The sequence below is a fragment of the Aeromonas sp. sia0103 genome, assembly GCF_963895295.1.
Classification (GTDB): Bacteria; Pseudomonadota; Gammaproteobacteria; order Enterobacterales; family Aeromonadaceae; genus Aeromonas; species Aeromonas encheleia.
Window position 1 is genome coordinate 1 of record NZ_CAWQKG010000006.1, and the last position, 57,671, is coordinate 57,671.

Here is a 57,671-nt window from a genome sequence, read left to right on the forward strand (position 1 = left end):
TGGATGGCACCAGCCACACCGTGACCATCACCATCACCGGCGTCAATGACGGTGCCGAGATCAAGGGTGATGACAGCGGTGCGGTGACCGAAGACCTGAACGTGGTCAGCGGTAACCTGACCGAGACCGGCAGCCTGACCCTGACCGACGTGGACGGGGCCGACGAGGCCGAGTTCAAACCGGGTGTGGGTACCCCGAGTGCCGGCGCCCTGGGTCAGCTGGAGATCGATGCGGCGGGCAAGTGGAGCTATGAGGTCGCCAACAGCAAGGTGCAGTACCTGGGCCAGGGTGAGACCAAGGTCGAGACCTTCGTGGTTGAGAGCCTGGATGGCACCAGCCACACCGTGACCATCACCATCACCGGCGTCAACGACGGTGCCGTGATCAGCGGTGCCGACCACGGCGCGGTGCTGGAAGATGAGAGCAAGCCGACCCTGACCGACAGCGGCACCCTGACCATCGGTGATGACGATGCGGGCCAGGCGGTGTTCCAGCCGGGCACCGGTACCCCGACCGGCAACGTGCTGGGCCACCTGACCATCGATGCGGATGGCAAGTGGACCTACAACGTGGCCAACGGCGACGTGCAGTACCTGAAAGAGGGTGAGACCAAGGTCGAGACCTTCACCGTGCACAGTGCCGACGGCACCAGCCACGAGGTGGTCATCACCATCACCGGCACCAACGATCTGCCGGTGATTGCCGGCGACGACCACGGCGCGGTGACCGAGGATGCCAGCAATCCGACCCTGACCGACAGCGGCACCCTGACCCTGACCGATCTAGATGCGGGCGAGGCAGTGTTCAAGGCCGGTACCGGTACCCCGACCGGCAGTGTGCTGGGCCACCTGACCATCGATGCGGATGGCAAGTGGACCTACAACGTGGCCAACGGCGACGTGCAGTACCTGAAAGAGGGTGAGACCAAGGTCGAGACCTTCACCGTGCACAGTGCCGACGGCACCAGCCACGAGGTGGTCATCACCATCACCGGCACCAACGATCTGCCGGTGATTGCCGGCGACGACCAGGGTGCGGTGACCGAGGATGCCAGCAATCCGACCCTGACCGACAGCGGCACCCTGACCCTGACCGATCTGGATGCGGGCGAGGCAGTGTTCAAGGCCGGTACCGGTACCCCGAGTGCCGGCGCTCTGGGCCACCTGACCATCGATACCGCTGGCAAGTGGACCTACAACGTGGCCAACGGCGACGTGCAGTACCTGGGCCAGGGTGAGACCAAGGTCGAGACCTTCACCGTACAGAGCCTGGATGGCACCAGCCACACCGTGACCATCACCATCACCGGCGTCAATGACGGTGCCGAGATCAAGGGTGATGACCGCGGTGCGGTGACCGAAGACCTGAACGTGGTCAGCGGTAACCTGACCGAGACCGGCAGCCTGAGCGTGACCGACGTGGACGGGGCCGACGAGGCTGAGTTCAAGCCGGGCAACGGCACCCCGAGTGCCAATGCCCTGGGTAGCCTGACCATTGCCGCGGATGGCAAGTGGAGCTATGAGGTCGCCAACAGCAAGGTGCAGTACCTGGGCCAGGGCGAGACCAAGGTCGAGACCTTCACCGTGCACAGTGCCGACGGCACCGAGCACACCGTGACTATCATCATCAATGGCACCAACGATCTGCCTACCCTGGCCATTTCCAATGGGGCCGTGGTGTCCGAAGAGGGTCTGGCAAACGGGATCGCCGACACGACCGGCAACTCGGATACCACGGATGGCACCAGCATGTCCGGCACCCTGTCCGTCGGTGACGTGGACAGCGGCACGCTTGATATCTCCCTGGGCGGACCCGCCGGGTTGACCTCCGGCAGTGCGGAGGTTCACTGGAACTGGGATGCCGGCAGCAAGACGCTGGTCGGCTATACCGGCACCTTGGGAACTGGCGATTACAAAGAGGTGGTCGAGGTCACTCTCACCGCGCCAAATGGCAGCGGCAAGGGGGACTGGTCTTATGATCTGACCCTCAAGGGGCCGCTCGATCACGCTGATGTCACCCTGGAAGACAAGCTGTCGTTCCAGCTGGACGTCAGGGTATCCGATGATCATGGCACCACCACCGGCAAGCTGGATGTCACCGTCGAGGATGATGCCCCCATCGCCGGGGATGCCGCCGCCGTGGCGGTGACCAAGACCGATATTCCCAACCCCCTGACCGGGTTGTTTGACCTGACCAGATACAGCGGCAACAAGCTGAGCCTGGATATGGCTGGCTTTACCATCACCGCCAAGGGCTTTACCTCGGCGACCAACTCAGACCTGATCGATGCCAATGTCAATGGGACTTACTTTGGGCTGGGGGTCTCCAGCGTGGCGGCGCCGAACCTCAATCTCGCCAACGAGATCGATTTCCGCCACTTCGCTAACGGAACTTCCGCTTCCGAAGAGTTGATCGTCAAGCTGGATCCGGGCACCGTCGCCTATGGCGTCAATATCAAGTTCAGCCAGATGTTTGGTGGCGAGCTGGAGAAAGGGGTGGTCGAGTTCTACCGTGACGGCAATTTGATCGGCATCCAGAGTTTCAGCTCCAACGCTGCTGGCGGCGACTATGCCGGGAACTTCCAGGTGCAGCAGGGTGGCTTCGATACCATGGTGATCAAGGCCACCAACAACGGTAACAATACCTACTCCGACAACAGTGACTTCACCGTGAAGAGCATCGAGTTCCTCGGCTCTAGCACGGAACAGGCCATCGCCTATGGCTCCGGCACCGTGGCCCCGCAGTGGGGTGCGGACGGCCAGGGGCACCTGCAGCTGCTTGGTTCGTCCGAAACCGGTTTGACCACCGCCACGGGTCAGTCGATCACCACCTCCATGGAGTCGCCCAATACCCTGGTCGGCAAAACCAGCGATGGCACCCTGGTATTCCGTCTGGAGTTCACCCCGGCCACCGGCAAGTGGGAGTTCTTCCAGTATCAGAACATGTCCAAGCCGTTAGGCGATGGGGATATCGACTTCCAGTTCAAGGCGGTGGATGCGGATGGCGACGCCAGCACCGGCTCCTTCGCCACCAAGCCGCTGTTCACGCCTATCGTGCAGTCGGTCTCGGCCGACAGCGTGACTGAGGGGGGCAGCCTGCATCACACAGTGACTCTGTCTGACCAGACTCAGGAAACGACCCAGTATGATTTCGCCATCAATGGCAGTGGCGGCCATCCGGTATCCGGTACCGATTGGAGTCGCGCCCAGTTCAGCAATGGGGTGACCTACGACAGCGCCACCGGCAAGCTCACTGTGCCGGCCGGGGTCTCCGGCTTCACCGTGACCATCCCGACGGTGGATGATCGTCTGGTCGAGTCGAACGAAACGCTGACGGTGACTGTAGGTGGCCAGAACGGTATCGGTACCATCATCGACAACGATCGGGCGCCGACCACTGTGGGTGGTCACAGCGTCGGGGCGGAAGATCAGCCGCAGGTACTGAAGTGGGCCCAGTTTGGCGCCACTGACGATCAGGCCGCCGGCGATCTCGGCGTGAAGATCGGCACGCTGCCGTTCAATGGCAAGCTGGAGTACCTCAATGCGGCTGGCCAATGGATTGTCGTGAAGGCGGGGGATCTCATCTCCCATGCCGACATCGACAGCGGCCACCTGCGTTTCGTGCCTGGGGCCAACGAGTCGAGCTCCAGCGCCGCCAATGGCCATGGTGCCGATACCGGCAACCTGCATGGGGACTATGCCAGCTTCGACTTCCAGATCAGCGACGGTGCCAACCTCAGCAATGGTGGCAAGCTGGTGATCGATGTGACGGCCGTGGCCGACAAGCCGACGGTCGACATCAGCCTCACGGGCAATGGCATACCGCTTTATCAGGGCTTCCCTAGTTCGGGGATCAGCACGAGCAGCTTCCAGTCCGGTGCCATCAATGGCAGCGCCCTGGGCGTTGGCGCACCCATGTATGATGCCAATAGCGGCCAGGATTCGGTCTATGGCGCCAATGGTAACGATTATATCGTCAGCTCCCACGGCGGCGGCGATCTGCTTTATGGGTATGGTGGCAATGACATCCTGGTCGGTGGCAATGCTGTGCAGGGGGATTCCCTCTACGGCGGTATCGGCAATGACATCCTGGTCGCGGGCCTTGGCCATGATGGGCTCTTTGGTGATGCCGGGGATGACATTGCCATATTGGCGGGCAACCGCGCCGACTACGTCATCCAGAAGGGCACGGGTTATTCGACCAACGATCGCTGGTTCGATTTCAGCGTGAACGAGCATGGCGCCGGGGTGACCAAGGCGCTGCACAGCATCGAGTATGTGCAATTCGACGATGGCATCTACCGGATTGATCAGAGCACGGGGGAGCTGACCCTGGTGCCACCGACCGTGGTCGATTATCCGGTTGAGATCAATGCCTCCCTCACGGATCGCGATGGCAGCGAGGTGTTCGACAGCCTGGTGCTGAGCGGCATGCCGCAGGGCGCCCAGCTCTATCACAATAACCAAGTGCTGGGCACCGCCGGGGCCGACGGCAAGATCACCCTCGCTTCCGGTAGCGGTCTGTGGAGTGCGGGTGCGCTCGATGTGAAACTGGGTGGGCTGACCCTGCGGGTGCCGGGTGCCGAGGCCGGCCAGGTCGATCTGCGGGTCGAGGCCATCTCCAAGGAGGCGGGCACCGACCAGATCAGCACGGCCACCGATGACGACAGCATCCGCCTGAGCTACTTCGCTACTACCGAAGGGGAGCCGGGCGACCAGAACCGGACCTATGGCAGCGAGCACAACATAGTGGTCGGCGATCTGGATGGCAGCGTGGTGCTGCCGGGTCAGAACTACAACATCGCCTTCATGGTCGACAGCTCCGGCAGTATCGGCACCAGCGCCATGAATACCATCAAGAACCAGCTGTCTCAGGTCTTCGCTACCCTCAAGGTCAGCGCGGGTACCGAGGGGGCCGGCAAGGTCAATCTGTTCCTGGTGGACTTTGATTCCCAGGCCCACAAGTCGATCAGTGTGGATCTGAAAGACCCCAACGCCTTGACCAAGTTGCAGTCAATCCTCAGCAGCATGGATGGCAGTTCTCAGAATGGTGGTTCGACCAACTATGAGGATGCACTCAAGACCACGTCTAACTGGTTCAACAGCGATGTGGCCAAGAACAATGCCAACGCCAAGAACCTCGCTTATTTCATTACTGATGGGGCGCCTAACACTTATTACGTCAATGAAACTACTAATCCTGTCGTGAATAACACGACTAATGAAAAGTTGGATTCGTTTGTCAACGTTAACAATTATGTTTTGGGACAAACCGTCTATGCCAACATTGGCGGACAAGATCGGGTTCTGATCGATGGCAATGGGAATATTAATCAATGGTATCAAAGAGCTAACGGGTCTTGGCGCTCTAACCCTATTGGCACTATCCGTGCTCAGGGTGATGGTACTTATGAGAGTTCTCGCTTTGACACCGATGGTTCGGAGTCTCGGGCATTGCAGAATGCGCTGGCCGTGTTGCCACTGCTGGCTGCCAATAACGTGATCTTGCAGGCCATCGGTATTGGCAGCAATGTCTCTATCGCTACCCTGAAACAGTTCGATAGCGACCAGATTGTGCAGTCCAACGTGTCGGCCAACGACTTGGCCAATGCCATCCTGGGCACCTCCATCAACAACCTGCCGGGAGCCGACAAGTTCGATGGCGGGGCCGGCGACGATATCCTGTTCGGTGATGCGGTGCACTTCGCCGGGATCCAGGGGGAAGGTTATGAGGCCATCAAGAGCTATGTGGCGAGTCAGCTTGGCCGCACGGATGTGCTGGATGCCGACGTACACAGTTACATCCAGGGTCATACCGCCGAATTCGATCAATCCTCCAGCAATGACAAGGCGGATGTGCTGCTCGGGGGGGAGGGCAACGACATCCTGTTCGGTCAGGGTGGCGACGACATTCTGGACGGTGGGGCCGGCAATGACATCCTGTTCGGTGGGGCCGGTGACGATACCTTGTTTGGCGGTCTGGGCAATGACCAGCTCTCAGGTGGCAGCGGCAACGACATCCTGTACGGTGGCGTCGGCGACGACAGCCTCAGCGGCGGTCTGGACAACGACATCCTGACCGGGGGACTTGGCAACGACATCCTGAAGGGGGATGCGGGTGCCGATACCTTCAGCTGGATGCAGGGCGACACCACGGCAGGCACGGTAGCCAAGGATTACGTCGTCGACTTCTCCAAGGCGGAGGGGGACAAGCTGGATCTGAGCGATCTGCTGGACCACGATGGCAGCAAAACGGAGAGCTCACTGAAGGGCCTGCTCTCGGTCTTCCAGGACAACGAAGGGGTGCATCTGCAGGTCAAAGAGAGCAGCACTGCCCCGGTCACCCAGGAGATAGTGCTGACGAACCATACCTTCGACAGCCTGACCGGTGGCTCTGCTTCCACCTCCGGGCAAGTCATCGACTACATGCTGAGCAACCATCTGCTGGAGATCGACAAGCACTAACGCCTGTCTGGGATATCTTGTAGCGCTAAGAAGCGGCAGAGCAATCTGCCGCTTCTTTTATGGGTGCAATTCGGCCAGCCCATGAGGCATTCACTAAACAGGGAGAGAGTGGGGAGGCGAGTGACTCGTCTCTGTCGTCGTATCGCGGGATAAAAACAAGGCGCCGGCTCAGAGGAGCCGGCGCCTTGGGTGTCAGGACCGGGAGTGTTTTATCCGGGGAGCCGCTCAGGCATTGACGTGGGCCAGGCGAGAGTCACGCTGGAAGCAGTTCACCAACAGCAGGAAGGTGGTGATCCCGACGGTGCCCAGCACCAGCCAGGGCAGCCAGGGTTGACCCTGGGCATTGGCGTAGTCGTGCAGGGCGCCGCCGCCGACATAGCCGGTCATGCCGCCGAGGGCGAGCCCCAGCCGGCTGAATCCCATGTAACTGCCACGGGCACCGGGTTGCGCCAGCTTGGTCATGAGCGTCTCCCGGGCCGGCTCGGCGATGACGATGCCGAGGTAGAAGCAGGCAAGCAGCATGAAGACGGCGGGCAGGGTGGTGGCAAAGGCCACCAGCCCGATGCCGGCGGTCATCAGCAGCACCCCCGCCATCAGCCGGCTCTCCAGCTTGAAGTGGCGCTCGCCGTAGCGGGCAAGGGGGTAGAGCAGGGCCAGGGAGATAGCAGTCTCCAGGGTATACATCCAGCCGACCGCCGTGGTGCTGCCCGCCATCTGCTTGACCAGGATGGGGAAGATCAGCATCACCTGCACCCAGAGCGCGTAGTAGCCGCTCAGGATCAGCACCAGCCGGCAGAATGCCTTGTCCGCCAGCACCTGACCGAGTCCGGCCCGGATCGGGGTCGGCCGCTGGGAGAGCTTGTAGGGGGGCAGGATCAGCAGGTTGCACAGCGCCGCGCAGACAAACAGGCCGGCCCCCAGCAGGCAGACATATTCAAAATCGAAGTTGAGCAGCCAGCTGCCGAGCAGGGCGCCGGCCACGGCGCCGGCACTCTCCAGCATCATCAGCAGCGAGATGTAGCGACCCCGTTCGTGCGGGCGGGTGAACTTGATCACCAGAGCGGCGCGGGGAGGATCGAACAGGCAGCCGCCGAGCCCGGAGAGGATGCAGGAGAGGATGAGATCCAGCCCGCTTTGGGCATAGGCCAGGCTGGCAAAACCGGCCGCCCGCAGCAGCATGCCGCCGACGATGAGCGGGCGGGCGCCGAACTTGTCGGCCAGGGAGCCTCCCAGCACGCCGAGCCCCTGCTGGGTCAGCTGACGCAGCCCCAGCGCCAGCCCGACCAGCCCGGCCGCCCAGCCAAGCTGATCCACAAACCGCAGGCTGATCATGGGCATCACCACGAAAAATCCCAGGATCACCAAGAGGGAATCCAATGCCAAGAACCACCGCCCCAACCGCCTCGCCCGCTCTACCATGACACTCAAACCCCAGCTTGCATCGATAACATTATTAGATGTGTGTTCACTGCCTGAATGGCGCCGTCACCAAACAGAGCCAAGGACGGAGATAAGTCCCTGACTCGCTGGCGATCTGCCATATCATGACAATTGATACTGCTATTCTGGGAGGGGGCCAGATATAGTGGTAGCCGACAACTGGCTATATTTCATATTGGATTTGGTTATGGCTATGACGCTCGATGATTTGCAATTACTGCTGGATGTGGTCAACCGTGGCAGCTTCAGCAAGGTGGCGGCCATTCGCGGCTGGTCACAACCCATGGTCAGCCAGCGGATCGCCGTGCTGGAGCAGGAGCTGGGACAGCCGCTGTTTCGCCGCCATCGCCGTGGCGCCACCCCGACCCCGGCCTGCGAGCAGTTTCTGCCTGCCGCGAGCGCGGCCCTGAGCGCACTGGAAAGCGGCCGCCTCGCGATGCAGGGGGCGCCGGCCCTGCCGCGGATCAGACTCTCCTGCCTGCCCTCGCTGACGACTGTGATGTTCGGCCCGCTGCTGCTGGCCCTGGTGGACGAGGCGTTCGAGATCCGCTGCAACACGGATCACTCCGGCATCATCATGCAGCAGCTGCTGACCGGCGAGACCGACGTCGGCTTCATCCTCAAGTGCCCCGCCATCGCGGGCATCCAGCTCGAGCTGCTCTATCGCTCCCCCATCATCGCCGTGGCCTGTGCCACCCACCCGCTGGCGGGACGCCAGGGGCTGACCCTGCAGGACATCGCCAACGAACGGCTGGCCCCCCAGCAGTGGGGCACCGGCTGTGACGAGCTGATCCTGCAGTTGCGGCTGCTGCGCCAGGTGGCGAGCCCGCTGCACGCCATCCAGCCCGCCAGTGCGGCGCGGGAGCTGGCGCTGGAGCACGGCTTCATCACCCTGATGCCGGCGCTCGCCATCAGTCGGGATCTGGAGTTTGGTCGCCTGGTACGGCTGGATGTGGTGGATCTGCCGCCGGATCACTGGGACGTGATGATGGCCTGGCGCAGCGGCAAGCGGCCGAACCGGGAGAAGGAGCGGGTACTGGAGGCCGCCCGCACCCTGGCCCGGCGCTGGTCGGGCAAGTCCGCATAAAAAAAGCGCCGGACATGTCCGGCGCTCAGGGCTGATGAAGATTCAACGGCTCATCAATAGCTGGCCTTGAGGCTCAGCCCGGAGAAGGCGCTGAAGGCGCTGAGCTGCACATGCCAGGTGCCCGCCTTGGGCGAGGTCAGGGTGCAGGTCTCGGCGTTGCCGCTCTTGTAGGGGCGGCAGTCATAGCTGCTGCCGGTCGGCGCCGAGCCGAACTTCACGTAGAGATCCGCATCCCCGCTGCCGCCGCTGCTGGCGACCACCAGCTGGCTCTTGCCGGCCGGAACCTCGATGGTGTAGCTCAGCTTGCCCCCCTTGGCGGCGGAGAGCCCGGTCACCGGTACACCGTTTTGCAGCACGCTGCCGGTCGGTGGCGGTGTGGTGCCGCAGCTCGCGTTGACGCCGACCGCGCTGAAGGCGGTGGCCACGTCAGTCAGGCTGTAGCCCAGATCGGTGGCCGCCTTGGTCACGCCACAGGCGCCCTGATCGTAGGTGGTGTTGGCGCCCCAGTAGAGGCGGTTGGCCAGCACGAACACCTCGAATGCCTTGCGGGTGTTCCAGCCATTGCTATTGGCCAGCAGGTAGAAGGCGCGGTTGTAGACCCCTGAGCTGTGGTGCACGTCGATGCCGTCATAGTAATCGCTGGCATGGCCGATGGAGCTGCCATCCCGGGTCGGATCCTCGAAGTAGCGCAGCGAGCCGTTGCCCTTGAAGATCTGGGCCCCCACCAGCCAGTCGTTGCTGCCCTTCATGTAGTTCTCAGCCGCTTCCCCCGCCATGTCGGAGAAGGCCTCGTTGATGCCGCCGGACTGACCGGAATAGACCAGTCCCGAGTTCTGCTCGGTGAAGCCGTGGCTCACCTCGTGGGCGGCCACATCCAGGCTCACCAGCGGGTAGAAGGTGGTGGCACCGTCGCCGAAGGTCATCTGGCTACCGTCCCAGAAGGCGTTCTCGTAGTTGCGGCTGTAGTGCACCCGCATCTTCAGCTTGAAGCTGAGCGGCGCCGTGTTGTACCAGTTGCGGTACATGTCGAACACCACGTTGCCGAAGTAGTGGGCGTCGTTGAGCGGCGAGTAGGCGCCGTTGATCTCCTTGACCGTGTTCTCCGGGCAGGTGAACTGGTGCACGCTGCCGCCGGAGGTGGCGTGGTTGAGGTTGATGGTGTCCACGTTCGGGCTGCTCATGCGGCAGCTGTCATCCACCAGCAGGGGGCCAAAATCCGCGCCGTAGAAATATTTTCCGGTCTTGAGGTTGCCGCCCGGGCCGGTGGCGTCCTTGTGGTTGATCCCCTCCCAGCGCTTGAGTTCGGCGCCGCTCTGGGCATCGACCACCACGAAGGGACGGCTCGGCTGTTCGCTCGCCGCCAGCCAGGAGACCAGATAGACCAGGCGGGCCTGACCGGCCTCGTCCTGCATCACGAACAGCTTGACCCGCTCGTTGCTGCCCTTGGCTCCGGCACGCGCCTTGAGGGCGGCATCGGCGGGGGAGAGGGTGGCGGCGGGGCTGCTCAGGTCGGCATCGATCTGGCGCAGGATCTGGCCGGAGACCTGGCTTACCTGGCCGCCGAGAGACTGCTCGGCCACCAAGCCCTGGCCCCAGACCGGAATGCCGTGCCAGGTCTGCTCATAGCGCACCCGCTGCTGGCCGTTGGGCAGCTTGATTACCCTGATCTGACGAAACTCGCCATCCCCCGCCAGCGCGCTCACCCCGGCGGCACCACTCGGTGCCCCCTGAAGGCCCGCAGCCTGACTCACTTCCACCTGTTCTGCCGCCAAGGCGGCGCTTCCCCAGCAGGCCAGTACCACGGCCAAATACACTTTGTTCATCTCGTCTTTCCTTAAGTCGATGAAGATTGCACGCCGGGTCCGTTGCCCGGCGTTCCTACACTAGTGCGCAGGCTCGAAATAGCTGCCTGTCATATGTGACAGATCAGCAGAAAGGGATAGCAGGATCGACTGCTGCGTCCATTACATCCCGTGTAATGACGGGATGCTGGCGCGTTATGCCAAAGAAAGAGGTGAATGCGGATCCTGCGAAATGGCGGCCCAAGCGGGCCCGTCCATATGGGGATTGCCTGTCGGTGCAAGGTGTAGAAAGCCCTTGGCAGACAATGGCTTGGTTGACTACAGTGGCTCACGGATGACCCTCTGCTGGTCATCAGCGGAGGAGGATGGATGTTTTCATGGCAACTGGATGACGAATTGGCGCTCTTGTTCCTGCAGCCCGACATGGCCAGCGAGCTCTTTGGCCTGTGCCAACGCAATCGCGACTACCTGACCCAGTGGCTGCCCTGGCCGCCCCTTATCCAGCAGCCGGCAGACAGCGCCACCTTCATCCGCCACGCCATCGAGAAGTTCGCGCGCGGCGAGGGGTTGACCACCGCCATCGAGTATCAGGGGGAGGTGGTCGGCGTCATCGGCTACAACCAGATCGATCAGGCGCTGGCCAAAGTCACCATCGGCTACTGGCTGGCCGAGCGCTGGCAGGGCAACGGCATCATCACCCGGGCCTGTCAGGCCTTGATCCATCACGCCTTCGAGGAGATGGGGATGGAGAAGGTGGAGATCAGCGCCGCGCAGGAGAACGAACCGAGCCGGGCTGTCTGTGAGCGGCTCGGCATGCAGCAGGAGGGGATCACCCGGCGGGCGGAGCGACTGGCGGATCGGGTAGTGGACCACGTCCACTACGGTCTGCTGCGCGACGACTGGCTCAGGCAGAGGGACCATTGATGGTACTGCCGCATATCGTCACCCCCCGCAGCCAGCTGACCATACTGCCCCCGGAGCGGGCCTCCCTGATGCTGGATTTTTACCAGCGCAACCGGGCGCACCTGATGGCCTGGGAGCCAAGGCGCGACGAGGATTTCTATACCCTGAGCCATTGGCACGGCCGCCTGCGTGACGGCTACGGCCAGTTTTTCGACGGCAGCGCCGTGCAACTGGTGGCGCTCGACCCCCAAGGGGAGCGGGTGCTCGCCACCTGCAACTTCACCCACATCCTGATGGGCATGTTCAAGGCCTGTCACCTCGGTTACGCCGTCGATGAGGAGCACCAGGGGCAGGGGTTGATGCAGGAGGTGCTGACCGCCGCCATCGACTATCTGTTCCGGGAGCATGGACTGCACCGCATAATGGCCAGTTACATGCCCGCCAACCGGCGCAGCGGTGTCCTGCTCGATCGCCTCGGCTTCGAGCGAGAGGGATACGCCCGGGATTACCTGATGATCAACGGCCGCTGGGAGGATCATGTCCTCACCGCGCTGATCAACCCGGCGGACTAGCCAGCAGTGTGACCAGCTACATCTCGGTCAATCAACCCGCGCAGTGGTGCCAATTGGTCGTACCAGATGTGATTGCGACGGCTTTTTCACGATAAGCCGGCACTATCTGCGCGCATCTCATACCCCTGACCATAAAAGCGTGTAAAATTGCGCCCTGAATTTTCCCGGTCAGCAGCAGCTGGCCGCGACTCCATACTTGCAAGGCTGACATTGTGACAGAAGTAGATAGATTCGCGGATATTCGCCCCTATCGCGATGATGAAGTGCCGGCTGCCATCGAGCGGCTGATCCAGGATGATGAGTTTATCGGCGCCATTGCCAAGTACCGTTTCGGCTCCCTGATGAGCTGGCTGGGTTGGGCCATTCGCCCGCTGATACGCCAGTTCCTGCGCCACAAGTGGGCCAAGGTCACCACGGTTCGTCAGGTACAGTTGGGGGTCACCCGCTACATGGCCCGCATGATCGCCACCTCCACTCAGGGGGTGACCTTCTCCGGTCTCGAGCACCTGAAGAAAGAGCAGGGCTATCTGTTTGTCTCCAACCACAGGGACATCGCCATGGATCCGGCGTTCGTCAACTGGGGGCTGCACACCCACGGTTTCGACACCGTGCGCATCGCCATCGGTGACAACCTGCTGCGCAAGCCCTGCGCCACCGAGCTGATGAAGCTCAACAAGAGCTTCATCGTCAAGCGCTCCGCCAAGGGGCCACGGGAGATGATGAAGGCCCTCGGCGAGCTGTCGGCCTACATCGGGCAGTCGGTGCACGAAGGCCACTCCATCTGGATCGCCCAGAAGGAAGGGCGCGCCAAGAATGGCGACGACAAGACGGATCCGGCCATCCTCAAGATGTTCTACGTGGATGGCAAGAAGCAGAAGCTGGACTTCGTCGACTACATGCGTAGCCTCAACATAGTGCCGGTCAGCATCAGCTACGAGGTGGATCCCACCGACAAGGCCAAGGCGCGCGAGCTGTACGAGAAGTCGGTCAACGGTAGCTACGAGAAGGGCGAGTTCGAGGATATCGAGAGCATAGTCGCCGGCATCGTCGGCCAGAAGGGGCGGGTACATGTCTCCTTCGGCGCCCCCATCACCGAGGGCTTCAGCGATCCGGACGAGCTGGCGGCGCTGATCGACAAGGCCATCTGGAGCAGCTACCGCCTCTTCCCGGGCAACTATCTGGCCGCCGATGTGCCCGGCAAGGCCAGCACCATAGAGCAGACAGCCTTCCTGACCCGCCAGTCGGAGGTGCCAGAAGAGCACAAGGCCCTCTGGCGTGCCATGTATGCGAAGCCGGTTGAGAACGCCAACAAGGTTTGAATGACACCGATGGTGCGAAAAAACGGGAGCTGATGCTCCCGTTTTTGCGTCTGGTCAAAGTTGGCGGCAATCGACTAGTGAATAATATTGTTTCAGCTGGTACGATCATCTGGTGAATGAGCGGGTATCTCTTGGCAATGAGCGGGCGACTGTGCAACAGTGACCCAACGTCAACGAGATGACTCATACTCTTCTCGGTCTGCATGGATGGCAGACGGCGCTAGACAAGGACCTTTAACGGGTCCTTTTTCATTGGTAGACAAAGATAGACCACGGATACACCTAAGGATGCGCATCTCATGATCACCGGCAGTCTGGATACCTTGCAACGCACCCCCTTGCCCGCCCCGCTGGCTCGCATCATGGCCGAGGTGGTGAAAGATGTGGCGCACTGGCGGGATGCCCCGCTCGGCAAGCGCGAGATCGACGGCCTGCGGCTGTTTTGCCTGGTGAGCGAGGAGCTGACCGAGCCGGTTGCGGCCCGTCGCGGCGAGTTTCATGAGCAGTATCTGGATATCCAGCTGCTGTTGCGTGGTGCGGAGTGGATCGGCGTGGGGCCCCATGCCTACCGGAACGACGGTGCCGATCACCCCCATCCCGATCTCTGGTTCGTCGCAGACGAACAGACCAGTTATCTGGCGTTGCAGCCCGGCGACTTTGCCATCTTCTGGCCGGGAGAACTGCATCGCCCTCTCTGTACCCTGACCACACCCGCTAAGGTGAAGAAACTGGTGGTCAAGGTTCATAAAGATCTGCTGACCGGATGTTAGTCAGCAGCGCGGGGGTTTAGGCTCCCGCCCACGACGAGGCCGTTTCGGATGAACGGTGGCTTGTCCCGCATTGAAGACTCGATGAGTGCGCCAGAGCCTGTAGCCGGCACTCACTGCATTGAAAAATTGGGCGCACCCTCCTGCGACCATAAAGCCCCCGGCAGGGGAATCCCATCCATGTTGGATGACACGACACTGTCGGCGTAAAGCCGAAGCACAGGAAGATGTAGAACATGAGCAAGTTGGTATTGATCCTTAACTGCGGTAGCTCTTCCCTGAAATTTGCCGTAATGGACGCTGAAACAGGTGAGGACATGCTGTCCGGCCTGGCCGAATGTTTCAATCTGGATGATGCACGTATCAAATGGAAACTCCATGGGGTCAAGGGTGAAGCCATGCTGGGAGCGGGTGCCGCTCACCAGGCCGCCCTCGACCATATCGTGACCCAGATCCTGCCCCTGGATCCTACCCTCGCCGAGCAGTTGGTGGCCATAGGTCACCGCATCGTACACGGTGGCGAGCAGTTCTCCCGCTCAGTGCGCATCGATGACGGCGTGATCGCCGGTATCGAGGCCGCCATCCCGTTCGCGCCGCTGCACAACCCGGCTCACCTCATCGGCATCCGTGCCGCGCTCAAGGTCTTCCCGGCCCTGGCCGAGAAGAACGTGGCCGTGTTCGACACCGCCTTCCACCAGACCCTGCCGCAAGAGGCCTATCTCTACGCGCTGCCGTACAAGCTCTATGAGGAGCATGCCATCCGTCGCTACGGCGCCCACGGCACCTCCCACCGCTTCATCGCCGAAGAGACCGCCAAGGCGCTGGGCAAGCCGCTCGGCGAGTTGAACCTGATCAACTGCCACCTGGGCAACGGCGCCTCCGTCTGTGCCATCCGTAACGGTGAGTCCGTCGACACCTCCATGGGGCTGACCCCGCTGGAAGGGCTGGCGATGGGCACCCGCAGTGGCGACATCGATCCTGCCGTGGTCTTCTTCATGCACGACCAGCTCGGTTACAGCGTGGATCAGATCAACCACTGCCTCACCCGCGAGTCCGGCCTGCTGGGCCTGACCGAGGTGAGCAGCGACTGCCGCTATGTCACCACCAACTATGCCACCGACGCCGGTGCCAAGCGGGCGCTGGATGTCTTCACCTACCGGGTGGCCAAGTACGTCGGCGCCTATGCCGCCGCCATGGACGGTCGCCTCGACGCCCTGGTGTTCACCGGTGGCATAGGTGAGAACGCCGCCATGGTGCGCGAGATGGTGCTGGAGCGGCTGGCGCTGTTCGGCTTCAAGGTCGACAAGGACGCCAACAACGCCGCCGTGCTGGGTGGTGAGGGTCCCATCACTACCGCCGACAGCCGCCTGGCGCTGGTGATGCCCACCAACGAAGAGCTGGTCATCGCCCGCGATGCCCTGAGCCTGGTCGGCTAAGGCCCCCTCGCGCTGAATCAACGCCCGGCCCGTGCCGGGCGTTGTCGTTTCTGGCGCCGATTGAGTGGCTTGTCATTTGACATGGGGTGGCAGATACGTACCCTGACGGCAGTTTCACGTAGCGGAGGTAGGGATGAAGGAGACATTTTTTCACTGGCTAACCGGCATGGGGGTCGAGGTCAGCAACCTGATGGCACTGGTGATCGCCCTGGGCTTCATCGTCCTCACCTCGCTGCTGCTGCACCTGGTGCTGCACCGCATCCTGCTGGTGCGCCTGGTGGGGCTGCTCGGCAAGACCAAGCAGATGTGGCTGCCACCCCAGCTGCAACAGCGGCTGTTCTACCGGCTCGCCCTGGTGCTGCAGGGGGCCGTGTTGCTCGGTCAGGCCGAGCTCTGGCTGCCGCGCAAATCCGACAGCCTGCTGTTGATCGAGATGCTGGCCCAGCTCTGGATCCTGCTGTTCCTGCTGCTCGCGCTGTTTGCCCTGCTCGATTGCCTGCTCGCCCTGAGCCGTCACACCCGTTTGTGGCGGGATATGCCCCTGCGCGGCATCTTCCAGGGAGTGAAACTGGTGGGCAGCATCCTGGTGGGCATCCTGATGATCGCCCTGCTGTTCGGCAAGTCACCGCTGTTCCTGTTCAGCGGCCTGGGGGCCATGACCGCGGTGCTGATGTTGGTGTTCAAGGACCCCATCCTCGGCCTGGTGGCGGGGATCCAGCTCTCGGCCAACCGCATGCTGAGCGTCGGTGACTGGCTGCAGATGGACAAGTACGGCGCCGACGGCGAGGTGATCGACATCGGTCTCACCACGGTCAAGGTGTCGAACTGGGACAAGACCATCACCACCATCCCCACCTATGCGCTGATCTCGGATTCGTTCAAGAACTGGCAGGGGATGACGGAGTCCGGCGGCCGCCGCATCAAGCGCAGCGTCAACATCGACATGACCAGCGTGCGCTTCCTGACGGCGGAGGAGCAGCTGCAACTCAAGCAGGCCCAGCTGCTGGCGCCCTACCTCAGCCGCAAGCAGCAGGAGCTGAGCGCCTACAACCAGCAGCTCAGCGATGCGATCAGCTGCCCCATCAATGGCCGCCACCTCACCAACCTCGGCACCCTGCGCGCCTATCTGGATGCCTATCTGCGGGCCCACCCCAGCATCCGCAAGGACATGACGCTGATGGTGCGCCAGTTGGCACCGACCAGCGAGGGGATACCCCTTGAGATCTACTGTTTCACCGCGACCACCGCCTGGGCGGACTACGAGGGGATCCAGGCCGATATTTTCGACCATATATTTGCCATTATTGGGCAATTCCACCTGAGATTGCATCAATCGCCCACAGGTTACGACATGCGTGCCTGGCAAGGCGCCGCCACCGGCAACGGCTAGGGTCGCTGGGGAACGCGCGGGGCTGACAATCCTGCGCGGATAAGCCCATTTGCCGGTTGAATTTTTGCCCGCAGAGGAGAAAAATGGCGGCCTTCTCTTCGCCCCGGGATGGTACCGCCTATCCCGGCCGGGCCCAGAGTCTCGAATCACCCCATTCATCACAGGAAAGTTATGAAGCTCCTCCACAAAACTGCGGCCATGCTGTGCTGCAGCCTCGTCCTGACCGCCACGCCTGCGCTTGCTGTCGAATATGCCCTGCCTGCGGCCAACAGCCGCCTGGTGGGTGAAAATCTGGAATACGTGGTGCCGGTAGAAGAGGCGGGCCAGCCTCTGGAAGCCGCCGCAGCCAAGTTCCAGCTGGGATTGACCAACATGCTCGAGGCCAACCCCAAGGCGGACCCGTTGCTGCTGCAGGCCGGTGAGACGCTGATCGTGCCCCATCAGCTGATCCTGCCGGATGCCCCGCGCGAGGGGATAGTGCTGAACGTGGCCGAGATGCGCCTCTACTACTACCCCAAGGGCAAGCAGGTGGTGCAAGTGCTGCCCATCGGCATCGGCCAGCTCGGCACCGATACCCCGGAGAACTGGGTGACCAGCGTGCAGCGCAAGAAGGCGGGCCCGACCTGGACCCCGACCGCCAAGATGCACGCCGAGTATGCCGCCCGTGGCGAGCCCCTGCCGGCGGTCTGGCCGGCCGGCCCGGACAACCCCATGGGGCTGTTCGCACTCTACATCGGCAAGATGTACGCCATCCACGGCACCAATGCCCAGTTCGGCATCGGTCTGCGGGTGAGCCACGGCTGCGTGCGCCTGCGCAACGAAGACATCGAATACCTGTTCAAGCAGGTACCGGTCGGTACCCGGGTGCAGTTCGTGAACCAGCCGATCAAGGCCTCGGTCGAGCCTGATGGCCGCCGCTATCTGGAAGTGCACCAGCCGCTGTCCCGCAGTCAGGAGGAGTTCAACTCCAGCCTGCCGGCCCCGCTGCCCATCACCCCGGCGGTGACCCGCTTCATCGCCCATGCCGACAGCGATTCCCAGCTGATCAAGCAGGCGCTGGAACAGCGCAGCGGCATGCCCATCGCCATCAGTCGCTGAGCCTGCCGTCATCGATATCGAGCCCCGGCCCAGGCCGGGGCTTTTTTGTGGCCCCGAGCAAGCTGGCAGTCAGGATAAGTCGTTGCTGCAGTGGCAGAATGTTCGGCTAATTCATCCTTGAGTAGTTGCTTAGTTAAGGGTGAAACGTTTTCAATGTGTTTTTTATTTGTTAAAAACAGTTGAGCTTAGTGTATCTGCTGATTACTCTAGGCCGGTTTTTAAGGAAGAGCCCGTCGTGAGAACGGGTACAAGAGTCACATAACGGAGTTTTGCATGACAGCTAGCACCCCAATGCTTATCACCTTCCTGGTGTATATCCTGGGTATGGTCCTGATCGGCTTCATCGCCTATCGCGCCACCCGCAACTTTGACGATTACATTCTCGGCGGCCGCCGTATGGGCAGCTGGGTCACCGCGCTCTCCGCCGGGGCCTCCGACATGAGTGGCTGGCTGTTGATGGGCTTGCCGGGCGCCGTCTTCATCGGCGGTATCTCCGAGAGCTGGATCGCCATCGGCCTCACCATAGGCGCCTACTTCAACTGGCGCTGGGTGGCCGGTCGGCTGCGGGTTCACACCGAGAAGAACCGCAACGCCCTGACCCTGCCTGACTACTTCACCTACCGCTTCGAGGACAAGAGCCGGGTGCTGCGCATCCTCTCCGCCCTGGTGATCCTGCTGTTCTTCACCATCTACTGCGCCTCCGGCGTGGTGGCGGGGGCTCGCCTGTTCGAGAGCACCTTCGGCATGAGCTATGACACCGCCCTTTGGGTCGGCGCCGCGGCCACCATCACCTACACCTTCTTCGGCGGCTTCCTCGCGGTGAGCTGGACAGATACGGTGCAGGCCACCCTGATGATCTTCGCCCTGATCCTGACCCCGGTGTTCGTCATCATCGCCGTCGGCGGCATCGACACCGCCATGGTGCAGGTGGCGGCGCAGAATGCCAGCAACCTCGACATGTTCAAGAATCTGGACTTCATCGCCATCATCTCCCTGATGGCCTGGGGCCTGGGCTACTTCGGCCAGCCCCATATCCTGGCGCGCTTCATGGCGGCGGATTCCCACCACTCCATGGCCAGCGCCCGTCGCATCAGCATGACCTGGATGGTGCTCTGCCTCGGCGGCGCCGTGGCCATCGGCTTCTTCGGCCTGGCCTACTTCAGCACCTTCACCGAACAGGCCGCCGGCGTGACTGGCAACCCGGAGCGGGTCTTCATCGAGCTCTCCAAGATACTGTTCAACCCCTGGATTGCCGGTGTGTTGCTCTCCGCCATCCTGGCGGCGGTGATGAGTACTCTGAGCTGTCAGCTGCTGGTCTGCTCCAGCGCCATCACTGAGGATCTCTACAAGCCCTTCCTGCGCAAGAATGCCTCCCAGAAAGAGCTGGTGTGGGTCGGTCGCGCCATGGTGCTGGTGATTTCGCTCATCGCCATCGCCGTGGCCGTGAACCCGGAGAACCGGGTGCTGGGGCTGGTGAGCTACGCCTGGGCCGGCTTCGGTGCCGCCTTCGGTCCCGTGGTGCTGCTCTCGGTGCTCTGGTCGCGGATGACCCGCAACGGCGCCCTGGCCGGCATGCTGGTCGGTGCCCTGACCGTCATCGTCTGGAAGCAGTTCGGCTGGCTGGGGCTCTATGAAATCATCCCGGGCTTCGTCTTCTCCGGTCTGGCGATCCTGGTGTTCAGCCTGCTGGACAAGGCGCCCTCCAAGGCCATGCTGGATCGCTTCGACGAGGCCGAGCGCGAGTTCCAGACTCCGCCGGATGCGGTAGGCGAGCCGGTTGCCGTGAACTGATACGGCTACTGCCAATAACAAAAAGCCCCGCGATGCGGGGCTTTTTTATGAATACCGTTTTACTCGGCGCCGGCCTTGCCCTGCGCCTGGCATTGCAGGGGCGGCTCGCCGTAACGCTCCAGGGTGGCGTCCTTGCCCTTGGTCAGGAGGCTGAGGTTTTGCCCCTCGTAGCGGGCGCCGCTGGCAACGGGGACGCCAAATGCCAGCACCTGCTGATCCGGGTCCAGATTGATGACGGCGGCGGGGATCTTGGCATCCTGGTAGAAGTAGGTGGTCAGCCTCAGCTTGTCGCCGCATTGATAGAGCACGGGGGAGGGCACCACCAACTGGCCGCCCTTGATCTGCAGCTCGGTGATGCGCGTCTGATAGCTGGCGTCGATGCACTTGCGTGGATCCGTGTCTTTCCAGCACTCGTTGCGCCCCTTGATCCAGCCACGCTGCATCGCCTTCTCGGTCTTCTGCTGTTCGGCCGAGAGCTTGCTCATCGCCTTGGGATAGAGGGTCGCGAGCTGGTTATCCAGCGCCGCCAGCCCGGCATCCTGGCAGATAAGCTGCTCGGTGGTGCCGTGGGCCTTGGCACAGTCAAAGGAGGGGGTGGCGGCACTGGCCAGCAGTGGCATCAAGGCGAGGGTGCCAAGCAGCATCTTGTTCATCGGAAAGGCTCCTGAGAGGGGGGAATACCCGCCTACTAGAGCACAATGGGGCGGGGCCGCCGAGGACTTTTTCACCCCAGGCTCCCTTGCCCGTCTCTCTGGGCCCCGTTGCCGACAACATCCGGCATCAGGGCCCACGGCAGGCTGCCGTGGCCTTTGCTTATGTGAGTCGCCGCGTCAGCCTCTGCGCATCATGGCGGGCCGCGGCCGCCACCCGGCCCAGCCAGCGCTGTCGCTCCCGCTCGCTGGCGGTATGGACAGGCCCCAGATGCTGGCGATGGGTCAGCCTGATGCCACAGAGCCCGAGCACGGGCTTGTCGAGGGTGCGCTCGACGGGGGAGCCCAGCCACCAGCGGTAGTACCAGAGCGGGCTGTCCATGGTGAGCAGCAGGCGCGCCGTCTTGCCCGCCAGCAGGCGATCCGGGTGCACCTTGCCCTCCTGATAGCGAAAGGCGAAGCCCGAGAGCAGCGTTCTGTCCAGCAAGCCCTTGAGCCGGGCCGGCAGGTGGCCCCACCAGAGGGGGGCGACGATCACCAGATGGTGGGCCTGCTTCAGACTCTGTTGCAATGCCAGCAGATCGGGCTCGAGGGGCTGCAACTCGTCATAGCCATGGTGCAGATCCGGCTCGAAGGCGAGCTCCCCCACGTGATGCAGGGTGACCTCTGCGCCGCCCTCCTCGGCGCTGCGGGCATACTCCCGGGCCAGGGCATGGCAGAGGCTGTCGGGTTTGGGGTTGCCGTTGATGATAAGCAGCTTGGGTGTCATGGCGTGGCTCCTGATGAAATGAGCCACCATTACACCCCTTGTCCCATGGGACAGAGTCAAGCCACCTTGTGTGCCCGTCCTGCAAGCCCTTGCTCAGCCTGTGGGAGCGGCTCGGTCTGAACGGGGGCGCCATAACGGCAGGGGTGCTGCGCCAGCAGCGCGGCGCACTGGGTCAGGGAGTGATGCTGGTGCTGCAGCCTTGCCACCTCTGCCGCGATCTGTGCCAGCTTGCCCGCGATAAGCTGCTCCACCTTCTGCCAGGGGAACTGCGCGAGACTGGTGAGGCCTGCCAGCAAGGGGACAAGCTCGCTCAGCTTGCAGCCGAGCTGCTGGGCCTGGCGAATAAAGCCGACCCACTCCAGATCTTCGGCCCGGTAGACGCGATACTTGCCGCGCCGCCTGGGCTCGGGCAGCAGCCCGAGCTGCTCGTAGAGACGGATTGCCTTGGGTGTGGTGCCCGCCAGCCGGGCAAATTCGCCGATATACATGCTGCTGCTCGCAAAGGTTGTTCGAGTAGGGGCTCACTATAGGTTAGTGGCAGGGGGGATTGAATCCCCTAGAGGGCGGTGGAGCCATTGGACCGCGCTGCGGTGGCAGAATTTTGACAGGGGACACCCACCTTACCAGGCAAGTCTTTTATCGAGACGGTGGGGGGCCAGATTACTGTTAACGCCCGCATTTGCGGCTGGTTTGAAGCGCAGCGGAAAACCAGTCCGTCAACTTGCGCTTGTTAAGTTTTGTCTGCATTTGCGACAAAGTGCTCATAGTATTTCCGCGCCTCTTCCTCTGGCCCCAGAGCAACGTCAATAAGCATTTGAAGACTCCATACGGGGCCGGGAGTCACTTGGTCTAAATCTAGGTCTTTAGGGTAAGCATCTGGGTCTATCGCCATTTCTAAGTTTTCAAACCACCAAATTTCAATTTTTCTCAGTAGTCCGATCATTTCTTCGAATGCGTCGGCGACATCAAAGTCTACACCTGTCGAAGCAAACGTGAGCATCTCATGAGCCAAAGTGTTACGACACCTTTTAATATGCTCAAAACTCTCTAAGTCTTTATCATCAATAGCTGTCATATCTTGAAGCCATTTCAATGATGCATAGAGAGGGCTTCTATTTAACGCAAGCACCTTTTCTTTATACCCAGGGCTGACAATCATTCCATTTTCATCAAAGCCATTTGTAAAAAAACCTTCTATCTTTTCAATAATACTGCTCTTGAGCATTTCGAAGGCCATCGAGAATATAGAGGCAGTAATAATGTTTGTTTTAAGCGTCTCAGGATGAAGTACTCGCTCCCATGATGCTTTAACTTTTTCATCCATGTTCGATCTCGATAAAGAAACTTAACGCCTCAATAACCGGCGCGCTTTAGCGCGTCTGGCGCCGTAGGCGCGTAGTTGATTGATTTGTTAGGCTTTTTAAGCACTCTAGTATGCACCAAAGTCTTTACCTACTGATTTAAAGCGTTTTAGATCAAATAATGGGTGCCCGTATAAGTAACTAGGGGCCACAGTATCCTTTTTCTTATTAGGATTACTGTGTTCATGAACTGGAAAAAAGTTTAATTCAGGGTGGTCTGGTGCTGAATCTGATCGATACCTTTCGTCTTTTACTCCTGGCTCAAAAAGCATATAGGCAAAGTCTGTAAAAGAGTTGAGTCGGAGCAACCACCTCCAGCCACTGCTAAGCTCTATCCAAACCTCCCACCCTCGACTTGTTTTCTTAGCATTACCAATTTTTCCTTCTAACTCCTCAGCAACAATCATTTGAACAATAGGTATCAACTCATCTTGGATATGAGGAAGCTTTTCTATTTCACTCCAGTCAAGCTGCAAACTAAATAAAGCAGCAAAGAATGAAAATATGCTAGGGTGATTTTTAGCCTCCTCTAAATGCTGGTGACATACAGGCAGTTGAAGCATAAATGCTTGCGAGGTATCACCAAGGGTCGTTGCGGCATAGCATGTAGCCTTCTCTCCACATGAAACACAGCCATCGCCTTTTGAAACAATCATTGCCCGCTCGACGCTTGTATTTTTCATTCTGCCAGATACCAACTCTGTGGGCAGCTCATGCACTGAATCTTTGTGTTTTAGCCATTCTCTATGCACATGCCGATGGACATCTGTATCTAATAATTTATACATGGCATCTTCATTAGGCAAGCGGCAGGTCTTCTCTTCAAATGCTTCAGAAATAGTGGTTTTCTGAGCAGGCCTCAGCCTATATGTACGAATACAGCCACAATCCATTGTTTGAGGAAATACCAATACAGCATCTAGACTATTCTGAGACAGAAATATTTTTTCACAGGATACAACGAGAAGTTCCCAGTATTTTTTATTTTTAGTTGAGCACTCGATAATAAATGGAAGCCTTTTTTCCATAAAATCTAAATTTTTATAGGAAAGACCTGAAATTCTAGCTTCGATTATTGAGGAACTAACCTCAGATTCATCCAGTGGTTCTAGTGCTGAATCAAGATTAAAAAGAGGGTATCTGTTCATTTAATATTACCATCTAGATATATGCCTAACGCCGAGTTCAGCGGCAGTTTTTAAGTTGTGATTTCATGGAATACTTTTGTGCAGCAAATCCATAAAACCGCGACTTAAAAACTGTCCAGCCACGCAGTGGCGATGCTGGAACGATTTGTTAGATTTATGTGCGAGATAGTTGAATAAGACAATTTGTAAATAGCTCTTTCCAAGGGATGTCTTCCGTCAAATCAATTTGTTGACCAGCTAAAGCCATATGAACTTGAAGAATAATCACAGAAAAGGCATACACAACATGGTCGTTATCAAAATTTTCATCAAGGGCGTCAAACAACCGCTCAAACGATTTTGGATGTGTAGTCTCTTTAAACTCCCCACTTAGCAAATCTTGCGTTGTGATGGTGAGTACGGCAATTGCTATACCTAATCCTCGTTTTGTGAGTTTTTTGGTGCAAATTTCCTCGCCAAGAATCCAATTAGTCGCAGATCTATCAGCTTCTTTTTCTTGTTCTCTCGACTCACAATCACTGCAAGGAGCATTTGGATGATCATTATAAATATGTGCAATTTCATGGTGTAAAATCCATGCAATTGCACTTAAAAACAGTTCATCCGCTACCGACTCATATTCAGTGGGATACGAACAAGCTTTAGCTGGGCGAGCTGTTTCATCTAACCACCTTCCACTGTCTGGAGACTTCAAGTTTGAAATGCTCCAACGGTATAGGTCCATCCCCGAACGTAGTTCTGAATCACCATGTAAGTCAAACTGCGCTGTCTTATCAGACTGCTGACAGTCAGTATATTTCTTATAAATTAAGTAATATACATAAGAGGCGCACCACAGGAATTCAAGTGACTGTGTCGGCAACCTTATTTGATTTTCTTTAGTATTGACACTAAATGAAAAACCCGATTTATTGAAAAACACAACTTTTGGGTCATATTTATCTCTAAAATCTAGTAACTCTTGTTCTCTCTCTGGAGCAATTCTCAAAAGAGAGCTAATAATGTCTTCATCTAAAACTCGTATAGGAGATATCATCTTATTCCTCAAAAAATCTAACAGTGATTAGATAGAGGACGGTACTAACACATTAATACCGCCTTCTATCTAACTCCGCTCCACTTTGATTCAGGGATTTATAAATAATATTTTAAATCAATGAGTTACCTGCCTACCTCTGAAGCTGATTGTAATCGCTTGACCTCTTCTTTTTGCGCAACCATTACGACTGTATAGAAAAGCAGTGTGACGTAGGCATGGCAAACGCCGGCATGGCTACCGCACTGGATTTCAGCTTCCAGTGTGCTGCTATTTAGCTGCGCTTGGGGGATGGCGTGGCTCATGGGTGACTCCGACGAGGCGTATGTTGCCAATCGGATATGTTAGCGGGTATGGCGCTGAGGGGAAGGGCAGGGTGATGGATTTCTGGGCGGGATCAAAGAATGAGTCGCTATGGCAAGGGATGTGTCGGCGTAGCGGGTCTGTGAGAGGGGGCTCATTGGGCGCATGGAGCCAGTTTTGCCGGCCTCCTTTAGCCAGCAGCAGGGGTTGGCGGCTGCTCTTGCCGCTGGTGAAGGGGAAGGGCTGGTCGCCCTCCCTTATGCCAGTGCCAGTTGCTGGCGGGCACGCCACAGCCGCTCGTGGAAGAAGAAGACGACTGTGTTGATGGCAGGTTCGATCAGTGCCATCACGCCGCCTGTGAGCAGCTCGCCACTCAGCAGGTAGGCGACGGCGAACGCCACCGAGAAGTGCACCAGGGCAAAGCTGCTGGTCTTGGCCTGCAGGCTGTGGTCGGGTTTGAGCTTGTGCCAGCCGAGGTCGTGGAAGTAGAAAGCGACGGTGTTGACGGCGGGTTCAATCAGGGCGATCAGGCTGGCGGTGAGCAGTTCGCCGGTCAGCAGGTAAGCCACTGTGAAGGCGACACTGAAGTGCAGAACGGCGAAGCTGATGGTCTTTTTCATGATGGTGTCTCCTCTGGCGATGAGTGCAGTATCACCCGGAATGACATCAAATGAAAACCATTCTCATCTATCGGCTGGATAGAAAAAGCCTATCGACCGAGGTCGAAACCACCAGATTGGGGACTTGCCTGGGGCCACGGCGACGATAGAGTGTGCCTTTGCCATGAAAAAGGAGCTTTCATGACCATCAATGCCAACATCTATGTGCTGTTCATCCTGCTGCTGCTGATGATCGTCGCCGGCGTCGTGGCCTGGCGACTGGCGCGGCGCAAGAGCCGGCATCCTGTGCTTATCACCGTTCTGTGCGTGCTGCTTTGTCTGTTCCCGCCCTTGGCCCTGCTGGCCTTGCTTGCGCTGGCGCTCTGGCGAGATATGCCCGTCAGGGCCTGAGTCGTCATTCCGGCAACGGCAGACAGAGAAAAGCCCCTTTCGGGGCTTTGTCATTCGGTCGATGAGGGCTCAGTCGGCTGCCTTGTTGAGCCACTCGACCCTGTACTGGGCGCCGGCGCCCTGGGCCAGTTTGGCACAGAGGGGCTTGAGGAAGGCCTCTATCTGCTCGGCCAGCATCCAGGGGGGGCTGATGATCAGCATGCCTGAGCCGTTCATGCCCCAGTCGCTGGTCTGGCCGGCCACTTCCAGCTCGGCCACCAAGACGTTACCGAAGTTTTCCCGCTTGATTGCCTTGAGCATGTCGCGGGACTTGTCCGCCTCCTGCCCGAGGATGGGATACCAGAGGGCATAGATGCCGGTGGCCCAGCGCTTCTGTGCCTTCTTCAGGGTATCGACCACGGCGAAGTAGTCTTCCTTCAGCTCGTAGGGGGGGTCGATGAGCACCAGCCCGCGGCGCGGGGTGGGGGGCAGCAGGGCGATCAGCCCTTCGAAGCCGTCACGGTGGTGCACGGCGACGCGGGGGTCATAGCCCATGTTGGCGCGCAGGTCTTCCACCTCGTTGTTGTGCAGCTCCATCAGCGCCAGCTTGTCCTGCTCGCGGGCGAGACGGCGCGACAGCTCGGGGGAACCCGGGTAGTAGTGCAGCTCACCGTTCTGGTTCATCTCCTCGATGACGCCAAGATAGGGCGCCATGGCAGCCCACTGGGCGCGCTCGTCCCACAGCCGACCTATGCCATCGGCGTACTCCGCCTTCTTCTGGGACCAGTCGCCGCGCAGGTCGTAGAGACCGCCACCGGCATGGGTGTCCAGCACGATGAAGGGCTTCTCCTTCTTCTTGAGGGACTCGATGATCAGGGCCTGGACGGCATGTTTCAGCACGTCGGCGTGGTTGCCGGCGTGAAAGGCGTGGCGATAACTCAGCATATTAGGTCTCTGAGGGGGCCCTGCTGGGCCCCCAGTAACGATAGATAGTTCAACAGATTGTGGCTCTCGCCTCGCGTCAGGCTGAGGCTGCGCAGGGTCTGCAGCAGGACACCCTGTTGCAGCCGCTCCAGCTCCAGCTCGTGGGCCAGCATGGACTGGTACTCGGCCTCATCCAGCCGCGCCTTGGCGTTCTGGCGCAGGGCACGCCAGGGGGTCAGCACCACCTCGGTCTGCACCAACGCCGGTTGCAGCGTGCCGAGCTCGACCGGGATGCCATCCTGATCCAGCCGGTGCAGCAGCAGGGCCAGGTTGATGTTGCCCCCCTGCGCCTGCAGGCTGAGCCAGTCCTGGCTGCGTGCACCATAGACCTTGCCGCTCCAGTGCCAGAATGCGAGCGGGGTGGGCAGTTCATGGATGGCGACCCGCTCGGCCGCCACCCCTCGTTCGTCACGCAAAGAAGGCCTGCTCCTGGCTTTCCAGCTCCTCGGAGAGGCTCATCCACTCCAGCTCGACCCCTTCCAGCTCCTCCTTGAGGGGGCCCTGGGACTTGAGCAGCTCGGAGAGCCGGCTCTTGGCGCTCTCCTCGTAGATGGCGGGGTCGGCCAGCTGCTCCTCCACCGCGGCGAGCCGGGTCTGCAGCTTCTCCATGCTGGCCTCTAGCTTCTCCAGCTTTTGGCGCAGGGGCCGGGTCTGCTGGCGGAACTCCGCCTCGCGCCGCTTCTGATCCTTGCGCGCCAGCGCGGAGTTGGCGGAGACGAGGCCGTCGCTCGGCTTGGCGTTCGCCTCTTTGTCCTGCTCGCCGAGCCACTTGTGGTAGTCGTCCAGATCGCCGTCGAACGGCTCGACCCGGCCGCCGTGCACCAGATAGAAGTCATCCGTGGTGGTGCGCAGCAGGTGCCTGTCGTGAGAGACCACCACCATGGCGCCCTCGAAGCCTTGCAACGCCATGGTCAGGGCGTGGCGCATCTCCAGGTCCAGGTGGTTGGTCGGTTCATCCAGCAGCAGCAGGTTCGGCTTCTGCCAGGTGACCAGCGCCAGTACCAGCCGCGCCTTCTCGCCGCCGGAGAAGGGGGCCACCTTGTCCAGCGCCTTGTCGCCGTGGAAGCCGAAGCTGCCGAGATAATTGCGCAACTCCTGTTCGGTCTTGTCCGGCGCGAGACGGGCCAGGTGATCGAGCGGAGTGTCGTCCAGGCGCAGGGTCTCCAGCTGATGCTGGGCGAAGTAGCCGATGCTGACCCCGGCGCTCACCTCCAGCTTGCCCGACAGCGGCGGGTTGGTGCCCGACAGCATCTTGATGAAGGTGGACTTGCCGGCGCCGTTGCGCCCCAGCAGGCCGATGCGCGAGCCCGGCACCAGGTTGAGTTTGATCTTCTCCAGGATCACCTTGTCGCCATAACCGGCGCTGAGGTTCTCCATGGCGATGAGCGGGGTCGGCAGGGCCGACGGCTCGCGAAACTCGAAGCTGAACTCGGAGTCGGCGTGGGCCGGCAGCAGCTTCTCCATCCGCTCCATGGCCTTGAGGCGACTCTGGGCCTGGCGGGCCTTGGAGGCCTTGTAACGGAAGCGGTCAACATAGGCATGCATGTGGGATATCTCCCGCTGCTGCTTCTCGTACATGGACTGCTGCTGGGCGAGCTGCTCGGCGCGCTGCAGTTCGAAGTCGGAGTAGCCGCCGGTATATTCGTTCAGCTTGCCGTTTTCGATGTGGATGATGCGGTTGATGACCGAATCGAGGAAGTCGCGGTCGTGAGAAATAAGCACCAGCGTGCCCTGATAGCCCTTGAGCCACTTCTCCAGCCAGATGACGGCATCGAGATCCAGGTGGTTGGTCGGTTCATCCAGCAGCAGCAGGTCGGAGCGGCACAGCAGCGCCTGGGCCAGGTTCAGGCGCATGCGCCAGCCACCGGAGAAACTCCTTACCGGCGAGTCGAGCTGATCGCCGCCGAAGCCGAGACCGTGCAGCAGCTCGGCGGCGCGGGCGCGGATGCTGTAGGCGCCTATGATGTCGAGCCGGCCGTGCAGCTCGGCCACCAGCAGGCCGTTGTCATCCTGCTCGGCCTGGGCGAGCTGGGCCTCCAAGGCACGGAACTCCTTGTCGCCATCTATTACGTAGTCCAGCGCGGAGCAGTCCAGCGCCGGGGTCTCCTGGGCGACGCCGGCGATCTGCCAGCCGGCGGGCAGGCTGAAGCTGCCGTTGTCGATGGCCAGCTCGCCACGCACCAGCGCAAAAAAGGTGGACTTGCCACAGCCGTTCTTGCCTACCAGACCCACCTTGTGGCCGGGGTGTATGGTGGCGGAGGCGTTGTCCAGCAGCGTGCGGCCGCCGCGGATCAGTTCGATTTGACTGGCAACTATCATGGATGGATCTGCTTGGCTCAAGATGAAGGAGAAAACTGGCGCGGATCTTACGTGAAATGGCGCAGATTTGCACTTTAGGCTGGGGGACTTGGCTGGCTGCGGCAAGAAAAACGTGCCATAACAGAGACATCTGTCAGGGGACAGGAGGCTGCCATGCTGATTAAAGAGATCATGACGACCCGGGTTGCGACCGTTTCCATGGATGACAGGCTCAATGTCATCAAGGAGATCTTCGAGCAGGCCCACTTTCGCCACCTGCTGGTGCTGGAAGACGAGGTGCTGATGGGGGTCATCTCGGACAGGGATCTGCTGCGTGCCCTCAGCCCCTATCTCGACACCGATGCCGAGATGAACCGCGACACCGAGACCCTCAACCGGCGCGCCCACCAGATCATGAGCCGCCAGCCCATCACCATCGCCGCCGATCGCTCGCTGCAGGAGGCGGCCAGGGTGATGCTGGAGCAGCATGTCTCCTGCCTGCCGGTGCTGGAGAAGGGGGCCCTGGTCGGCATTCTCAGCTGGAAAGACCTGCTGAGGGTCATGCTCGACTGGCAACCCGCCTGAGTGCCACCACCCGCTGAGGCCCTGACACAGTATCAGCCGCTATGACAGCTCGCCTGTGGTCTGGCAGCCCTCGCCAGTCAGGGTGACGCATTGTTTACCCTTTTTTCCTTTCTTCATCTTGCCCCTCCCGCCCTGTACTCAGCAGAGACTGGCTGACGGTGTCGCTCTGTCTCCAAATGAAACGTATAAAATGTAGCCAATTGGCGACTATTTATGTCGGTCAGAAGCCTTGTTTGGCCTCCATTCATCAATTAATCGTCAACTGCTTCAGTTCCTATCAAGGTTCGCAGATCTACCCTAGGTCATCGGAAATGAACCCGATTCTAAATTTCTAAATGACAACGACCGAGCAACAGGTCTGATAGCGTTTACACCAGAGGAACGAACAATGAAAAAAACAGCATTGACTATGGCCATCTCCAGCCTGCTGCTGGCCGGTGGTGCTCAAGCTTCTACCGTTTACAACCAAGATGGTACCAAGCTGGACATCGGTGGTCGTGTTCAAGGCATGTACTACGGCAGCGATAACGACAACGAGAATGGCGATCAGAGCTATCTGCGTCTGCGTATCGGTGGCGAGACTCGCGTCAACAGCGAAACCGTAGCCAACGGCTTCGTTGAGTACAACGTACCGACCAACGACTCCGACACCGAGCTGCGTTATGCCTACGTTGGTGTTAAGAACGATCGTTTCGGTGCCTTCAGCTACGGTCGTCAGGATGGCCTGATTGCCAAAGCCGTAAACGACTACACCGACGTTCTGCCTGAGTGGGGCGGCGATGGCCTGGGCAAGGGTACTGAAGTATTCGGTACCGGTCGCACCAACGGCCTGGCTCAATACTTCTACACCTTCGACGGTCTGGTACTGGGTGCCCAGTTCACCGGCGAAAACGAAGCCCAGAACGACAGCACCTCCAGCTGGACCAAGGGTTCTGCAGAAGGTTACGCCCTGTCTGCCAACTACAACTTCGACATGGGCATCAGCCTGGGTCTGGCCTATAACCAGGCTGGCAAGACTGCCGACCAGAGCGCCAACTCCAACTTCGGTGGTGACGACGATGCGAAGCTGACCGCCGTTGGTATCAAGTACAACGCCAACAACCTGTACGCTGCCGCGACCTACGCCTATGGCGAAGACCACGTCTATGTGAACCAGTCTGGCTACAACGGCTACGCCGAAGAGAGCAACGGTTACGAAGCCGTGGTTCAATACACCTGGGGCCAGTGGAAGCCGTCCCTGGCGTATAACCGCCTGGACGTGAAGGGTGAAACCTTCGACGACACCCTGACCGAATACGTCTCCATCGGTGCCTGGTACAACATCAACGAGAACTTCGACGTCTACGTTGATTACAAAGCCAACCTGCTGAGCGGTGGCGATGCTGATGGTTACAACGAGTTCGGTCAGAACACCGACGACGTCGTTGGCGTGGCCATGCAGTACCACTTCTAAGTCATTCCCTGACTGCCTACTGTATTTTTTTGACCGGCCGCTTTGCGGCCGGTTTTTTTATGGGCGCAGCATAAGCTCGCGCTTTTGGAACCTCAGGCCAATCCCCAGCTCAGCATTGTCCCCTTCTGGTCGATAACCCTCTTGTCGGGCTGATGGCGATCGGGTTTCCCGCTCTATGCGGTGGCTATGGGGCGAGGATCACGCCCCGCGGTCAAGATCCTATCTTTCCTCGACCCTTTTCATTATTTCTATAGGGACTTGCGTTGCGCCTATGGCGGGGGAATGCGGGTCTGATTGGCATGTCGACGCCGTGCTACGGTGGCGGCACTCGGGAAACGGACGTAAGGGCTTTATATGGCGAGCATATTGGATTCAGTGGATCAACGTACCCAGCTGGTGGGGGAGAATCGCCTGGAACTGCTGATGTTCCGCCTGGGCTCCCAGCAGCTGTTTGCGATCAACGTGTTCAAGGTGCGGGAGGTGGTGAAACTGCCTCGCCTCAACAAGATGCCCGGGGCCCACCACAACATCAGCGGGGTGGCGAACATCCGCGGGGTCTCCATCCCGGTGATCAACCTGCGCGGCGCCATCGGCATGCGCCCCATGGCGGTCGACAGCGACTCCAACCTCATCATCACCGAGTACAACCGCAGCATTCAGGGTTTTCTGGTCGGGCAGGTGGCCCATATCGTCAACATGACCTGGAAGGACATACTGCCGCCGCCCCGTTCTGCGGGCCGCTCGAACTATCTCACCGCCATTACGCGCGTCCCGGAGCGGGGGGCCGATCAGATCGTCGAGATCATCGATGTGGAGAAGGTGCTGGCCGAGATCATCACCTATGACATCCGCATCTCGGCCGAGGTGTTGGACAGGGAGATCCTGCCCCAGATGCACGGTCGCAAGGTGCTGATCGTCGACGACTCCAGCACGGCGCGCAACCAGGTGCGGGAGACGCTCGCCCAGCTCGGGCTCGAGGTGATCGAGTGTCAGGATGGGCTACAGGCGCTCAAGCTGCTCAAGGGCTGGTGCGACGCGGGCAAGTCGGTCACCGACGAGATCATGCTGATGATCACCGATGCCGAGATGCCGGAGATGGACGGCTACCGCCTGACCCACGAGGTGCGCAGCGATCCGCGCATGGCCGATCTGTTCATCACCCTCAACACCTCCCTGAGCGGCAATTTCAACGAGGCCATGGTCAAGAAGGTCGGCTGCGATCGTTTCATCTCCAAGTTCCAACCCGATCTGCTGGTGGGGGTGGCTCAGGAGCGGCTGCGCCAGATACTGCAAGCCTGACCCCGATCAGACGACATTATGGTCAGGCAGATCGGCGGCGATCGCGCATTGCCAGGTTTTAATCAGGATGACAAAGCACCCGCCTCGGCGGGTGCTTTTGTTTTAGGGACTAGCGGCCTATCACGCGGGGCTATTGGGTCAGCAGGGGCTCGATAAAGCTCGCGACCCGGTCGCGGATCTGCGGCTGGGCTTCGGCCGTGGGATGGAGGCCATCGTTCATCAGGAGTTCAGGGCGAAGCGCAATATCATCCAAAAAGAAGGGCATCAGCGGCAGGTCATTGGCCTGCGCCAGTTCCGGGAAGAGCTGCTCGAACTGGCGCAGATAGCGTGCACCATAATTGCGGGGCAGCTGGATCTGGGTCAGCACCGTCTTCACCTGCTGTGCCTTGGCAAGCGCCACCATCTTGACCAGGTTGTCACGGGTGATGGCGGGGGCGAAGCCGCGCAAGCCATCGTTGGCACCCAGCTCGATCAGCACCCAGTCGGGTTTATGCTGCTCGAGCAGGGCGGGCAGGCGGGCCAGCCCCCCTTGCGTCGTTTCACCGCTGATGCTGGCGTTGATGAGCCGGTGCTCGCCGCCCTGCTGCCGCCATTTCTGCTCGAGCAGGGCAGGCCAGCTCTGCTCGGCCTGCATCTGATAGCCGGCGCTCAGGCTGTCTCCCAGCACCAGCAGGGTCTGGGCCTGCACCGATGAAACCAGGCAGCAGAAGGCGAACAGGAAACGCGTCATTATTTCAACTCCGATCATTCGTTGTCATTAGGGGCCTGGGCAAACAGGATATGCATCGTGGGTTCAGTGCCCATTATTTATTGTCAGCAAGGGCCTGGGCAAACAGGACATGCATCGTGGGTTCAGTACCCATTGTTTATTGTCAGCAAGGGCCTGGACAAACAGGATATGCATCATGGGTTCAGTGCCCATTATTTATTGTCAGCAAGGGCCAAGGTAAACAGGAAACGCATCATGAGTTCAACTCCCATTATCGTCGTCAGGGACCTTGGCAAGACGGTTCGTCTCGGCCAGGAAAGCCTCACCATCCTTGAAGGGATCGACCTGCAAGTCAATACCGGCGAGACGCTGGCCCTGGTCGGCGCCTCCGGCTCCGGCAAATCCACCCTGCTTGGCCTGCTGGCCGGGCTGGATCTGCCGAGCAGCGGCGACATCGAGATCCTCGGCCAGTCGCTGACCCGGCTGGACGAGGAGGGCCGGGCCCGCCTGCGTGCCGAGCAGGTGGGTTTCATCTTCCAGTCTTTCCTGTTGCTGCCCACCTTAAGCGCGCTGGAGAACGTCATGCTGCCCGCCGAGCTGCGCGGTGAGACCGATTGTGCCCCTAGGGCCAGGGAGCTGCTGGCCGAGGTGGGGCTCAGCGAGCGGCTGCATCACCTGCCGCCGCGCCTGTCCGGCGGCGAGCAGCAGCGCGTCGCCATCGCCCGGGCCTTCATGACCCGGCCCAGCCTGCTGCTGGCGGATGAGCCCACCGGCAACCTCGACAGCAAGACCGGGGAGACGGTGATCGAGCTGCTGTTTCGCCTCAACCGCGAGCACAACACCACGCTGGTGGTGGTGACCCATGATCATGAACTGGCCCAGCGCTGCCAACGGCAGCTGGTGATGGCGGCGGGACGACTGGCGTCGGATACGCCGGCACCCGAAGCCGTCCCGGCCTCCCGAGTCAGGGAGCTGTCATGAGTCAATGGCGACTGGGATTTAAGTTACTGCGCCGCGAGGGTTTCAGCGGCGAGTTGCGGCCTGGGCTCGGGCTGGCGCTGGGTGTGAGGAGTCAGTCATGAGTCAATGGCGACTGGGATTTAAGCTGCTGCGTCGCGAGGGTTTCAGCGGCGAGCTGCGCTGGTTTGTGCTGGCGCTGGCGCTGAGTGTGGCCTGCGTGCTGAGCGTGGCGCTGGTGGCGGACAGGCTGGATGCCGGGCTCAAGGCCTCGGGCCGTGACTTCATCGGCGCCGATCGGGTGTTGCGCTCCGCGACCCCGGCGCCTGAGGCCTGGCTCGAGCAGGCCCGGCAGTATGGCCTCTCCATCCAGACCACGGTCAGCTTCAACAGCATGCTGTTTCACGGGGATGGGCTGCAACTGGCCTCCATCCGGGCCGTGCCGAGCGACTTCCCCTTCTATGGCAAGCTGGAGCTGATGCCGCAGCGGGCGCCCGCGCCCGGCGAGATCTGGCTCTCCGCCCGGGTGATGCAACTGCTCGGCGCCAGGCTCGGGGACGAGCTGGAGGTCGGTAACACCAGCCTCAAGGTGGCGGGGGAGCTGGGTCAGGAGCCGGATCAGGGCTTCAGCCCCTTCCAGATGGCGCCACGGGCCCTGATCCACAGCGCCGACATCGAGGCGACCGGTGCCCTGCTGCCGGGCAGCCGCCAGCAGTGGCGCTATCTGCTCAAGGGCCCCCGCGAGGGAATCGCCAGCTACGAGCGCTGGCTCAAGCCCAAGCTGGCGGCGGGACAGAAGCTGATCAAGCCGGATGATCAGGGCTCCCAGGTGGGGAAATCCCTGGCCAACGCCGAGCGCTTCTTCCGCCTGGCCTCCCTGGCGGGGGTGCTGCTGGGGGCCCTGGCCATGGGCATAGCGGTGCGCCACTTCGCCGAGCGGCAGACCAACATGGTGGCGCTGCTCAAGACGCTGGGCGCGTCCCGTCGCACCCTCTGGCAGCTGATGGGCACGCTCCTGTTCTCGCTGACCCTGATCGGTGCCTTCATTGGCCTGGTGGCGGGCAGCGGGATGCAGTGGCTGACGCTGCAACTGCTGGGGGATCTGCTGCCCAGCGATCTGCCGCCGCCCTCCTGGCGCCCCTTCGCCCTCGGCCTGTCGGTGGCCTTCTTCATCACCCTGCTGCTGGCCTTCATCCCCTTCCTGCGGCTGCTCAAGGTGCCGCCGCTGCGGGTGCTGCGCCGTGAGCTGGAGGCGGGCGTGCCCCCCTGGCTGACGGTGCCGGTCGGCCTGCTCGGGCTATTTGGTCTGGTGTGGGGCTTCACCGCCGACGCCAGGCTGGCGCTGGGTCTCATCGGCGGCATGGGGGTGCTGATGGGGTTGCTGGCCGTGCTGGCCTCCGGGCTGCTGCGACTCGGCAGCCGGCTCAAGGGCCCCCATGCCCTGCGCCTGGCCATCAGCCACCTCTCCCGCGAGCGGGGCAGCGGCCTGTTCCAACTGGCGGGTTTCGCGCTGGCGCTCATGCTGTTCGGGCTGCTGTGGGCGGCGCGGGTCGACTTGCTGGACGACTTCTCCGCCCGCTTGCCGGCGGATGCCCCCAATCGCTTCCTGGTCAATGTGGCCGATCAGGAGCGGGACGGGATCCTGGCGGACCTGCGCCAGGCCGGTGCCATCACCTCGGACTTCTATCCCATGGTGCGCGGGCGCCTGACCCGGATCGCCGGCCAGGCGGTGGGTGAGGATGCGGCGCGGGAGGGGGTGAACCGCGAGCTGAACTTCACCACCACGGCGGCGCTCCCCCCCGACAACCAGCTGACCGCGGGGCAATGGCTCGCCAGCAAGGGGGAGGTCTCCGTCGACGAGGTGCTGGCGGGCCAGCTCGGCATTGCCCTCGGCGACGTGCTCAGCTTCACCATAGAGGGGCGCAGCTTCGAGGCCAGGGTGACCAGCCTGAGATCCATCAAGTGGGACAACATGAGGCCCAACTTCTACATGATCTTCTCGCCGGATCTGCTGGCGCCCTTCTCCCAGACCTGGCTTGGCAGCTATCGCCTGCCCCCAGAGGGACGCAGCGCCGAGGTGGAGCTGATCCGCCGGCATCCGACCGTCAGCCTCATCGACGTGGAGGACTTGATAGCCCGACTCACCGTGGTCTCGGATCAGGTGAGCCGGGCGCTGGGGCTGATGCTGGGGCTGGTGACGGTGGCCGCCCTGCTGGTGCTGCTGACCCAGACCCAGGCCAGCATGGCCCATCGGCGGCGCGAGCTGCTGCTGATGCGCACCCTGGGGGCCGGCAGCGCCCTGCTCGAGAAGATGCTGCGCTGGGAGCTGGTGGCGAGTGGCCTGTTGGCGGGGTTGTGCGCCGCCATGGTGGTCGAGCTCTGCTCGTTCGGCCTGCAGTGGTGGTGGTTCGATGGCCGCTGGCAGTTCCACTGGGCCATCTGGGCCGGGCTGCCGCTGCTGGGGGCGCTGCTGGTGACCCTGGCCGGTCAGGGCATGCGCCGCCAGCTGCTGGCGGGGACCCTGAGCGATCGGCTGCGAGGGCTGGGGCAGGGGCTGCTGTAGATTCGATTAGCCACGAAGTGGCGTAATCGGACTAACGGGGATGCTGATGCTTGGTTGCCAGCTACGCGAGCGTCCGATGACTAATCGAACCTGCGCCCTTCTCTCAAACAGCGCCCGGCCTTGGCCGGGCGCTGTTTTTTGTGGGTCTCAGCGGGGGGCGTGCAGCAGGTTGTCGAGGGCCTGGGGCAGCTCTGGGTAGGTAAAATGGAAGCCTGCCTGCTGCAACCGGGTGGGCAGCACGTGCTGACCGGTGAGCAGCAGGTCAGCCGCCTCGCCCAGCAGCAGGCGCAGTGCCCCGGCCGGTACGCACAGCAGGTGGGGGCGGTGCAGGCTGCGGGCCAGGCTCTGGCTGAAGGTCCGGTTGTCGACCGGCTGGGGGGCGGTGCCGTTGAAGATGCCGTCGCACTCGTCGTGTTCCAGCAGGAACAGCATGGCGCGCACCAGATCCTGAATATGGATCCAGCTCATCACCTGCCGGCCTGAGCCCATGGGGCCACCCAGCCCGAGGCGGTAGGGGGGCAACAGCTTGGGCAGGGCGCCGCCATCTTGGCCGAGCACCAGGCCGATGCGCACTATGCAGACCCGGGTGCGGGGGCCGCGGGCCTGTTGGGCCAGGCTCTCCCACTGCTGGCAGAGTCGATGGGTAAACTCGTCATGGGGCTGGCGGCACTGCTCGTCCAGCGGCTCATCGCCCTGGCGGCCATACCAGCCGATGGCGGAGGCATTCAGCAGCAGCCTGGGGGGCGTGCTGGAGAGCTTGATGAGATCCACCAGCTGCTCGGTCAGCAGCCAGCGGCTGTTGCACAGCAGCTGTTTGCGCTGCTCGCTCCAGCGGCCACTGGCGATGGGTTCCCCGGCCAGGTTGATGACGATGTCCACGTCGTTGAGATCGTCCAGCCGATCCAGGTTGTCGAGCAGCTTGATGTCGTGGCCGAGCAGATCGTAGGCCCGGCTGCCCTGGCGGGTCAGTACCACCACCTCGTGCTGCACCTTGAGATGGGCCACCAGGCGGCGACCGATAAAGCCTGTCCCCCCCGTGATCAGTATCTTCATGTCCTGCCTCCCTGATGCTGTTGGCTCTACTCTAGAGGGCGGGGTCCGGATGAACAAGCAACTGTTTTTGAAAGTATTATAATTTTTTGTGCGCCAGCGCCTGGATTGGCCTGCGAAGATTGGGGGAGACTGTGGCGACCCGGCATGCGGGAATAAGATGTGGGGATGAGGCTTGTTTCACGGCTCGTCGGGGGCCGCATGGATCACTCATCTCGCGCCCTCGTGACTTGCCAAGTCGCGGACAAGGCGTAGACTTGTCTGCTTTTTCGCCTTTGCCATTGTGGGGAATCATGCCATTTCGTCGTCTGAGGGTGCGTCAATTCTATGTCCGGCTGGCCTGTGCCCTGCTGGCCGCTCTGTTGCCCGTGGTGCTGGGACTGGCCATCGTCGCCTGGCAGACGGTGGACGGGGTGAAGCAGGATGCGGTGGAGCGTTTGGTGCATGCGCAGCGCATGTTTGACCGCACGCTGGACAACGCCCAGCTGGCCGCCTCGGCGGTCATGGGCAACGTGGGCAAGCCCTGCCTCGAGGTGGTGCAGGGCCTGCGGGATCAGGTGGCGACAGTGCCGGATGTGCGCAGCGTCAACCTGACCGAGGGGGAGACCATCTACTGCACCTCCCTCTATGGTCCGGTCAAGGGCCGGATCTATCTCGAGGACTATGTCCAGGGCAAGCTCGATCTCATGCGGGGCAATCCGGTCACGCCGGATCGGCCGCTCATCGTCTACCGACAGGAGGTGGGGGAGTACGGCATCCTGGTCGGGGTCGATGGCTATTACCTGCTCAACATCCTCGACATGCTGAGCCGCACCTCTCCCCTTGGGCTGGTGGTGGGTCCGCAGATGCTGCTGCGCGACAGCAAGCTCACCGATCAGCTGTTCCCCTCAGATGCGCCTGGCTACCTGGAGCAGGCCTCGGAGAAGTACCCGTTCAAGGTGGCGACCACCCTCTCGGTGGACGAATACGGCGCCCATATCTGGGACTACTCCAAGATCAGTCTCATCGTCTATCCCCTGCTGAGCTTGCTGTTCGGGGTGGGGGTGTTCTGGCTGATGGGGCGCTCGACCTCACCGACGCAGGAGCTGAAACGGGCGCTGGATCAGGGGGAGTTCTTGCCGCACCTGCAACCCGTGGTGACGGGTGACGACGCGCACTGGAGCGGCTGCGAGGTGCTGATGCGCTGGCAGCATCCCCGCCAGGGCATGATCTCGCCGGATCGCTTTATCCCCATGGCGGAGGCCTCCGGCCTCATCATCCCCATGACCAGTGCGCTGATGCGCCAGGTGCGCGAGCACTTCGCGTCCAGGGTGCATGAGTTGCCGGCCGGGTTTCACTTCGCGTTCAACGTCTGTGCCCGCCACTGCCACGATCTCAGCCTGGTGGACGATTGCCGCGCCTTCATCAAGGCGTTCGAGGCCAATCCCATCAAGCTGGTGCTGGAGCTGACCGAGCGGGAGCTGATAGTGGCGGACGAGGTGAGCGACCGGCTGTTTGCCGAGCTGCACGATCTTGGCGTCTTCATCGCCATCGACGACTTCGGCACCGGCCACTCCAGCCTGGCCTATCTGCAGACCTTCCAGGTCGATTTCCTCAAGATCGATCAGAGCTTCGTCGGCATGATAGGGTCCGATGCGCTGTCCAGCCACATCGTCGAGAACGTCATCGATCTGGCGACCCGGCTCGGCCTGCAGCTGGTGGCGGAAGGGGTGGAGAACGAGGTGCAGGATGCCTACCTGAGGGCGCGGGACGTGACCTTCCTGCAGGGCTACTTCTACGGCAGACCCATGCCGATGGCGGAATTCAGCAAGCGGCTGAGCCGCTGAGGCCGGCAGGCGGCCATAAAAAAACCAGCGACCGAGGTCGCTGGTTTTTTTCATCAGGCGAGGGCTCAGAGCATGCGGGCCAGGGCGCGGGCCAGCCGCTTGACCCCTTCCTCGGTGGTGGCCTCGTCCACGCAGGAGAAGCTCAGGCGCAGGGTGTTCTTGATCTCGGGGCGCACATAGAAAGGGGCGCCGGGCACGAAGGCAACTTTCTCCTTGATCGCCTCGTCGAACAGCTCCATGGCGGAGATGCTGGCGGGCAGAGTCAGCCAGAGGAACATGCCCCCTTCCGGCCGGGTGTAGCTGACGCCGGGCGGGCAGTGGCGAGCCAGGGCGGCTTCCATGGCGGCGCGCTGGCGACCGTAGACTTCCTTGATCTTCTCCAGATGGGCATCCAGCGAGTTGTCGGTCAGGAAGCGGTGCAGCACCTGCTGGCTGAAGGCGTTGCTGTGCAGATCCGTGGCCTGCTTGGCGATGGTGACCTTCTTGCGCAGCCAGTCCGGCACCAGCATCCAGCCGAGACGAAACGCGGGCACCACCGTCTTCGAGAAGGAGCCGAGCAGCACGGTATTGTTCGGCGCCAGCTTGGCGATGGGGGGCAGGTGCTCCCCCTCGAAGCGCAGCTCGCCGTAAGGGTCATCTTCCACCATCAGCAGCTCGTGGCGTACCAGTCGCTCGGCCAGCGCCTCGCGATTGGCGCGGCTGTAGGAAACACCGCTCGGGTTCTGGAAGTTCGGCACGCCGTACAGCAGCTTGGCATCGGAGCCTCGCTCCAGCAGCGCATCCAGCGCGGCCAGATCCAGCCCCTCTTCCCCCAGGGTGATGGGACGGAAGTTCGGCTGATAGACGGAGAACGCCTGGATGGCACCCAGGTAGCCGGGCTCCTCGATGATGAGATCCTGTCCCTCGTTGACAAGCACCTTGCCCAGCAGATCCAGCGCCTGCTGGGAGCCGCTGGTGATCAGGATGTTGTCCGGGTCCACCGTCATGCCGTGGCGCGTCAGGTAACGATCGGCGATGTACTGGCGCAGCGGGGCGAAGCCTTCGGTGGCGGCATATTGCAGCGCGGCGGCGCCCTGTTCGCGCAGCACGTCCTGGCAGGCCTGGTCGATGGCCTTGACCGGGAACAGGTTCGGGTTGGGCAGGCCGCCGGCGAAGGAGATGATCTCCGGATTGGCGGCGACTTTCAGGATTTCGCGGATAAAGGAAGGTTCGACCTTCTCGAAGCGCTGGGCAAAAAACGGCTGCATAGGGTTCTCTCTGACTGGGTGGCGGTCGCTCCATTCAACCGCCAGGTTATCCGTTTGTATCAGATTTCAGAAATGAGGCAATGGCTGTCACAAAAATCCATAAAAAAGGGCAGGTTTGACACCTGCCCGAATTTTATCGTCTCCGAGCGGGGGCGGGGCGTAAAAACCCCTGACCCGTTCGCGGTCGGCCGTCAGCGCCGACTCAGAGTCCGGGTTCCTTCAGGAAGCGGATCATCAGATCCGTGTTGGCGCCAAGCTGCTGCTGGACCCGGCCCGGGAACAGCTCGGCCATCTTGTCGAGGCGGTCGTACTGGGTGTGCCAGATCTTGCCCCACTGGGTCTCGCTGTCCCGATCGCAGGCGCTCTTGCTGGCGTCATCGTAACAGTCCCACAGCGCCGGGTTGGTGCTCTGGGAGTAGCCGTCATAGCCGTCCGCCCCGTTGATGGTGAAGTTGGTCGCCTCCACGTAGGCGATGGGCACCCCCAGGCAGGCGAAGGGGGCGTGATCCGACCAACTGCCGGTCTCCCCTTCCGGGTAGCCGGCGTAGCTGGGATGGATGGCGAACGGGGTGGCACCCTGCTGGGAGATGGCCAGCAGGCGATCCCGCACCTTGGGATCGAAGCTGTAGCGGCTCGGCTCGGCGCAGTTGTACTCGCTCACGTCGGAGTGGGCGGAGTGAACGTAGACGATGTCGCCGCCGGCGATGGTGTCGTAGTTCACCATGGCCAGCAGTTGGGTGACGGCGGCGCCGTCCAGGCCGGCGGCATAGGCCTTGGAGCCGTTGAGGCCGTTCTCTTCCGCGCCGAAGAAGGCGAAGCGCACCGTGTAGGGCAGAGTCTGGCCCTTGAGCGCCTCGGCGACCGCCAAGAGGGCGGCGACCCCGGCGCCGTTGTCGGTGGCCCCCTCAGAGCCCTTCTTGTCCCCGGTGCTGTCGTAGTGGGCGCCGATGAGGATCACCCTGTCACTCTGCCCCTTGAGCTCGGCGATGAGGTTCTGGGAGTGCTTGCTGGCACCGCCCTTGGTGTAGGTAAACGGCTGGTTCTGTACCTCGTAGCCCCAGCCTGTCAGATGATCCTGGATCCAGGCGGCGGCGCGGGTCTCGGCCTCGGTGCCTGTGGGTCTGGCCCCTATCCCTTCTGCGCCCGAGCTCAGCTGTACCAGATACTCGTAGGCCTGGTCGGCGGGGGCGGGGGCTTGTGAATCATTGTCCGAGGGGTTGCACCCGGCCAGCAGGGTTGCGGTGGCGAGGCACAATACTGTTTTTTTCATACTGCAATCCTTTGTTGTGTATGGCTTTATTATCGCGTGTCAGGATGCACCTGACGCCCGGCAGATTCTGTGAAGGGGGTGGCATTTGTCAACCGAACTGGCTGAATTGGCAAGAGACGGGGGATTTGTTGCGCTAAACACTTGCGCCTTGGGCCTATCTTGGGATAATTCGCTCCCCTGTTTTCGTCGACTGATGAAATAACGAGCCACTCAAGGTCGACCCTCAGCCGGACTGACCGAGATGTGTTGCCCGGATTGATGAAATAACGAGACTATTCATTCGAGTCGTCCCCAGCCGGATTGACCTGAGATGTATGACCCGGATTGATGAAATAACGAGACAATTATGCCTGTGACCCAAGATGTATTTAACGAAGACGGCAAGTTCATGCGCAAGATCCGCAGCTTCGTCCGTCGCGAAGGCCGCCTGACCAAAGGGCAGGAGAAGGCCCTGGAAGAGCTCTGGCCGGTCATGGGTATCGATTTTGCACCGGCCCCGCTCGACATGGTGGCGCTGTTTGGGCGCGACGCGCCCGTGGTGCTGGAAATAGGTTTCGGCATGGGCGCCTCCCTGGTGGAGATGGCCAAGAATGCCCCCGAGAAGAACTTCATCGGCATCGAGGTGCACTCCCCGGGCGTCGGCGCCTGCCTCGGCACCGCCCAGGAGGCGGGGGTCACCAACCTGCGCGTCATCTGCCACGACGCGGTCGAGGTGTTTGAGCACATGATTCCGGACGGCTCGCTCTCCTGCCTGCAGCTGTTCTTCCCGGATCCCTGGCACAAGAGCCGTCATCACAAGCGTCGCATCGTGCAGCCGGCGTTCGCCCAGGACGTTCGCCAGAAGCTGGCCATCGGTGGCGTGTTCCACATGGCCACCGACTGGGAGAACTATGCCGAACACATGCTGGAGGTGATGAGTGCCGCCGAAGGCTATGAGAACACCGCCCCTGGCGGCAACTGGGTGCCGCGTCCCGACTGGCGCCCGCTGACCAAATTCGAACAACGTGGCCATCGTCTTGGGCACGGGGTTTGGGATCTGATTTTCAAACGAGTTAACTAAGTTAACGTGTCAACAAACCTAAGGAGCTAGCATGGCCAATCGTAGTCGCCGTCTGCGTAAGAAACTGCGCGTCGATGAATTCCAGGAAATGGGATTCGACATCAGTTTCAACTTCCCGGTCGGCACCGCCGAAGAGACCATCGATACCGTGGTCGATGCGTTTATTGATGAAGTGATTGAACCCCGCAAGCTGGCCTTCGCCGGTTCGGGTCATCTGTCCTGGGAAGGCATGATCTGCACCCAGCAGTTGGGCAAGTGCACCGAGGAAGACCGTGCCGTCATCAAATCCTGGCTGGAAGGCAAGGGGATGGAAGCCGTGGTGGTCACCGAGCTGTTCGACCTCTGGTACGGCGAGCCGGCCTGATATCGGACTGCCTGTCACGGGCACATAGAAAATCCCGCCGCCGGCGGGATTTTTGTCGGTGGGGGCGGCCCCTCACCCCGCTTCATGTCATGGAATAGCCAATGGTGTTGTCATCCGAATTACTGGCCAGCATTCTCGAGCAGGTTCGTCCCCTGCTGGGACAAGGCAAGGTGGCCGACTATATCCCCGCGCTGGCCCAGGTTCCCGCCGATCGGCTCGGCATCGCGGTCTGTACCGTGCAAGGGGAGCTGTTCACCGCCGGTGACGCCTTCGAAGCCTTCTCCATCCAGAGCATATCCAAGGCCCTGAGCCTCACCCTGGCACTGACCCTCTATCAGGAGGATGAGATCTGGGCCCGGGTCGGCAAGGAGCCCTCGGGCCAGCCGTTCAACTCGCTGGTGCAGCTCGAATTCGAGCAGGGCATTCCCCGCAACCCCTTCATCAATGCGGGGGCCCTGGTGGTGAGCGACCTGCTGGAGACGCGGCTCACCGCCCCCCGCCAACGCACCCTGGAGCTGGTGCGCCGCCTGTGCGGCAACCCGGCCATCATGGCGGATCAGGTGGTGGCGCGCTCCGAGTATCAGCACGCCGCCCGCAATGCGGCCATCGCCTACCTGATGAAGGCCTATGGCAACTTCGAGAACGAAGTGGACAAGGTGCTGCAAAGCTACTTCAATGCCTGTGCCATTCGCATGAGCTGTGCCGATCTGGCGCGCACCTTCATCTACCTGGCCAATCGCGGCGTGCCCCTCGGCGAGAGCACGCCGCTGCTGCCGGCGCGCACCACCAAGCAGGTCAATGCCCTGCTCGCGACCTGCGGCCTCTACGACGAGGCGGGTGACTTCGCCTACCGGGTCGGCATGCCGGGCAAGTCCGGAGTCGGCGGCGGCATCATGGCGCTGATCCCGGGCGAACTCTGTGTCTGCGTCTGGTCACCGGAGCTCAACAAGGCCGGCAACTCGCTGGCCGGCACGGCCGCGCTGGAGCTGCTGGCGGAGCGCCTTGGCCGCTCTATTTTCTAATTTTGTTCACTATGGATCGAGACAACATCATGAAACGAATCACAGCCCTGTTGCGGGCCGGTCTGGCCGCCTTGCTGCTCTGGTGCGCCTTGCCCGCCCTGGCGGCGGAATTGCCCCCCCTCTCCCTGGCGGATGCCAAGGCCAAGGAGGCCGTCATCCTGGATACCCGCCCCAGCTACTTCTACCAGGGCTGGCCCATGGCAGATGAGCAGCAGGGCGGCCATGTGGCCGGCGCCGAGAGCCTCTCCGCCGAGTGGAAATACGGTGACGAGGAGTGGGCCAAGGCGCTCAAGGAGAAGGGACTGAGTGCGGACCGTCCGGTGGCACTCTATGGCGAGCCGCGCGGGGTGGCCGAGGTGGCCCGCCTGCTGCGCCAGCAGGGCATCAAGCAGCTGTTCGAGCTGCAGGACTGGAAGGCCGCGCCGCGCGAGGCCCTGACCCGCTGGCAGCAGCTGGTCTACCCGCGCTGGCTGGCGGATCTGCAGGAAGGCAAGCCGGTGGTGGCCAAGCCCAAGGGTGACTGGAAGCTGTTCGAGGTGGATTGGGGTTCACCCAAGGCCTACCTGCTGAGCCACATCCCGGGGGCCGGTTACATCGACACCAACCGCCTGGAAGAGGAGCCGCTGTGGAACAAGGTGTCCGATGAGGCGCTCAAGCAGCTGCTGCTGGAGAACGGCATCCGTCACGACACCACCGTCATTCTCTATGGCCGCAACACCATGGCGGCGGCCCGTGCCGCTCACCTGATGATGTACGCCGGGGTGGAAGACGTGCGACTGCTGGATGGCGGCCTGGATGCCTGGTTCGTGCAGCACCTGCGCACCGAGACCGGTCTGGCCAACAAGTACGAGCCGGTGAAGGAGTTCGGTGTGGCCATTCCGGCGCACCCCGAGTACCTCACCTCCCTGACCCAGGCCAAGGAGCTGCTCAAGCAGCCCGATGGCGCCCTGGTCAGCGTGCGTACCTGGGACGAGTTCGTCGGCAAGACCTCAGGCTACAGCTACATCAAGCCGAAGGGTGACATCCCCGGCGCCAAGTGGGGTCGTGGTGGGGTGGATGCCAACAGCATGAGCGACTTCCACAATCCGGATGGCACCATGAAGCCGGCGCGCGAGATCCTCGCCATGTGGGATGAGTGGAACATAGAGCCGACCCAGCAGGCCGCCTTCTACTGCGGTACCGGCTGGCGCGCCTCCGAGGCCTTCTTCTACGCCTGGTTGATGGACTGGAAGCGGATCAGCGTCTACGACGGCGGCTGGTACGAGTGGAGCTCAGATCCCAAGAACCCCACCGTCACCGGTGAGCGTCAGCCCAAGGGCTGATGGCGCTCCTGCGTTACCCTGTCAAAGGCCGGACCCATGTCCGGCCTTTTTCATCTGGATCTCCTGCCGCATCCCTTTGTTAACTCGCTGATTAACCTCGTCGTTCTCATATTCTGGCGGCACTCATTCGGGGGGAGGCGCTTGAGCTAGGCTTCAAGAAACATCCTCGTCCTGAGGATGCCGGAGGGAGAAGAGGCGGGCGATGAAACGACTGATGATGATTCTGGTGTGCGTGCTGGGACTGGTGGCGTGCAGCTCTCAATACATCATGAGCACCCGGGACGGGAAGATGATTACCACCGACAGCAAGCCCAAGCTGGATGAGGACACGGGCATGTACCGCTACTACGACGAAGAGGGGCGGGAGATGTTGATCAACAAGGATGACATCACCCAGATCATGGAGCGCTGAGGGGCGCAGGACGAGAAGGGCTGCCCGCGGGCAGCCCTTTTATTTCAGCCGGTGATCTCGGCCACCTGGCGGTTGACCTGACCGACGAACAGCCGGTGGAAGCGGGAGTCCGGGTTGGCCAGCAGGCTGACCGGCGAGCCCTGCTCCACCACGGTACCCGCCTCCATCACCACCACCTTGTCCACCGACAAGAGCGGCTCCAGATGGTGGGCTATCACCAGATAGCTGGCCTCGGGCCGGTAGCGATAGAGCAGCTCCGCCATCTTGCGCATGCCGCCGTGATCGAGATCCGAGGTGGCCTCGTCCAGCACGATCAGCGGGCGGCGCGACAGCAGGATGCGGGCGATCACCAGCAGCTGGGTCTCGCCGGCCGACAGCTGCAGTTTGTCGAGATCCTCGTCCAGCCGACCGGCGCAGCGCTCGGCCAGACCCACCCGGGCCAGCGCCAGCTCCAGCGCCTCGTCGTCGTGGCGGGTCAGGGGGGCCAGGTTGGCGCGCAGGGTACCGAAGAAGGTGAGCGGCGTCTGGGAGACGGTGTCGTACAGATCGCGCACCGCCTCAGGTGCCAGCGCCGACAGCGGCTGCTCGCCGTAGTAGATCTCGCCCTGGGAGACCGGATACATGGCCTGCAGCACCCCGAGCAGGGAGCTTTTGCCCGCGCCGGTGCGACCGCAGACGCCGACCTTCTCGCCGGGGGCCAGCTCGAAGTTCACCTTGTGCAGCGCCCACTGGCTAGCCTCGGGGTAGCGCAGCCCCAGGTTGTCGAAGCGCACCCTGGGATGAGGGGTGGCGAGCGGCTCACCCTCCTGGCGTTCGCTTTCGATCTCGCTGTACTCGCGCACCCGCTCCACCGCGTTCATCACCTGCTCCACCTCGGCGAAGGTGCGGATCAGGGAGTTGAGCATGGCCGAGGCGGTGAAGGCGTAGGTGATGGCCACGGCCCCCAGCAGCGAGCTGTTGCTGAAGGCCACCATCAGCGCCACGGCCCCGACCAGGGCGGCGGAGAGCAGGGTCTGGTGCATGCCGAGCCAGCGGTTGATGGAGGTGGTGGTGTACCAGCTGCGCAGGTTGTTGTCATAGTGCAGCAGCACCTGATCCAGGGCGTAGCGCTCGGCGCCGGCCAGGCGCAGGGCGGGGGCGCCGCGGATGGTCTCGCTGATGCTGATGTAGAGCGGGGAGCGCAGCACCGAGGACTGGCGCCGCAGCTTGAGTTGCACCGCCCGGTAGCGGCGCTGCAGCACATAGAGCGCCCAGCCCACCAGGGGGGCGATGAGCAGCAGCAGCGGCATGTTGACGCCGATCACCGCCACCTGCAGCAGCACCGAGATCAGCATGGCGAACAGCCCCATCAGCATGGACAGTAGTATCTCCTGCGCCTCCCCGAGATCCCGATCGAAGCGGTTGAGGATGCGCCCCTGGGGCACCTTGTCGAAGAACGCCATGGGGGCGCGGCTGATGCGGCCCAGCATGCCGTCGAACAGGGTCCAGGCCAGCTTGAGGCCGAGCTTGTAGTTGATGATCCGCACCACCATGATGCAGACGAGGGAGCCCGCCCCCAGCAGCACATAGATGCCGAGCAGGGTGCGGACGTCCGCCACCTCGGCCTTGCCGCCGAGCCAGAGATCCGAGGCGATGCGCAGCCCCTCCTGGCCCAGGGTGAGCAGCAGCGCGATCAGGATGGCGCCGGGGGCGGCCAGGCGCTGCCACATGAAGCCGAACAGGCCCCAGTCGACCTTGCCCTCGACCACCTTCTCCTCGCTGAATTGTTCCGCCTCCTGCGGCGCCACCATGGGGGCCGGTTGCGGGTGCTGGATGAGATCCGCCAGCTGGTGGGCGTCGAGCTCCACCAGTTGGCCCTGCTCGACCCGGATAACCCGATCGCAGTGGGCCAGCACGTCCGGATCGTGGCTCACCAGCAGCCGGGTGGGGCCCGGCTTGAAGGCGAGCCCCTGCTCCAGCACCTGGGCAGAGACGATGGGATCCAGCGCCGAGAGGGGGTTGTCCAGCAGCAGGATGTCGGCCTTCGCATAGAGCGCGCGCGCCAGGGCAACCCGCTGCTGCTGGCCGCCGGAGAGGCGGGTGCCGAGTTCACCCACCAGCGTCTGATCGCCGTGGCTGAGCAGGCTGAGGTCGGCACTGAGGGCGCAGGCGCCGAGCACCCAGCGATAGCGTTCGCCGTGCCAGGGCTGGCCGAACAGTATGTTGTTGCGGATGGTGTCGTTCATCAGCCAGGGCTTGTGGCCGAGGTGGGCCACCCGGCCGTGGCGGCGGATCTCCCCCTCGAACTCGTTGTCGAAGCCGGCGATCAGGTGCAGCAGGCAGCTCTTGCCTGCCCCGGTCGCCCCCGTGATCCCCACCAGCTCCCCCGGCTGGATAGCGAGGCTGGCCCCTTGCAGCACTGCCTTGTGCTGGTGCAGGGCGGTGACGGCCTCGAGCCGCAGGCTGCCGACGGGCAGGCTGGGATCATTGAGATCCCGGTGCTGTTCCGCGCTGTTGAGGAAGTCGCACAGCCGGTTGAAGCCGGTGTTGAAGTTGATCAGGGTGCGGATGAGGTAGGGCAGCCGCATCATGGGGATGCGCAGCACCGCGAACAGGGCGATGGTGGTGAACACCTGGGGCAGGGTCAGGCTCTGGCCCGATGCGAGATAGGTGGTGAAGGTGGCGAGGGTGACCAGCAGCGGGGTGCTCAGCATCAGGAAGCTGTTGACGGCATCGAGCTTGAGCACCCGGCCGAGCACGCCGAGCTCCTGCTGGCGCTTGGCGTTCGCCGCCTGGGTGAAGAAGGCGCCGAGCCCGTTCTGGCGCACCAGCCGCAGCTTCTTGATGTATTCCGCCAGTATGCCGTTGCGCTCGTCCTGCTGGCGCTTGAGCTGCTGCTCCTGCTGGTTCATGCGGCGCACCACCCGGGTGGAGACCAGCAGCAGCAGGGTGAGCACGGCGAAGCCGACCAGACCGGCGCTGCCCACCTGCCACACCAGCAGGGCTATGGTGCCGGCCAGTTGCAGCGCCATGGTGAGCGGCATGGCGGGATCGGCCAGGATCCAGGTGATGTCCCACACGTCCCGGTTGATGAGGTTCTGTACTCGGCCACCGGCGCGGTCGTCGAAGCTCTTGCCCCCCAGCTTCATCACCTTGGCGAGCAGGGACTCGGCCAGCAGGCGGCGAATGGGGACGTGCATCTTGAGCGCCAGCTGCAGGGAGTGCTCCGCCAGCATGCCGGCGGCCAGCACTGAGGCGAACAGGGCGAAGGCCAGCAGCAGCTTGTGGCCTGTGCTGGCACCGGCGCCGAGCTGGGTCATGCTGTGGTTCAGCAGCCAGGGGCTGGCCAGGGTCGCCAGCATGCCGAGCAGCTGTAGCAGGGTGAGCAGGCCGATGCGCCCGCGGTAGTGATGCCAGATGAAGGCCATGATGGGCCAGGGCCGCACCGGTCGGGTGGCGGTCAGCGCGAGGAAGGCGTCGGCGCGCTCGTCACGCCTGTCTTCCGGCAGCAGAGGATAGAGATCGTCGAGGCTGACCTGGGGTTCGCTCAGACCCTTGCGCAGCAAGGGCCCCGTCCAGTGATAGAAGAGACGGCTCAGCCAGCCGGCCGAGGTTTCCGGGTGTTCCAATGGTGATCCTTATTATTGTGTGTTGCTTCCGACAGGGTGGGGCGGCTCATGGGCCGCCCTCAATTTTAGGATGTCATTGCCCCGGGCCTGCTGCCCGGGCCGGGATCAGCGATCCCGATTCAGGCGGATGAGCCGGTCCAGGATCTGCTCGCCGTCGGCCCGCAGGCCGTTGTGTTCGTATTCGTTGGTGATCCAGGCGCGGCTGTTGCCGAGGCCCTTGAGCGTCTCGCGGCTGTAGTCGAACTCGACGTACATGTCCTCGGCGTAGACGGCGCAGGCCACCGGCACCCGGTTCTGGGCCAGCCGGGCCGGATCGTAGAGCGGGCCCCAGTCCGCCTTGTGGGCCAGCAGGTGGGCGGCCTCCTTGAGCGGCATCAGCTCGCGGAACTGCTCGAACATCCAGGGGTAGATCATCTCGCCGGTGAAGGCGAAGTCCTTGCCCGGCGCCCAGGCCAGGGCCGGGTACTCGCCCCTGACCCGCTCGGCCGCCCAGTTGCTGGCTTCCCCCTCGCAGTAGATGGCCTCATGCAGGATGGCGAACACCGGGTTGGTGTTGAACGGCTGCATGGCCTGCACCTGATAGAGGAAGGCGGGGTTGAGCCGCTCGCCGATGAAGGCGTTCTCCAGCAGGTAGTAGAGCTCCTCGAAGGCGCCGCTGGCGCCGAGATCCAGCCCCTGCTGCTGCAGCTGCTCCACCGTCAGGCGCTGGCCGTTGGGCAGGCGCACCTCGTGGTGATGCAGGTGGTTCGCCAGCCGGTTGGCGATGGCCTGGGCGTGGGGGAAGCGGGCGAAGAAGGCGCGATTCTTGTCGGCGACCCGCTGGTAGGTGGCGCGGTAGACCTCGTCCGCGCTGCGGCCTATGGGGGCCACACCGCCGGTGAGGTAGACCTCGTGCAGGCTGTCCGGGAACAGGGAGAGATAGGTGAGGCTGCAGAAGCCGCCGAAGCTCTGGCCGAGCAGGCTCCATGGCCGGCCCGGACTCAGGATCTCGCGCAGGTATTCGGCGTCCCGCACTATGCTGTCGGCGCGAAAATGGCTGAGATAGTCCGCCTGCTGGCGGGGCGTGAACTGGGCCAGCGCCTCGGCATGGATGGGGGTGGAGTGGCCGGTGCCGCGCTGATCGAGCAGCAGCACCCTAAACTCCTGCAGCGCCCGCTTGAGCCAGCCGCTGGCGGCGGTCGGGCGCGGGGCTCCGAAGCCCGGGCCTCCCTGCAGGAAGAGCAGCCAGGGCAGGTCATCGTCCAGCCGATCCTGGCGACAGAGGGTGCGGCCAAACAGGGTGATGGTCTCCTCATCGTCAGGCTGCTGGTGGTCGAGGGGCACGGTGAAGAAGTGTGGCTCGCAATGGATGCCGTCCAGCACATAACGCAAGGGGCTGCTCATCTTGGGTCTCCCTGAGGGTAGGAAATCGTCGGCTCATCATAGCCCTGGCATGGGGGATGGGTCACGCCGCTTTTCGCTATTGTTGAGCGGCCGCCGAGCCACCTCGCCAGCCAGGCGAGGGCCTGGCCGGAATTATTATTGGCGGGTGATTGACGGCGAGTGGCGCTTGTCCAAAGATGAGCCGCCTGCCGAGCAAGGCAGGAGAGCCGGCGCAGGAGTCGCGCACAAGAAAGGATGAGGTGGGCTCGATGAAGCCTAAATGGATAAGGTTCAGGAAGAGAAGAAAACAGACGGATCCGGAAGGGGTGTTGCAGGCTGGGTTGCTGATGTTCAGCGCCACCTGCGGGGCCACTCTGCTGCTGGCGGCCTGTAATGGCGGCTAGCAGATGACCAGACTGACAAGGCCCGCTCTCTCGAGCGGGCCTTGTCATTGGGCGCCGCCTGCCGGGTGATGAGACTCCAACCAGTACCGATATGACGGGGATCGGGACCGGCCCGGGGCCACCCATGGCACCGAGTTTGCGGTAGCCGGAGAGCTGCTGCTATGGTCAGATTACGACTCGATCCACCGAGGGAGACGATCATGAATAGTCGTGAGAGAGTTCTGGCCCATCTGGCCACCGATCAACGGGTCGCCGGCCTGACCGCCGGTGAGGCGCTGGCCAGCATCAACCATTCGATGAGCTCGCTGCTGCTGCAACGGGATCAGCATTTCTTCCGCCGCCACGCCGATGACCCTTGCCACGAGGTCGCGCGGGCCTGCTATGCCGGCCACGTCTGGCACGGTGACGAGAACCTGTCATAGCTCTGTGGGGAGGGCTGCGCCGCCGCGCGCGAACGCCAGATGCAAAAAGGCCCGCTCGAGTGAGCGGGCCTTTCAAATTTGGCTCCTCCTACTGGACTTGAACCAGTGACATACGGATTAACAGTCCGCCGTTCTACCGACTGAACTAAGGAGGAATTGTTGGTGCCCAGAGACGGAATCGAACCGCCGACACGGGGATTTTCAATCCCCTGCTCTACCGACTGAGCTATCTGGGCAACGGCGCGCATTAAACCCTTTCTGGACTGGGGTGTCAACCATGGGGTGCAGATTGCGGTGCCGTTCGCTCGATAACCGAGCAATCCGCTCGCCGCCCCGCCACCGGGGCGCTTGCCGGGGGGCACGAGGGACAGCAGGCGCCGGCTTCCCGCCTGGCGGCCACAAAAAGGGGGCCAGCGGCCCCCGGTTGCACTCCGTCATGACTCAATGACGGCTGATGATGATGCGGCCCGTGCTCATGTCACGGGCCTGGCCGGTGACGCTGATCTTGAGGCCATACTCGGGCAGCAGGCGACCCGCATCCGGGATGGCGTCGCTCTGGTAGCTGCGGGAATCCTTGAACACCCGGTTCGGGGCTATCCAGAAGTCGCGCAGCAGGGCGCCGCTCGGATGCTTGAGGTCGAGCGGACGCTGGAAGCCCAGGCTGAAGGTGGCGTCGTGGATCTGGTAGCGGGTGCCGGCCACGGCGCCATCGCTCCAGCTCAGGGTGCGCTGATCCCCATCCACCACGCCGAGGAAGCCTTCACCCGGATGGACTCCCACCCAGTTGTTGGCCTGGCTGTTGTCCACGTACCAGAGCAGCATGCCCGGCTCGTAGCGCATCAGCTGATCCGCCACGTTGATGTGGGCCAGCCCCTTGTCGACCCCCGCATGGTTGCGCCACTCGGCCAGGTAGTAGTGATCCTTGGCCTCGCTGCCGTTGCTCTGCACGAAGCCGGCCAGGGTGAAGGCGGCGCTGCCCTCTGCCCCGTCGCTCAGCACGACTTCTCCGTCGGCGACCAGCTGGATCTCGTCCACGAACAGGCCGTTTTCGGCCACGCCGGCGTCGCTCTGGTATTGCAGGCTGAGCTCGATGCGCTGACCGGCCCAGGGGCTCAGGTCAAACTCGGCATCGACCCAGCCGTTGGAGTTGCCGGTGAGGCCGACGCCGAAGCCGACCCCGTTCGGATCGTCGGCGGTGGTCAGGTTGCCCGGGATGGGCTCGCCGTTGACCAGCACCCGCGCATAGTCAAAGCCCTCCTCGATCTGATACCAGGCCTTGAACGCCAGGCTGGCGCTCTGCCTGCCGGTCAGATCCAGCGCCAGGCTCATGCGGTTGTCGAGGCCGTTGCCCTTGCCGCCGTGGTACTGGTACTGGCCGGCGTAGGGCGGGTTGAGCGGGATCTGCTTGGCGGGCAGGTTGATGCGCACCACGTCGTCGTTGCGGCCCTTGTCGTTGGCCTGATCCAGCATGTAGACGTTGCCGCGGGGGCTGAGCTCGTCGAGCCGCAGGTTGCTGCCGTGCAGCCAGTTACCGCCGAGGGAGGCCTGCAGGAACTCCTTGGCCCAGGCGGAGAAGCCGGTCGGCTCGGTGCCGCCGATCACCCCGGCCCAGGAGCCGGACGACATGATGGACCAGGTCGCCACCGGTTCCCCCTTGCCGCTGTACTTGGTGTCGTACTCGTCCGGCAGCCCGAGATCGTGGCCATATTCGTGGGCACAGACCCCGGCGGCGGCGTCGATGGGCTGGATGGTGTAGTCGTAGGCGGCGAACTGGCCGCCGAAGTTCCCGCTCGGGCTGTCGGTGCCCGGGATGGGATAGGGGGTGCCGAGGTTCCAGCGATGGGCCCAGATGGCATCTTCGCCGAGATCGCCGCCGCCCGCCTCCTCCCCCACGCTGGAGTGGAAGATCATCAGGTGGTCGATGAGGCCGTCCGGCTCGTCTCTGTTGCCGTTGCCGTTCAGATCGTAGCGATCCTCCTGGTCAAACTGGGCGAGATCGATGGCCGGATCCCCCGCCACCTGGAGCAGCGCCTCCTTCACCAGCTCCCGCACCGCCGTCTCGTTGAGGTTGCTGCCGTAGTAGGCGGCACTCTTGGCGGCGGTATACCAGCCGGCCACCTGGCCACCCACGCTGTAGCTCTGGCCGGATTGCTGCTCGTAGAACTGGCGCATGGAGATGAAGCGCTCGCCGCCCGGTCCCGCATAGCCCTTGGCCGAGAACAGCAGGTCGTTGTAGTGCGCCGGGGTGTAGTCCGGGTAGTACATCTTGGTGAGCTCGGGGCTGAGGCTGTTCTTCGGGTAGTCCGGGAAGTCCACCAGGATGGCGAGGATCTTGTCCTTGCGCATCTTGCCGCTGTAGTGCTCCTGCTCGATCGCCTTGAGCCGCAGGGTCGGCACCCTGTCACCCGGCCGTGCTGTGCCGTTCAGGCGGATCTTCTTGAGGATGCGCTCCCGCACCTTGCCCTCTTTCTGCGCCAGGCTGCCACTGCCGCCCGGATAGGCCCGCGCCTTGTCGCGGTAATAGCGGGCCAGCGCGGCCTGCTCCTGCTCGGGAGAGGCCAGGGTCGGGATGTGGCCGCTCTTTTTAAGCATCTCCAGCACCTTCACCTCGTCGGCGAGGGGGGCATCGAAGGGACCATGGACCGGGGCGGCCATGGCGTGGTTTCCAATCATAAGGGTCGAGCCGACAAGCAGGCTCATTATTGTTTTTTTAGGCATTACTATGTGCTCCTTCACATGATCAAAAAGGGAGCCCGTCGGACTCCGCTTTCCTGGCGGGTAGTGATTCACCCGCGTCCCTTGATACCCTCAGGCAGGGCATTTGTCATCAAGGGCTGCAAGGTGAAATGTACTGGTTTTGAGTGGCCTAATGACGCTGAACGCAAGGTGTGGCTGAGAGTATGTGAAGTTATGTATGTGCATCTAATTCTTGGGCAGCTGATTACCCTTTTTTAACCTTTTTGCGGACACCACCATTTGGGAGGGGGCGGGCGAGGCAGTTATCTTGGTCCCTCGCATTGAGCCGGATGCACTCTGCGGGTATGCTTTGCCGCAACCATACCCCTGGCGGCAAGAGTGCCTATTGCCGGCCAGCCGGGTGTAGACATCCATCAAATACCGTCTGGGGTTTATATGAGTATCAATATGCAAGAGTGGCGCGAAGAGACCACCGCCATCGTCAACGAGCTGCTGGCCGACGGCAGCAATCCGGATGTGGACTACGAGATTGAGCACCACTTTGCCTGCCAGGACTTCGATCTGCTGGAGAAGGCGGCGGTCGATCTGTTCAAGGCCGGGTTCGAGGTGACCGATGCCGAAGAGATGGAGCTGGACGACGGCGCCCCCATCTTCTGCTTCGACGCCACCGTAGTGCGCAAGCTGGAGATCGAAGCCATCGTCGCCGACATCGAGAAGATGCTGCCGGTCCTCGAGAAATACGGCGTGGATTACGACGGCTGGGGCACCTACTTCCAGGAGTAAGGCGCGCTAGTCAGACCGTCGAGAAGATGCTGGCCATGCCCCTCGAGCAATACGGCGTGGATTACGACGGCTGGGACACCTACTTTCAGGAGTAATCCCCTCGACAGACAATGACAGACAATAAAAAAGGCCACTTCAAGTGGCCTTTTTTATTGTCTGTCCATCAGTCCGCGGGCAACTGGTAGTTGCGGGCAAATTCCGCCGGGGGGAGGGGGCGGCTGAACAGGTAGCCCTGCAGGCGATCGCAGCCCGCCTGGGCCAGCCAGGCTTGCTGCTCCTGGGTCTCCACCCCTTCGGCGGTGATCTTGATCCCGAGCTCATGGCCGAGGCCGATGACGGAGCGCACTATGGCGGTGGTGGCCTGGTTGGTGGCCAGCCCCTGGGTGAAGCTTCTGTCCAGCTTGAGGGTCGCCACCTGCAACCTCGGCAGGTAGGCCAGGGAGCAGTAGCCGGTGCCGAAGTCGTCGATGGCGAGCTGAAAGCCGGCTTCGATCAGGTTCGCGAGGTTGCTCTCTATCTCGTCGGCGTTTTCCATCAGCACCCCTTCGGTGATCTCCAGCTCCAGCTGCCAGGGGGCTATCCCGTGGCGTTCGATGCAGGCGAAGATCTGCGGGCAGAGCTCGGGGTCACGGAACTGCAGCGGCGACAGGTTGACTGAGAGCACCAGATCCGGCGCCGCCACTTGCCAGCGCGCCAGCTGGGCACAGCCCAGCTCCAGCATCAGCTGGCCGAGCTGGCCGATGAGCCCCAGCTCTTCCGCCAGGGGAATGAACTCGTCGGGGGAGATCATGCCGAATTCCGCATGAGGCCAGCGGCAGAGCAGTTCGGCGCCGTGCAACTGGTTGCTGTGGGTGCAGATGATCGGCTGATAGACGGCGACCAGCTGGGCCGACTTGATGGCCAGCGGCAGCTGGGCGGCGATGAGCTGACGGCGTTTGAGCTTGGCATCGAGTTCGGGGTCGAACAGGGTGCAGTGTTGCTGCTGGCGCTTGCCCTGGGCCAGGGCGGCCTCGGCATGGCTCAGCAGGCGCTCGGCATCGTTGGCCTTGCCCTGGGCGATGCCGAGGAAGACCGGGATCTGGATCCTGTGCTCCTCGACCTGATAGGGCACCATCAACTCGTACTGCAGGTTGCGGCTCCACTCGGTCAGGGGAAGGGGCAAGTCCGGCAGCAGCAGGGCGAAGTCATCGGCTGCCACCCGGCACAGCAGTGACTGGGGCGGCGCCAGCCGTTGCAGGCGACGGGCCACCTGGCTGAGCAGGCGATCGGCGATGCGGATGCCGAAGCGATCGTTGATCTCGCGAAAATGTTGCAGATCGACCAGCAGCAGGCTGGCCGGGCGGGCGCCGAGGTGGCGGCTGGTCTGCAGGAAGTGGGAGAGTTTGAGCAGGCCGGTCAGGCTGTCGTAATGCTGCTCCTGCTGGAGCTGGGCCTGGGTGGTGCGCAGCCCGGTGATGTCACGGCTCAGGGTCAGGATGCCGAGGGAGTTGCCCTCGTCATCCGGCACGTCGACCCGGGTCACCTCCAGATGGCGGCCCTGGCCATTGGCATCCATCAGGCAATACTCCCCCCGTCCCAGCGGCTGTACGGCGGGCAGGCGAGGGGCGATCCGCTGGCCCAGCGCCTCGCTCGCCGCCAGCCCCATGAAG

45 protein-coding genes and 2 tRNA genes (1 of these 47 running past the window's edge) are annotated in these 57,671 nt (G+C 62.1%); 24 read left to right on the forward strand and 23 right to left on the reverse strand.

The genetic code is table 11. The features are described 5' to 3' along the window. Positions 1-6,464 (forward strand): VCBS domain-containing protein (locus tag AACW18_RS02025; protein ID WP_256352010.1); only part of this gene is annotated, 6,464 nt, incomplete at its 5' end. 225 nt (positions 6,465-6,689) lie between these two features. Here the strand turns inward: AACW18_RS02025 and mdtH are convergent. Next, positions 6,690-7,883 carry a multidrug efflux MFS transporter MdtH gene (gene mdtH / locus AACW18_RS02030; RefSeq protein WP_218290807.1) on the reverse strand — a complete coding sequence of 398 codons (1,194 nt, stop codon included), beginning with the start codon at positions 7,881-7,883 and terminating at the stop codon, positions 6,690-6,692. 208 nt (positions 7,884-8,091) lie between these two features. Between mdtH and AACW18_RS02035 the strand changes: the two genes are divergently transcribed. Then, on the forward strand, positions 8,092-8,991 hold the full coding sequence (locus tag AACW18_RS02035; protein WP_218290446.1) for a LysR family transcriptional regulator: 900 nt from the start codon (positions 8,092-8,094) through the stop codon (positions 8,989-8,991). Between the two features lie 53 nt (positions 8,992-9,044). Here the strand turns inward: AACW18_RS02035 and AACW18_RS02040 are convergent, their stop codons facing one another. Next, the gene (locus tag AACW18_RS02040) at positions 9,045-10,814 is read right to left on the reverse strand and encodes a M4 family metallopeptidase (RefSeq protein ID WP_218390012.1); all 1,770 of its coding nucleotides are present in this window, start codon (positions 10,812-10,814) and stop codon (positions 9,045-9,047) included. A 348-nt stretch (positions 10,815-11,162) separates the two neighbouring features. Here AACW18_RS02040 and AACW18_RS02045 point away from each other — a divergent pair, with 348 nt between their 5' ends. The 8 genes from AACW18_RS02045 to putP all read left to right on the forward strand — a co-directional run bounded on the left by AACW18_RS02045 (position 11,163) and on the right by putP (position 20,069). Then, entirely contained in the window at positions 11,163-11,717 is a 555-nt protein-coding gene (locus tag AACW18_RS02045; RefSeq protein WP_218390013.1) for a GNAT family N-acetyltransferase, read from the forward strand. Further along, positions 11,717-12,268: a ribosomal protein S5-alanine N-acetyltransferase gene (gene rimJ / locus AACW18_RS02050; RefSeq protein WP_218390014.1), complete on the forward strand. Its 552-nt coding sequence runs from the start codon at positions 11,717-11,719 to the stop codon at positions 12,266-12,268. The genes AACW18_RS02045 and rimJ overlap by 1 nt, the downstream gene beginning before the upstream one ends. A gap of 212 nt (positions 12,269-12,480) precedes the next feature. Further along, on the forward strand, positions 12,481-13,587 hold the full coding sequence (locus AACW18_RS02055; protein ID WP_042651643.1) for a 1-acyl-sn-glycerol-3-phosphate acyltransferase: 1,107 nt from the start codon (positions 12,481-12,483) through the stop codon (positions 13,585-13,587). Positions 13,588-13,886: 299 nt separating this feature from the next. Next, positions 13,887-14,357 (forward strand): YhcH/YjgK/YiaL family protein, encoded by a 471-nt coding sequence (locus AACW18_RS02060; RefSeq protein WP_218390015.1) that lies wholly within the window; start codon positions 13,887-13,889, stop codon positions 14,355-14,357. Between the two features lie 233 nt (positions 14,358-14,590). Continuing rightward, entirely contained in the window at positions 14,591-15,790 is a 1,200-nt protein-coding gene (locus AACW18_RS02065) for an acetate kinase (RefSeq protein ID WP_042651645.1), read from the forward strand. Positions 15,791-15,923: 133 nt separating this feature from the next. Further along, a complete protein-coding gene (locus AACW18_RS02070; protein ID WP_218390016.1) occupies positions 15,924-17,180 on the forward strand; it encodes a mechanosensitive ion channel family protein in 1,257 nt (418 codons plus the stop codon). 171 nt (positions 17,181-17,351) lie between these two features. After that, positions 17,352-18,278, forward strand: a complete 927-nt coding sequence (locus AACW18_RS02075) for a L,D-transpeptidase family protein (RefSeq protein ID WP_218390017.1) — start codon at positions 17,352-17,354, stop codon at positions 18,276-18,278. Positions 18,279-18,551: 273 nt separating this feature from the next. Continuing rightward, complete coding sequence (gene putP, locus AACW18_RS02080; protein ID WP_218390018.1) at positions 18,552-20,069, forward strand: sodium/proline symporter PutP; 1,518 nt, start codon at positions 18,552-18,554, stop codon at positions 20,067-20,069. 59 nt (positions 20,070-20,128) lie between these two features. On the opposite strand, the gene AACW18_RS02085 is transcribed toward putP, so the two are convergent. The 8 genes from AACW18_RS02085 to AACW18_RS02120 all read right to left on the reverse strand — a co-directional run bounded on the left by AACW18_RS02085 (position 20,129) and on the right by AACW18_RS02120 (position 25,956). Next, positions 20,129-20,722 (reverse strand): MliC family protein, encoded by a 594-nt coding sequence (locus tag AACW18_RS02085; protein ID WP_218390019.1) that lies wholly within the window; start codon positions 20,720-20,722, stop codon positions 20,129-20,131. A gap of 160 nt (positions 20,723-20,882) precedes the next feature. Further along, the gene (locus tag AACW18_RS02090) at positions 20,883-21,488 is read right to left on the reverse strand and encodes an NAD(P)H-dependent oxidoreductase (protein ID WP_218390020.1); all 606 of its coding nucleotides are present in this window, start codon (positions 21,486-21,488) and stop codon (positions 20,883-20,885) included. 56 nt (positions 21,489-21,544) lie between these two features. Next, the gene (locus AACW18_RS02095) at positions 21,545-21,976 is read right to left on the reverse strand and encodes a MerR family transcriptional regulator (RefSeq protein WP_218390021.1); all 432 of its coding nucleotides are present in this window, start codon (positions 21,974-21,976) and stop codon (positions 21,545-21,547) included. A 242-nt stretch (positions 21,977-22,218) separates the two neighbouring features. After that, positions 22,219-22,812, reverse strand: coding sequence for a hypothetical protein (locus AACW18_RS02100; RefSeq protein ID WP_218390022.1), 594 nt, complete (start codon positions 22,810-22,812; stop codon positions 22,219-22,221). Positions 22,813-22,917: 105 nt separating this feature from the next. Next, entirely contained in the window at positions 22,918-23,997 is a 1,080-nt protein-coding gene (locus AACW18_RS02105) for a hypothetical protein (protein ID WP_218390023.1), read from the reverse strand. Positions 23,998-24,151: 154 nt separating this feature from the next. Then, positions 24,152-25,033, reverse strand: coding sequence for a phage exclusion protein Lit family protein (locus AACW18_RS02110; protein ID WP_218390024.1), 882 nt, complete (start codon positions 25,031-25,033; stop codon positions 24,152-24,154). A 125-nt stretch (positions 25,034-25,158) separates the two neighbouring features. Then, complete coding sequence (locus AACW18_RS02115) at positions 25,159-25,338, reverse strand: hypothetical protein (protein WP_218390025.1); 180 nt, start codon at positions 25,336-25,338, stop codon at positions 25,159-25,161. Positions 25,339-25,593: 255 nt separating this feature from the next. Continuing rightward, positions 25,594-25,956, reverse strand: a complete 363-nt coding sequence (locus AACW18_RS02120) for a DUF2061 domain-containing protein (protein WP_041205088.1) — start codon at positions 25,954-25,956, stop codon at positions 25,594-25,596. 180 nt (positions 25,957-26,136) lie between these two features. Between AACW18_RS02120 and AACW18_RS02125 the strand changes: the two genes are divergently transcribed. Beyond that, positions 26,137-26,346 (forward strand): hypothetical protein, encoded by a 210-nt coding sequence (locus AACW18_RS02125; RefSeq protein ID WP_218390026.1) that lies wholly within the window; start codon positions 26,137-26,139, stop codon positions 26,344-26,346. Between the two features lie 69 nt (positions 26,347-26,415). Here the strand turns inward: AACW18_RS02125 and AACW18_RS02130 are convergent, their stop codons facing one another. From AACW18_RS02130 to AACW18_RS02140, 3 genes are read right to left on the reverse strand one after another with little or no spacing between them, the layout of a single operon-like run. Further along, positions 26,416-27,270, reverse strand: coding sequence for a 23S rRNA (adenine(2030)-N(6))-methyltransferase RlmJ (locus AACW18_RS02130; protein WP_218390027.1), 855 nt, complete (start codon positions 27,268-27,270; stop codon positions 26,416-26,418). Continuing rightward, positions 27,264-27,725 (reverse strand): DUF2390 domain-containing protein, encoded by a 462-nt coding sequence (locus AACW18_RS02135; protein WP_218390028.1) that lies wholly within the window; start codon positions 27,723-27,725, stop codon positions 27,264-27,266. The genes AACW18_RS02130 and AACW18_RS02135 overlap by 7 nt, the downstream gene beginning before the upstream one ends. Then, the gene (locus tag AACW18_RS02140; protein WP_218390029.1) at positions 27,718-29,628 is read right to left on the reverse strand and encodes an ABC transporter ATP-binding protein; all 1,911 of its coding nucleotides are present in this window, start codon (positions 29,626-29,628) and stop codon (positions 27,718-27,720) included. The genes AACW18_RS02135 and AACW18_RS02140 overlap by 8 nt, the downstream gene beginning before the upstream one ends. A 153-nt stretch (positions 29,629-29,781) precedes the next feature. Here AACW18_RS02140 and AACW18_RS02145 point away from each other — a divergent pair, with 153 nt between their 5' ends. The 3 genes from AACW18_RS02145 to AACW18_RS02155 all read left to right on the forward strand — a co-directional run bounded on the left by AACW18_RS02145 (position 29,782) and on the right by AACW18_RS02155 (position 32,944). Further along, positions 29,782-30,192 (forward strand): CBS domain-containing protein, encoded by a 411-nt coding sequence (locus tag AACW18_RS02145; protein ID WP_042651656.1) that lies wholly within the window; start codon positions 29,782-29,784, stop codon positions 30,190-30,192. Between the two features lie 388 nt (positions 30,193-30,580). Next, the gene (locus AACW18_RS02150; RefSeq protein WP_218390030.1) at positions 30,581-31,645 is read left to right on the forward strand and encodes a porin; all 1,065 of its coding nucleotides are present in this window, start codon (positions 30,581-30,583) and stop codon (positions 31,643-31,645) included. A 354-nt stretch (positions 31,646-31,999) separates the two neighbouring features. Further along, complete coding sequence (locus AACW18_RS02155) at positions 32,000-32,944, forward strand: chemotaxis protein CheV (protein ID WP_042651658.1); 945 nt, start codon at positions 32,000-32,002, stop codon at positions 32,942-32,944. A gap of 130 nt (positions 32,945-33,074) precedes the next feature. Here AACW18_RS02155 and AACW18_RS02160 read toward each other — a convergent pair whose 3' ends face one another. Further along, positions 33,075-33,674: an arylesterase gene (locus AACW18_RS02160; RefSeq protein WP_218390031.1), complete on the reverse strand. Its 600-nt coding sequence runs from the start codon at positions 33,672-33,674 to the stop codon at positions 33,075-33,077. A 234-nt stretch (positions 33,675-33,908) separates the two neighbouring features. Between AACW18_RS02160 and AACW18_RS02165 the strand changes: the two genes are divergently transcribed. Continuing rightward, positions 33,909-34,634 (forward strand): ABC transporter ATP-binding protein, encoded by a 726-nt coding sequence (locus AACW18_RS02165; protein WP_218390033.1) that lies wholly within the window; start codon positions 33,909-33,911, stop codon positions 34,632-34,634. Positions 34,635-34,731: 97 nt separating this feature from the next. Next, on the forward strand, positions 34,732-37,173 hold the full coding sequence (locus AACW18_RS02170) for an ABC transporter permease (RefSeq protein ID WP_218390034.1): 2,442 nt from the start codon (positions 34,732-34,734) through the stop codon (positions 37,171-37,173). Between the two features lie 147 nt (positions 37,174-37,320). On the opposite strand, the gene AACW18_RS02175 is transcribed toward AACW18_RS02170, so the two are convergent. Continuing rightward, positions 37,321-38,226, reverse strand: coding sequence for a TIGR01777 family oxidoreductase (locus AACW18_RS02175; protein ID WP_218290467.1), 906 nt, complete (start codon positions 38,224-38,226; stop codon positions 37,321-37,323). A 290-nt stretch (positions 38,227-38,516) separates the two neighbouring features. Here AACW18_RS02175 and AACW18_RS02180 point away from each other — a divergent pair, with 290 nt between their 5' ends. Beyond that, positions 38,517-40,049, forward strand: coding sequence for an EAL domain-containing protein (locus AACW18_RS02180; RefSeq protein ID WP_218329816.1), 1,533 nt, complete (start codon positions 38,517-38,519; stop codon positions 40,047-40,049). A 65-nt stretch (positions 40,050-40,114) separates the two neighbouring features. On the opposite strand, the gene AACW18_RS02185 is transcribed toward AACW18_RS02180, so the two are convergent. Together AACW18_RS02185 and AACW18_RS02190 are read right to left on the reverse strand one after the other, a co-directional pair. Then, positions 40,115-41,296: an aminotransferase-like domain-containing protein gene (locus AACW18_RS02185; RefSeq protein ID WP_042651664.1), complete on the reverse strand. Its 1,182-nt coding sequence runs from the start codon at positions 41,294-41,296 to the stop codon at positions 40,115-40,117. Positions 41,297-41,498: 202 nt separating this feature from the next. Continuing rightward, positions 41,499-42,566: a M28 family metallopeptidase gene (locus tag AACW18_RS02190; protein WP_218390035.1), complete on the reverse strand. Its 1,068-nt coding sequence runs from the start codon at positions 42,564-42,566 to the stop codon at positions 41,499-41,501. Positions 42,567-42,912: 346 nt separating this feature from the next. Between AACW18_RS02190 and trmB the strand changes: the two genes are divergently transcribed. From trmB to AACW18_RS02215, 5 genes are all read left to right on the forward strand, one after another. Beyond that, a complete protein-coding gene (trmB, locus tag AACW18_RS02195; protein WP_218390036.1) occupies positions 42,913-43,626 on the forward strand; it encodes a tRNA (guanosine(46)-N7)-methyltransferase TrmB in 714 nt (237 codons plus the stop codon). A gap of 31 nt (positions 43,627-43,657) precedes the next feature. Then, positions 43,658-43,990, forward strand: a complete 333-nt coding sequence (locus AACW18_RS02200) for a YggL family protein (protein ID WP_042651667.1) — start codon at positions 43,658-43,660, stop codon at positions 43,988-43,990. Positions 43,991-44,091: 101 nt separating this feature from the next. Next, complete coding sequence (gene glsB / locus AACW18_RS02205) at positions 44,092-45,012, forward strand: glutaminase B (RefSeq protein WP_042651668.1); 921 nt, start codon at positions 44,092-44,094, stop codon at positions 45,010-45,012. A gap of 29 nt (positions 45,013-45,041) precedes the next feature. Beyond that, a complete protein-coding gene (locus AACW18_RS02210) occupies positions 45,042-46,334 on the forward strand; it encodes a sulfurtransferase (protein ID WP_218390037.1) in 1,293 nt (430 codons plus the stop codon). A 202-nt stretch (positions 46,335-46,536) separates the two neighbouring features. Beyond that, positions 46,537-46,746 carry a YgdI/YgdR family lipoprotein gene (locus tag AACW18_RS02215; protein ID WP_042651670.1) on the forward strand — a complete coding sequence of 70 codons (210 nt, stop codon included), beginning with the start codon at positions 46,537-46,539 and terminating at the stop codon, positions 46,744-46,746. A 44-nt stretch (positions 46,747-46,790) separates the two neighbouring features. Here AACW18_RS02215 and AACW18_RS02220 read toward each other — a convergent pair whose 3' ends face one another. Both AACW18_RS02220 and AACW18_RS02225 read right to left on the reverse strand, forming a co-directional pair. Beyond that, the gene (locus AACW18_RS02220) at positions 46,791-50,354 is read right to left on the reverse strand and encodes an ATP-binding cassette domain-containing protein (RefSeq protein WP_218390038.1); all 3,564 of its coding nucleotides are present in this window, start codon (positions 50,352-50,354) and stop codon (positions 46,791-46,793) included. Positions 50,355-50,459: 105 nt separating this feature from the next. Continuing rightward, the gene (locus AACW18_RS02225) at positions 50,460-51,737 is read right to left on the reverse strand and encodes an alpha/beta hydrolase (protein ID WP_218390039.1); all 1,278 of its coding nucleotides are present in this window, start codon (positions 51,735-51,737) and stop codon (positions 50,460-50,462) included. Positions 51,738-52,320: 583 nt separating this feature from the next. On the opposite strand from AACW18_RS02225, the gene AACW18_RS02230 reads away from it, so the two are divergent. Further along, the gene (locus tag AACW18_RS02230; RefSeq protein WP_042651673.1) at positions 52,321-52,542 is read left to right on the forward strand and encodes a hypothetical protein; all 222 of its coding nucleotides are present in this window, start codon (positions 52,321-52,323) and stop codon (positions 52,540-52,542) included. Between the two features lie 79 nt (positions 52,543-52,621). Here the strand turns inward: AACW18_RS02230 and AACW18_RS02235 are convergent. The 3 genes from AACW18_RS02235 to AACW18_RS02245 all read right to left on the reverse strand — a co-directional run bounded on the left by AACW18_RS02235 (position 52,622) and on the right by AACW18_RS02245 (position 55,197). Continuing rightward, positions 52,622-52,697 (reverse strand) — tRNA-Asn (locus AACW18_RS02235). 5 nt (positions 52,698-52,702) lie between these two features. After that, positions 52,703-52,778 (reverse strand) — tRNA-Phe (locus AACW18_RS02240). Between the two features lie 205 nt (positions 52,779-52,983). Next, entirely contained in the window at positions 52,984-55,197 is a 2,214-nt protein-coding gene (locus tag AACW18_RS02245; RefSeq protein ID WP_256352011.1) for an immune inhibitor A domain-containing protein, read from the reverse strand. Between the two features lie 489 nt (positions 55,198-55,686). On the opposite strand from AACW18_RS02245, the gene rraB reads away from it, so the two are divergent. Next, on the forward strand, positions 55,687-56,022 hold the full coding sequence (gene rraB / locus AACW18_RS02250; RefSeq protein WP_042651675.1) for a ribonuclease E inhibitor RraB: 336 nt from the start codon (positions 55,687-55,689) through the stop codon (positions 56,020-56,022). Positions 56,023-56,185: 163 nt separating this feature from the next. On the opposite strand, the gene AACW18_RS02255 is transcribed toward rraB, so the two are convergent. Then, positions 56,186-57,671: the 3' portion of a putative bifunctional diguanylate cyclase/phosphodiesterase gene (locus AACW18_RS02255; RefSeq protein WP_218390041.1), read on the reverse strand. 488 nt of this gene lie beyond the right edge of the window; 1,486 of the gene's 1,974 nt are visible here — the last part of the coding sequence; its start codon lies beyond the right edge, outside the window; its stop codon occupies positions 56,186-56,188.

What these genes read in the sequence shown, in the direction of transcription:
- mdtH (WP_218290807.1), bottom strand. Translation starts at nt 7,883, where the DNA reads ATGGTAGAGCGGGCGAGGCGGTTGGGGCGGTGGTTCTTGGCATTGGAT.
- AACW18_RS02035 (WP_218290446.1), top strand. Translation starts at nt 8,092, where the DNA reads ATGGCTATGACGCTCGATGATTTGCAATTACTGCTGGATGTGGTCAAC.
- AACW18_RS02040 (WP_218390012.1), bottom strand. Translation starts at nt 10,814, where the DNA reads ATGAACAAAGTGTATTTGGCCGTGGTACTGGCCTGCTGGGGAAGCGCC.
- AACW18_RS02045 (WP_218390013.1), top strand. Translation starts at nt 11,163, where the DNA reads ATGTTTTCATGGCAACTGGATGACGAATTGGCGCTCTTGTTCCTGCAG.
- rimJ (WP_218390014.1), top strand. Translation starts at nt 11,717, where the DNA reads ATGGTACTGCCGCATATCGTCACCCCCCGCAGCCAGCTGACCATACTG.
- AACW18_RS02060 (WP_218390015.1), top strand. Translation starts at nt 13,887, where the DNA reads ATGATCACCGGCAGTCTGGATACCTTGCAACGCACCCCCTTGCCCGCC.
- AACW18_RS02065 (WP_042651645.1), top strand. Translation starts at nt 14,591, where the DNA reads ATGAGCAAGTTGGTATTGATCCTTAACTGCGGTAGCTCTTCCCTGAAA.
- AACW18_RS02070 (WP_218390016.1), top strand. Translation starts at nt 15,924, where the DNA reads ATGAAGGAGACATTTTTTCACTGGCTAACCGGCATGGGGGTCGAGGTC.
- AACW18_RS02075 (WP_218390017.1), top strand. Translation starts at nt 17,352, where the DNA reads ATGAAGCTCCTCCACAAAACTGCGGCCATGCTGTGCTGCAGCCTCGTC.
- putP (WP_218390018.1), top strand. Translation starts at nt 18,552, where the DNA reads ATGACAGCTAGCACCCCAATGCTTATCACCTTCCTGGTGTATATCCTG.
- AACW18_RS02085 (WP_218390019.1), bottom strand. Translation starts at nt 20,722, where the DNA reads ATGAACAAGATGCTGCTTGGCACCCTCGCCTTGATGCCACTGCTGGCC.
- AACW18_RS02090 (WP_218390020.1), bottom strand. Translation starts at nt 21,488, where the DNA reads ATGACACCCAAGCTGCTTATCATCAACGGCAACCCCAAACCCGACAGC.
- AACW18_RS02095 (WP_218390021.1), bottom strand. Translation starts at nt 21,976, where the DNA reads ATGTATATCGGCGAATTTGCCCGGCTGGCGGGCACCACACCCAAGGCA.
- AACW18_RS02100 (WP_218390022.1), bottom strand. Translation starts at nt 22,812, where the DNA reads ATGGATGAAAAAGTTAAAGCATCATGGGAGCGAGTACTTCATCCTGAG.
- AACW18_RS02105 (WP_218390023.1), bottom strand. Translation starts at nt 23,997, where the DNA reads ATGAACAGATACCCTCTTTTTAATCTTGATTCAGCACTAGAACCACTG.
- AACW18_RS02110 (WP_218390024.1), bottom strand. Translation starts at nt 25,033, where the DNA reads ATGATATCTCCTATACGAGTTTTAGATGAAGACATTATTAGCTCTCTT.
- AACW18_RS02115 (WP_218390025.1), bottom strand. Translation starts at nt 25,338, where the DNA reads ATGAGCCACGCCATCCCCCAAGCGCAGCTAAATAGCAGCACACTGGAA.
- AACW18_RS02120 (WP_041205088.1), bottom strand. Translation starts at nt 25,956, where the DNA reads ATGAAAAAGACCATCAGCTTCGCCGTTCTGCACTTCAGTGTCGCCTTC.
- AACW18_RS02125 (WP_218390026.1), top strand. Translation starts at nt 26,137, where the DNA reads ATGACCATCAATGCCAACATCTATGTGCTGTTCATCCTGCTGCTGCTG.
- AACW18_RS02130 (WP_218390027.1), bottom strand. Translation starts at nt 27,270, where the DNA reads ATGCTGAGTTATCGCCACGCCTTTCACGCCGGCAACCACGCCGACGTG.
- AACW18_RS02140 (WP_218390029.1), bottom strand. Translation starts at nt 29,628, where the DNA reads ATGATAGTTGCCAGTCAAATCGAACTGATCCGCGGCGGCCGCACGCTG.
- AACW18_RS02145 (WP_042651656.1), top strand. Translation starts at nt 29,782, where the DNA reads ATGCTGATTAAAGAGATCATGACGACCCGGGTTGCGACCGTTTCCATG.
- AACW18_RS02150 (WP_218390030.1), top strand. Translation starts at nt 30,581, where the DNA reads ATGAAAAAAACAGCATTGACTATGGCCATCTCCAGCCTGCTGCTGGCC.
- AACW18_RS02155 (WP_042651658.1), top strand. Translation starts at nt 32,000, where the DNA reads ATGGCGAGCATATTGGATTCAGTGGATCAACGTACCCAGCTGGTGGGG.
- AACW18_RS02160 (WP_218390031.1), bottom strand. Translation starts at nt 33,674, where the DNA reads ATGACGCGTTTCCTGTTCGCCTTCTGCTGCCTGGTTTCATCGGTGCAG.
- AACW18_RS02165 (WP_218390033.1), top strand. Translation starts at nt 33,909, where the DNA reads ATGAGTTCAACTCCCATTATCGTCGTCAGGGACCTTGGCAAGACGGTT.
- AACW18_RS02170 (WP_218390034.1), top strand. Translation starts at nt 34,732, where the DNA reads ATGAGTCAATGGCGACTGGGATTTAAGCTGCTGCGTCGCGAGGGTTTC.
- AACW18_RS02175 (WP_218290467.1), bottom strand. Translation starts at nt 38,226, where the DNA reads ATGAAGATACTGATCACGGGGGGGACAGGCTTTATCGGTCGCCGCCTG.
- AACW18_RS02180 (WP_218329816.1), top strand. Translation starts at nt 38,517, where the DNA reads ATGCCATTTCGTCGTCTGAGGGTGCGTCAATTCTATGTCCGGCTGGCC.
- AACW18_RS02185 (WP_042651664.1), bottom strand. Translation starts at nt 41,296, where the DNA reads ATGCAGCCGTTTTTTGCCCAGCGCTTCGAGAAGGTCGAACCTTCCTTT.
- AACW18_RS02190 (WP_218390035.1), bottom strand. Translation starts at nt 42,566, where the DNA reads ATGAAAAAAACAGTATTGTGCCTCGCCACCGCAACCCTGCTGGCCGGG.
- trmB (WP_218390036.1), top strand. Translation starts at nt 42,913, where the DNA reads ATGCCTGTGACCCAAGATGTATTTAACGAAGACGGCAAGTTCATGCGC.
- AACW18_RS02200 (WP_042651667.1), top strand. Translation starts at nt 43,658, where the DNA reads ATGGCCAATCGTAGTCGCCGTCTGCGTAAGAAACTGCGCGTCGATGAA.
- glsB (WP_042651668.1), top strand. Translation starts at nt 44,092, where the DNA reads ATGGTGTTGTCATCCGAATTACTGGCCAGCATTCTCGAGCAGGTTCGT.
- AACW18_RS02210 (WP_218390037.1), top strand. Translation starts at nt 45,042, where the DNA reads ATGAAACGAATCACAGCCCTGTTGCGGGCCGGTCTGGCCGCCTTGCTG.
- AACW18_RS02215 (WP_042651670.1), top strand. Translation starts at nt 46,537, where the DNA reads ATGAAACGACTGATGATGATTCTGGTGTGCGTGCTGGGACTGGTGGCG.
- AACW18_RS02225 (WP_218390039.1), bottom strand. Translation starts at nt 51,737, where the DNA reads ATGAGCAGCCCCTTGCGTTATGTGCTGGACGGCATCCATTGCGAGCCA.
- AACW18_RS02230 (WP_042651673.1), top strand. Translation starts at nt 52,321, where the DNA reads ATGAATAGTCGTGAGAGAGTTCTGGCCCATCTGGCCACCGATCAACGG.
- AACW18_RS02245 (WP_256352011.1), bottom strand. Translation starts at nt 55,197, where the DNA reads ATGGCCGCCCCGGTCCATGGTCCCTTCGATGCCCCCCTCGCCGACGAG.
- rraB (WP_042651675.1), top strand. Translation starts at nt 55,687, where the DNA reads ATGCAAGAGTGGCGCGAAGAGACCACCGCCATCGTCAACGAGCTGCTG.